The sequence below is a fragment of the Streptomyces sp. TRM68416 genome (assembly GCF_014596915.1).
Classification (GTDB): Bacteria; Actinomycetota; Actinomycetes; order Streptomycetales; family Streptomycetaceae; genus Streptomyces.
In genome coordinates, this window is record NZ_JACVWU010000025.1 from 1 (window position 1) to 55,821 (window position 55,821).

General features: G+C 71.5%; 55 protein-coding genes (1 of these 55 only partly in view). 21 read left to right on the forward strand and 34 right to left on the reverse strand.

Annotated features, from left to right (window positions below; translation table 11 throughout):
* Positions 1-137: 137 nt before the first annotated feature.
* Positions 138-1,733: a DUF3152 domain-containing protein gene (locus ICC28_RS31995; protein ID WP_188292280.1), complete on the reverse strand. Its 1,596-nt coding sequence runs from the start codon at positions 1,731-1,733 to the stop codon at positions 138-140.
* 8 nt (positions 1,734-1,741) lie between these two features.
* Entirely contained in the window at positions 1,742-2,914 is a 1,173-nt protein-coding gene (locus ICC28_RS32000) for an alpha/beta fold hydrolase (RefSeq protein ID WP_188292281.1), read from the reverse strand.
* 230 nt (positions 2,915-3,144) lie between these two features.
* Between ICC28_RS32000 and ICC28_RS32005 the strand changes: the two genes are divergently transcribed.
* From ICC28_RS32005 to ICC28_RS32020, 4 genes are all read left to right on the forward strand, one after another.
* Complete coding sequence (locus tag ICC28_RS32005) at positions 3,145-3,369, forward strand: hypothetical protein (protein ID WP_188292282.1); 225 nt, start codon at positions 3,145-3,147, stop codon at positions 3,367-3,369.
* A gap of 254 nt (positions 3,370-3,623) precedes the next feature.
* Positions 3,624-4,265, forward strand: a complete 642-nt coding sequence (locus ICC28_RS32010) for a TetR/AcrR family transcriptional regulator (protein ID WP_188292283.1) — start codon at positions 3,624-3,626, stop codon at positions 4,263-4,265.
* Between the two features lie 135 nt (positions 4,266-4,400).
* Positions 4,401-4,628 (forward strand): DUF3107 domain-containing protein, encoded by a 228-nt coding sequence (locus ICC28_RS32015; protein ID WP_188292284.1) that lies wholly within the window; start codon positions 4,401-4,403, stop codon positions 4,626-4,628.
* A 263-nt stretch (positions 4,629-4,891) separates the two neighbouring features.
* Entirely contained in the window at positions 4,892-5,161 is a 270-nt protein-coding gene (locus ICC28_RS32020) for a hypothetical protein (protein WP_188292372.1), read from the forward strand.
* A 142-nt stretch (positions 5,162-5,303) separates the two neighbouring features.
* Here ICC28_RS32020 and ICC28_RS32025 read toward each other — a convergent pair whose 3' ends face one another.
* Positions 5,304-6,038, reverse strand: a complete 735-nt coding sequence (locus tag ICC28_RS32025; protein WP_223190072.1) for a ferritin-like fold-containing protein — start codon at positions 6,036-6,038, stop codon at positions 5,304-5,306.
* 491 nt (positions 6,039-6,529) lie between these two features.
* Here ICC28_RS32025 and ICC28_RS32030 point away from each other — a divergent pair, with 491 nt between their 5' ends.
* Together ICC28_RS32030 and ICC28_RS32035 are read left to right on the forward strand one after the other, a co-directional pair.
* Positions 6,530-9,178 carry a DEAD/DEAH box helicase gene (locus ICC28_RS32030; protein WP_188292286.1) on the forward strand — a complete coding sequence of 883 codons (2,649 nt, stop codon included), beginning with the start codon at positions 6,530-6,532 and terminating at the stop codon, positions 9,176-9,178.
* Positions 9,179-9,295: 117 nt separating this feature from the next.
* Positions 9,296-10,162 carry an alpha/beta fold hydrolase gene (locus tag ICC28_RS32035; RefSeq protein WP_188292287.1) on the forward strand — a complete coding sequence of 289 codons (867 nt, stop codon included), beginning with the start codon at positions 9,296-9,298 and terminating at the stop codon, positions 10,160-10,162.
* 73 nt (positions 10,163-10,235) lie between these two features.
* Here the strand turns inward: ICC28_RS32035 and argG are convergent, their stop codons facing one another.
* Positions 10,236-11,690 carry an argininosuccinate synthase gene (argG, locus tag ICC28_RS32040; protein ID WP_188292288.1) on the reverse strand — a complete coding sequence of 485 codons (1,455 nt, stop codon included), beginning with the start codon at positions 11,688-11,690 and terminating at the stop codon, positions 10,236-10,238.
* Positions 11,691-11,872: 182 nt separating this feature from the next.
* Positions 11,873-12,766: an NYN domain-containing protein gene (locus ICC28_RS32045; RefSeq protein ID WP_188292289.1), complete on the reverse strand. Its 894-nt coding sequence runs from the start codon at positions 12,764-12,766 to the stop codon at positions 11,873-11,875.
* A gap of 194 nt (positions 12,767-12,960) precedes the next feature.
* Between ICC28_RS32045 and ICC28_RS32050 the strand changes: the two genes are divergently transcribed.
* Entirely contained in the window at positions 12,961-13,113 is a 153-nt protein-coding gene (locus ICC28_RS32050; protein ID WP_188292290.1) for a hypothetical protein, read from the forward strand.
* A 73-nt stretch (positions 13,114-13,186) separates the two neighbouring features.
* Here ICC28_RS32050 and ICC28_RS32055 read toward each other — a convergent pair whose 3' ends face one another.
* The 4 genes from ICC28_RS32055 to ICC28_RS32070 all read right to left on the reverse strand — a co-directional run bounded on the left by ICC28_RS32055 (position 13,187) and on the right by ICC28_RS32070 (position 16,658).
* Entirely contained in the window at positions 13,187-13,792 is a 606-nt protein-coding gene (locus tag ICC28_RS32055) for a MarC family protein (protein WP_188292291.1), read from the reverse strand.
* A gap of 187 nt (positions 13,793-13,979) precedes the next feature.
* Entirely contained in the window at positions 13,980-14,837 is an 858-nt protein-coding gene (locus ICC28_RS32060) for a PHP domain-containing protein (protein ID WP_188292292.1), read from the reverse strand.
* A gap of 195 nt (positions 14,838-15,032) precedes the next feature.
* Positions 15,033-15,674, reverse strand: a complete 642-nt coding sequence (locus tag ICC28_RS32065) for a DUF6758 family protein (protein ID WP_188292293.1) — start codon at positions 15,672-15,674, stop codon at positions 15,033-15,035.
* A gap of 399 nt (positions 15,675-16,073) precedes the next feature.
* Positions 16,074-16,658 (reverse strand): suppressor of fused domain protein, encoded by a 585-nt coding sequence (locus ICC28_RS32070; RefSeq protein ID WP_188292294.1) that lies wholly within the window; start codon positions 16,656-16,658, stop codon positions 16,074-16,076.
* Between the two features lie 493 nt (positions 16,659-17,151).
* On the opposite strand from ICC28_RS32070, the gene ICC28_RS32075 reads away from it, so the two are divergent.
* Together ICC28_RS32075 and ICC28_RS32080 are read left to right on the forward strand one after the other, a co-directional pair.
* A complete protein-coding gene (locus ICC28_RS32075; RefSeq protein WP_188292295.1) occupies positions 17,152-18,279 on the forward strand; it encodes a magnesium and cobalt transport protein CorA in 1,128 nt (375 codons plus the stop codon).
* A 23-nt stretch (positions 18,280-18,302) separates the two neighbouring features.
* The gene (locus tag ICC28_RS32080) at positions 18,303-18,818 is read left to right on the forward strand and encodes a hypothetical protein (protein WP_188292296.1); all 516 of its coding nucleotides are present in this window, start codon (positions 18,303-18,305) and stop codon (positions 18,816-18,818) included.
* Positions 18,819-18,910: 92 nt separating this feature from the next.
* Here ICC28_RS32080 and ICC28_RS32085 read toward each other — a convergent pair whose 3' ends face one another.
* Positions 18,911-19,648, reverse strand: a complete 738-nt coding sequence (locus tag ICC28_RS32085) for a hypothetical protein (protein WP_188292297.1) — start codon at positions 19,646-19,648, stop codon at positions 18,911-18,913.
* Positions 19,649-19,829: 181 nt separating this feature from the next.
* On the opposite strand from ICC28_RS32085, the gene ICC28_RS32090 reads away from it, so the two are divergent.
* The 3 genes from ICC28_RS32090 to ICC28_RS32100 are packed head-to-tail and all read left to right on the forward strand — an operon-like array spanning position 19,830 to position 22,864.
* Positions 19,830-21,110 carry a magnesium transporter MgtE N-terminal domain-containing protein gene (locus ICC28_RS32090; RefSeq protein WP_188292298.1) on the forward strand — a complete coding sequence of 427 codons (1,281 nt, stop codon included), beginning with the start codon at positions 19,830-19,832 and terminating at the stop codon, positions 21,108-21,110.
* On the forward strand, positions 21,100-21,687 hold the full coding sequence (locus ICC28_RS32095; RefSeq protein WP_188292299.1) for a DUF1003 domain-containing protein: 588 nt from the start codon (positions 21,100-21,102) through the stop codon (positions 21,685-21,687). Before ICC28_RS32090 ends, ICC28_RS32095 begins: the two co-directional genes overlap by 11 nt.
* A gap of 43 nt (positions 21,688-21,730) precedes the next feature.
* Positions 21,731-22,864 carry an Mrp/NBP35 family ATP-binding protein gene (locus ICC28_RS32100; RefSeq protein WP_188292300.1) on the forward strand — a complete coding sequence of 378 codons (1,134 nt, stop codon included), beginning with the start codon at positions 21,731-21,733 and terminating at the stop codon, positions 22,862-22,864.
* Positions 22,865-22,957: 93 nt separating this feature from the next.
* On the opposite strand, the gene ICC28_RS32105 is transcribed toward ICC28_RS32100, so the two are convergent.
* The 5 genes from ICC28_RS32105 to sigE all read right to left on the reverse strand — a co-directional run bounded on the left by ICC28_RS32105 (position 22,958) and on the right by sigE (position 28,166).
* Positions 22,958-23,614: a hypothetical protein gene (locus tag ICC28_RS32105; protein WP_223190076.1), complete on the reverse strand. Its 657-nt coding sequence runs from the start codon at positions 23,612-23,614 to the stop codon at positions 22,958-22,960.
* 219 nt (positions 23,615-23,833) lie between these two features.
* The gene (locus ICC28_RS32110; protein ID WP_188292302.1) at positions 23,834-24,277 is read right to left on the reverse strand and encodes a sec-independent translocase; all 444 of its coding nucleotides are present in this window, start codon (positions 24,275-24,277) and stop codon (positions 23,834-23,836) included.
* 149 nt (positions 24,278-24,426) lie between these two features.
* Complete coding sequence (locus ICC28_RS32115; RefSeq protein WP_188292303.1) at positions 24,427-26,379, reverse strand: S1C family serine protease; 1,953 nt, start codon at positions 26,377-26,379, stop codon at positions 24,427-24,429.
* A 123-nt stretch (positions 26,380-26,502) separates the two neighbouring features.
* The gene (locus tag ICC28_RS32120; RefSeq protein WP_188292304.1) at positions 26,503-27,468 is read right to left on the reverse strand and encodes an anti-sigma factor family protein; all 966 of its coding nucleotides are present in this window, start codon (positions 27,466-27,468) and stop codon (positions 26,503-26,505) included.
* The gene (sigE, locus tag ICC28_RS32125; RefSeq protein ID WP_188292373.1) at positions 27,465-28,166 is read right to left on the reverse strand and encodes an RNA polymerase sigma factor SigE; all 702 of its coding nucleotides are present in this window, start codon (positions 28,164-28,166) and stop codon (positions 27,465-27,467) included. Before sigE ends, ICC28_RS32120 begins: the two co-directional genes overlap by 4 nt.
* A 234-nt stretch (positions 28,167-28,400) precedes the next feature.
* On the opposite strand from sigE, the gene ICC28_RS32130 reads away from it, so the two are divergent.
* Positions 28,401-29,099, forward strand: coding sequence for an O-methyltransferase (locus tag ICC28_RS32130; RefSeq protein ID WP_282701906.1), 699 nt, complete (start codon positions 28,401-28,403; stop codon positions 29,097-29,099).
* 108 nt (positions 29,100-29,207) lie between these two features.
* Here ICC28_RS32130 and ICC28_RS32135 read toward each other — a convergent pair whose 3' ends face one another.
* Positions 29,208-29,375 (reverse strand): DUF3117 domain-containing protein, encoded by a 168-nt coding sequence (locus ICC28_RS32135; protein ID WP_003966491.1) that lies wholly within the window; start codon positions 29,373-29,375, stop codon positions 29,208-29,210.
* Between the two features lie 360 nt (positions 29,376-29,735).
* On the opposite strand from ICC28_RS32135, the gene ICC28_RS32140 reads away from it, so the two are divergent.
* Complete coding sequence (locus tag ICC28_RS32140; RefSeq protein ID WP_188292305.1) at positions 29,736-30,527, forward strand: enoyl-CoA hydratase/isomerase family protein; 792 nt, start codon at positions 29,736-29,738, stop codon at positions 30,525-30,527.
* A 15-nt stretch (positions 30,528-30,542) separates the two neighbouring features.
* On the opposite strand, the gene ICC28_RS32145 is transcribed toward ICC28_RS32140, so the two are convergent.
* Both ICC28_RS32145 and ICC28_RS32150 read right to left on the reverse strand, forming a co-directional pair.
* Positions 30,543-31,127 carry a DNA-3-methyladenine glycosylase I gene (locus ICC28_RS32145; protein ID WP_188292306.1) on the reverse strand — a complete coding sequence of 195 codons (585 nt, stop codon included), beginning with the start codon at positions 31,125-31,127 and terminating at the stop codon, positions 30,543-30,545.
* Entirely contained in the window at positions 31,124-31,471 is a 348-nt protein-coding gene (locus tag ICC28_RS32150; RefSeq protein ID WP_188292375.1) for a DivIVA domain-containing protein, read from the reverse strand. The genes ICC28_RS32145 and ICC28_RS32150 overlap by 4 nt, the downstream gene beginning before the upstream one ends.
* A 177-nt stretch (positions 31,472-31,648) precedes the next feature.
* Here ICC28_RS32150 and folP point away from each other — a divergent pair, with 177 nt between their 5' ends.
* Positions 31,649-32,509, forward strand: a complete 861-nt coding sequence (folP, locus tag ICC28_RS32155) for a dihydropteroate synthase (RefSeq protein WP_188292307.1) — start codon at positions 31,649-31,651, stop codon at positions 32,507-32,509.
* A 186-nt stretch (positions 32,510-32,695) separates the two neighbouring features.
* On the opposite strand, the gene ICC28_RS32160 is transcribed toward folP, so the two are convergent.
* The gene (locus ICC28_RS32160) at positions 32,696-33,454 is read right to left on the reverse strand and encodes a TIGR00730 family Rossman fold protein (RefSeq protein WP_188292308.1); all 759 of its coding nucleotides are present in this window, start codon (positions 33,452-33,454) and stop codon (positions 32,696-32,698) included.
* Between the two features lie 109 nt (positions 33,455-33,563).
* Complete coding sequence (gene dapE / locus ICC28_RS32165) at positions 33,564-34,643, reverse strand: succinyl-diaminopimelate desuccinylase (RefSeq protein WP_188292309.1); 1,080 nt, start codon at positions 34,641-34,643, stop codon at positions 33,564-33,566.
* An 83-nt stretch (positions 34,644-34,726) separates the two neighbouring features.
* Here dapE and ICC28_RS32170 point away from each other — a divergent pair, with 83 nt between their 5' ends.
* Both ICC28_RS32170 and ICC28_RS32175 read left to right on the forward strand, forming a co-directional pair.
* Positions 34,727-35,698 carry a heavy metal transporter gene (locus tag ICC28_RS32170; protein ID WP_188292310.1) on the forward strand — a complete coding sequence of 324 codons (972 nt, stop codon included), beginning with the start codon at positions 34,727-34,729 and terminating at the stop codon, positions 35,696-35,698.
* A gap of 312 nt (positions 35,699-36,010) precedes the next feature.
* Entirely contained in the window at positions 36,011-36,463 is a 453-nt protein-coding gene (locus tag ICC28_RS32175) for an ATP-binding protein (RefSeq protein WP_188292311.1), read from the forward strand.
* 171 nt (positions 36,464-36,634) lie between these two features.
* Here the strand turns inward: ICC28_RS32175 and ICC28_RS32180 are convergent, their stop codons facing one another.
* Together ICC28_RS32180 and fdxA are read right to left on the reverse strand one after the other, a co-directional pair.
* Positions 36,635-37,702 carry a bifunctional succinyldiaminopimelate transaminase/glutamate-prephenate aminotransferase gene (locus ICC28_RS32180; protein WP_188292376.1) on the reverse strand — a complete coding sequence of 356 codons (1,068 nt, stop codon included), beginning with the start codon at positions 37,700-37,702 and terminating at the stop codon, positions 36,635-36,637.
* A 204-nt stretch (positions 37,703-37,906) separates the two neighbouring features.
* Positions 37,907-38,227: a ferredoxin gene (gene fdxA, locus ICC28_RS32185; RefSeq protein WP_188292312.1), complete on the reverse strand. Its 321-nt coding sequence runs from the start codon at positions 38,225-38,227 to the stop codon at positions 37,907-37,909.
* Between the two features lie 141 nt (positions 38,228-38,368).
* On the opposite strand from fdxA, the gene ICC28_RS32190 reads away from it, so the two are divergent.
* Positions 38,369-39,394: a GNAT family N-acetyltransferase gene (locus tag ICC28_RS32190; protein ID WP_188292313.1), complete on the forward strand. Its 1,026-nt coding sequence runs from the start codon at positions 38,369-38,371 to the stop codon at positions 39,392-39,394.
* A 17-nt stretch (positions 39,395-39,411) separates the two neighbouring features.
* On the forward strand, positions 39,412-40,263 hold the full coding sequence (locus ICC28_RS32195) for a transglutaminase-like domain-containing protein (protein ID WP_188292314.1): 852 nt from the start codon (positions 39,412-39,414) through the stop codon (positions 40,261-40,263).
* Between the two features lie 147 nt (positions 40,264-40,410).
* Here the strand turns inward: ICC28_RS32195 and ICC28_RS32200 are convergent, their stop codons facing one another.
* The 4 genes from ICC28_RS32200 to ICC28_RS32215 all read right to left on the reverse strand — a co-directional run bounded on the left by ICC28_RS32200 (position 40,411) and on the right by ICC28_RS32215 (position 44,383).
* Positions 40,411-42,735, reverse strand: a complete 2,325-nt coding sequence (locus ICC28_RS32200) for a hypothetical protein (RefSeq protein ID WP_188292315.1) — start codon at positions 42,733-42,735, stop codon at positions 40,411-40,413.
* Positions 42,736-42,898: 163 nt separating this feature from the next.
* Complete coding sequence (locus ICC28_RS32205; protein ID WP_188292316.1) at positions 42,899-43,312, reverse strand: DUF6113 family protein; 414 nt, start codon at positions 43,310-43,312, stop codon at positions 42,899-42,901.
* On the reverse strand, positions 43,309-44,166 hold the full coding sequence (gene mshB / locus ICC28_RS32210; RefSeq protein ID WP_188292317.1) for an N-acetyl-1-D-myo-inositol-2-amino-2-deoxy-alpha-D-glucopyranoside deacetylase: 858 nt from the start codon (positions 44,164-44,166) through the stop codon (positions 43,309-43,311). Before mshB ends, ICC28_RS32205 begins: the two co-directional genes overlap by 4 nt.
* Before the next feature lie 22 nt (positions 44,167-44,188).
* Positions 44,189-44,383, reverse strand: a complete 195-nt coding sequence (locus ICC28_RS32215; RefSeq protein WP_186280602.1) for a hypothetical protein — start codon at positions 44,381-44,383, stop codon at positions 44,189-44,191.
* Positions 44,384-44,578: 195 nt separating this feature from the next.
* Between ICC28_RS32215 and ICC28_RS32220 the strand changes: the two genes are divergently transcribed.
* Positions 44,579-46,705 (forward strand): S9 family peptidase, encoded by a 2,127-nt coding sequence (locus ICC28_RS32220; protein ID WP_188292318.1) that lies wholly within the window; start codon positions 44,579-44,581, stop codon positions 46,703-46,705.
* 149 nt (positions 46,706-46,854) lie between these two features.
* Here the strand turns inward: ICC28_RS32220 and ICC28_RS32225 are convergent, their stop codons facing one another.
* The 6 genes from ICC28_RS32225 to ICC28_RS32250 form a co-directional block, all read right to left on the reverse strand.
* Positions 46,855-47,904, reverse strand: a complete 1,050-nt coding sequence (locus ICC28_RS32225) for an ABC transporter ATP-binding protein (protein WP_188292319.1) — start codon at positions 47,902-47,904, stop codon at positions 46,855-46,857.
* Entirely contained in the window at positions 47,897-48,871 is a 975-nt protein-coding gene (locus tag ICC28_RS32230) for an ABC transporter ATP-binding protein (protein WP_188292320.1), read from the reverse strand. The genes ICC28_RS32225 and ICC28_RS32230 overlap by 8 nt, the downstream gene beginning before the upstream one ends.
* Positions 48,872-48,874: 3 nt before the next feature.
* On the reverse strand, positions 48,875-49,852 hold the full coding sequence (locus ICC28_RS32235) for an ABC transporter permease (RefSeq protein ID WP_188292321.1): 978 nt from the start codon (positions 49,850-49,852) through the stop codon (positions 48,875-48,877).
* Positions 49,845-50,768 (reverse strand): ABC transporter permease, encoded by a 924-nt coding sequence (locus ICC28_RS32240; protein WP_188292322.1) that lies wholly within the window; start codon positions 50,766-50,768, stop codon positions 49,845-49,847. Before ICC28_RS32240 ends, ICC28_RS32235 begins: the two co-directional genes overlap by 8 nt.
* 6 nt (positions 50,769-50,774) lie before the next feature.
* A complete protein-coding gene (locus tag ICC28_RS32245) occupies positions 50,775-52,415 on the reverse strand; it encodes an ABC transporter substrate-binding protein (protein ID WP_188292323.1) in 1,641 nt (546 codons plus the stop codon).
* 199 nt (positions 52,416-52,614) lie between these two features.
* The gene (locus ICC28_RS32250) at positions 52,615-53,229 is read right to left on the reverse strand and encodes a CGNR zinc finger domain-containing protein (RefSeq protein ID WP_188292324.1); all 615 of its coding nucleotides are present in this window, start codon (positions 53,227-53,229) and stop codon (positions 52,615-52,617) included.
* A gap of 133 nt (positions 53,230-53,362) precedes the next feature.
* On the opposite strand from ICC28_RS32250, the gene ICC28_RS32255 reads away from it, so the two are divergent.
* Positions 53,363-54,106, forward strand: a complete 744-nt coding sequence (locus ICC28_RS32255) for a metallophosphoesterase (RefSeq protein ID WP_188292325.1) — start codon at positions 53,363-53,365, stop codon at positions 54,104-54,106.
* A gap of 340 nt (positions 54,107-54,446) precedes the next feature.
* Here the strand turns inward: ICC28_RS32255 and ICC28_RS32260 are convergent, their stop codons facing one another.
* Positions 54,447-55,559: an ABC transporter ATP-binding protein gene (locus ICC28_RS32260; RefSeq protein WP_188292326.1), complete on the reverse strand. Its 1,113-nt coding sequence runs from the start codon at positions 55,557-55,559 to the stop codon at positions 54,447-54,449.
* 14 nt (positions 55,560-55,573) lie between these two features.
* Positions 55,574-55,821, reverse strand: partial view of an ABC transporter ATP-binding protein gene (locus ICC28_RS32265; protein ID WP_188292327.1) — the final stretch only. Its footprint extends 814 nt past the window's final position; the window shows 248 of its 1,062 coding nt (coding positions 815-1,062); its start codon lies off the right edge, out of view; the stop codon is at positions 55,574-55,576.

Sequence of the window (55,821 nt, forward strand, 5' to 3'; positions counted from 1 at the left end):
CCCGGGCGGGGGGCCCCCCCCACCACCAGAAGGGGTGAACGGTCGTAACTTTCCCGCGCGGGTCGCGTTCGATCGCGCTAAGAGATCAAGCAGTTACGTTTCGTTAGGTCACGGCCGTTTCCGGCGCGCGGGCGCCCTCAGTTCCCGGGATACGCCCACGGGTTGGCGCGGCAGCGGATGCCGTCGTGCTCGAGGAACTTGGTCTGCTGCTGCATGACCGGGGCGAGGTCGCCGTCCTTGTCGCACGTGACGTGGCGGTAGCCGAGCCGGTGGCCGACCTCGTGATTGATCAGCATCTGCCGGTAGGCGTGGATCCGGTCGCCGTAGGTCTCCGAACCCTGCGCCCACCGATAGGCGTTGACCATCACGCGCTCGGTGGCGGCCGAGTCGCAGGACACGTTGTCCACAGTGGTGTCCAGACCGGACTTGGCGCACCAGTCGGCGGTCGTACCGGGGCTGGCCAGGGTGATCACGAAGTCGGGCGTGCCGGAGTGGATGCGCTCGAAGGTACGGGCGCCGTTGTGGGCCCAGCTCCGGTCGTCGTTCAGCGTCTTCTGCACGGCCTGCGCGAAGAGTTCGCCGTCGAGCCCGAGGCCCTGCTCCACGTCCACGCGGTACGTGAACTTCTGCCCCTTGCCGGGCGCCTTGTCGATCCCCTGGATCGCGTCGAACTTCCCCGAGCCGTCGAGCGTGGGGCTGAGCGGGTACTTCCTGTCCATCCGCTGCTCGTACGTCAGCGGCGCCGCCGCGGTCGGCTCCCCGGCCGGCGTCGGCCGCCCGTCGCTGCGCGAGGCGGAGTCCCGGGCCTCCCGCGCGCGGTCCCCCGCGGACTGCGACTGTACGTCGGTGTCGTCGCCCCGGTCGGTGACCTGCCCGGCCACGACGACCGCCAGCACGGTGGTGACGGCGGCGGCCGCGATGCCGGTGAAGGTCCGCCCCCTGGAGCCCTTGGCGGGCGCGGGTTCGCCGGTCGGCGGGGCGTCGTAGGGGTCGGTGCCGCCCCCGATGCCGCTGCCGTCGGCGGACCAGTCGGTGACGGAGGCGTACGCGTCGGCGGCCGTACGGGGCTCGAAGACGTCGACGTCACCGAAGGCGTCGACGTAGTCCTGCCGCGGCCCACGACCACCACCCGGCGCCGGCCGCTGCCGCGGCACACCGACCCCGGGCTCGGCCGACGGAGCCGCCACGCCGGCCCCCCTCAACTCACCCCAGCCACCCCCGGCTTCCCTCTGCTCCGGATGCCCACCACGCGCGCGAGGGGTTCCGTGAGCGGGCGTGCCGTCGGGGAAGCGGGGGACGCCATGAGCCGGCGTGCCGTCAGGGAAGCGGGGAACGCCATGAGCCGGCGTGCCGTCACCAAACCGCGGCATGCCATGGGCAGGCGTGCCGTCCGGAAACCTGGGGACGCCATGAGCCGGCGTTCCGTCTGCGAGCCGCGGCACCCCGTACGCCGCCGGCCCACCGCCCGGGCTCCCCTGCGGTGCCCCCTCCGGACCGGCCGCCCAACGACCAGCCCCAACACCGGCGTCCGGCCAACCATCCCGCGGCCCCTGCGGCCCCTGCGGCCCCTGTGATGCTCGCGCCCCCTCCGGCCCAGGCACCCCCTGAGCGACCCCGGGTGCTACCCGCCCCCTCCAAAGCCCGCGCCCCGTACCCGTACCCGTGCGCGCACTCGTACCCGTCTCGGCGTCATCGCCCTTGGGGACAGGCCCCCGGCGGCTGTGGCGTCCCACGTCCCGCCTCAGCTCCCCGCGTTCTCGGTCAAGGCTTCACCGTCGACCACCGACGCACCACCGCCGCCAGCCGACGCATCACCGCCCCCAGACGCACCGCAGTCAGCCGAGGCACCGCCATCAGCCGACGCGCCACCGCCAGCCACCGTTGCACGCCCGCCAGCCACCGTCGCGCCCCCCGCCGCCGACGAGCCGCCGTCCGCCGGTCCGGCACCGCCCGCCGGCTCCCCCGAATCCGCCAGGAGCTCATGAAAGGCCCGGGCCACGGTGTCCGGGTACTCCATCATCGCCACATGCCCGGCGTCGGGCAGGCTGAGCAGTCGGGAGTAGCGGAAGGCGCGGGCCGCGCGCTGGGCCATGCGGTAGCCGACGAGCTGGTCCCGGCCGCCGTAGACGAGGAGTGTCGGCGCGAGGACGCGCTCGGCCTGGCGCCAGAGCGCGTGCTGGCCGCCGAGGGTGTACGCGTTGACGATCCCGCGCGCGGAACGCGTCATCGCGTCCCAGAAGTACGGCAACCGCAGCCGCCGCTCCATCTCCTCCACGGCGTTGCGGAACGCCTCCGGCGACACCCGCGCGGGATCGCCGTAGCACAGCGCCGTGACCTCGCGGACCCGCTGCTCCGCCGTCCACTCCCTGGTGAACCGGGTGAAGAGCGCGGCCACGCCGGGCAGCGCCAGCAGGGCCGTCGGTACGGCGGTGCGCTGGACGCGGATCTCGGGCAGGGCGGGCGACACAAGGGTCAGCGTACGGACCAGGTCCGGCCGCACCGCGGCGACGCGTGTGGTGACCGCACCGCCGAGTGAGTTGCCGAAGAGATGCACGGGTCCGCGCCCCGACGCGTCGAGGTAACGGATGACCGCGCGCGCGTGGGCCGTGACCGAGTAGTCGCCGTCGTCCGGCGGCGGGGAGTCACCGAAGCCGGGCAGGTCGACGGCCTCACCGTCGACGGCCCCCTCCAGCTCCTCCATCAGCGCCGACCAGTTCTGCGAGGAACCGCCGAGTCCATGGACGTAGAGCGCGGGCGGCAGGCCCTCGCGCGCGGGGGGCCTGGACCGCACCGACAGCGTGATGCCCGGCAAACCGACCGACCGCAGCCGCTCCCCCTCGGCGACCCGGACGGTCGCCACCTTCGGCAGTACATTGGCCGCCGGGAAGGCGGACGGCAGCTCGGTCGAAGACATGCGGCAATGTTACGAGACGATCACGCAGTGGTTCATGTGTTCGCCGTCACAAGCGGAAGAAGTGTCCACTTGCTTCGCGCGCTCTCCACACGCCCCCCACGCGCGCGGGGAGTGACCCTCCGGACGCGGATCGCATAGCGCCCCGATCGCGTGTCTCCTACGCTCATAAAGAGGGCACCCGCGTGTGGCCCCTGCTTTTCCCAGGGACGTTCGTAGGAAGGGAGCCCATCATGGCCGTAGACCCCACCGACCCCGAGACGTTCGAGGACGACGACACCCAGGACGCCGAGGAGTTCGACGTCGAGGCCCCCGCGGCCGACGCGGCCGAGCAGCACACCGAGGTCGCGTCCGACCGCGACGACCCGCTGACCGGCGTGAACCCGGACCGCGCCAACGAGGCCGACCTCATCGAACAGGCCCGGGTCGTCTCCCAGGACGAGGACGACTATCGGTGACGGAAGGCGCCGGAAAGGTGCCGATGAGGTCCCGGGGAGGTGCCGATGAGGCCCCGTGGAAGGCCTCGCGGAGGTCCCGCTGAGCAGGAGGGAGGCCGATTTTTGCCCGCTGGACCCCTGTTCCAAACCTTCTGTACTGCTTTCGCCATCGTCCGGTCCGTGAAATTCTGCGCTCGCACCGCGCACACCCGGGTTACCGAAAAGTACGATGGCGGCGCGGCGCACACCGCATATGGACGACTTTGGGAGGCGGCGTGACAGCCATCGAGCAGACAGAGGCGGCACGCCCGCGAGGTACGCGCCTGCCGCGCCGTGCCCGACGGAACCAGCTGCTGGGCGCCGCCCAGGAAGTATTCGTGGCGCAGGGCTACCACGCGGCCGCGATGGACGACATCGCCGAGCGGGCCGGCGTCAGCAAGCCGGTGCTCTACCAGCACTTCCCGGGCAAGCTCGACCTCTACCTCGCCCTGCTGGACCAGCACTGCGAGTCGCTGATCCAGGCCGTACGGCACGCCCTGGCGTCGACGACCGACAACAAGCAGCGCGTACGGGCCACCATGGACGCCTACTTCGCCTACGTCGAGGACGACGGCGGCGCCTTCCGGCTGGTCTTCGAGTCGGACCTGACCAACGAGCCCGCGGTACGCGAGCGCGTGGACAAGGTCACGAACGACTGCGCGGAGGCCATCCGCGACGTCATCGCGGAGGACACCGGCCTCTCCCCCGCGGAGGCCATGCTCCTCGCCTCCGGTCTGGGCGGCCTCGCCCAGGTCGTGGCGCGCTCCTGGCTGCACAGCGACCGCAGCGTCCCGCGCGACGAGGCGGTGCAGTTGCTGACGTCGCTGGCGTGGCGGGGCATCGCCGGATTCCCGCTGCACGGCACGGACCACCACTGACCGAGCGTTTGTTCCCGCCCGCTGTTCGCTCCTGGCGTTCTTGCGCGGAGCGTGTACGTCCCCTCACCGGGCTAATGTGTGCTGGGTACGGCGCGGTAGGCCGCGCACTTCACTGACCGTCGGAGGGACATAGCCGTGGAGGTCAAGATCGGCGTGCAGCACGCGCCCCGCGAGATCGTTCTGGAGAGCGGTCAGAGTGCCGAGGAAGTCGAGCGGGCGGTGTCCGAGGCGCTGGCCGGCACGTCGCAGCTGCTGAGCCTCGTGGACGAGCACGGCCGCAAGGTCCTCGTCCCGGCCGACCGTCTCGCGTACGTCGAGCTCGGCGAGCCGGCCCCGCGCAAGGTGGGCTTCGGCGCGCTGTAGACAGCGGACGACATTCGGAGGGTCCGGCGGTTCACGACCGCCGGACCCTCCGGCGTTCGCGCACCGTGACCCCACCCGCCCTCCACTCCGCTCTCAGCCCGCCCTCCACCCGCTCTCATCCCGCTCCCCTCCCGCTCTCCTCCCGCTCTCCTCCACGGATGGAGCACAACTCGAACACAGGGGAGGATTGGATTCCGCAGGTCAGGGGTATGACGGGCTACGACCGTTTCGAGCAGGCCGGCCATGTGGGAGGGACCCTCACCATGCTCTTGGAAGCGCTCAGTTCCGCGATCCTCGGCCTGGCCCTGGCGTGGGCGGCGGCTCACCGCCTGCCGCACCGTCTCCCCGCCCGCTCCCTCGTCCTCTCCACCGGTGCCGCGGGCGCCCTCTTCGGCGCCTTCATCACCCACACGGCCCTCGGCTTCGGCAACCTGCTGCTGATCCTGGCAGGCGCCACGGCCGTCTCGGCAGCCTCGCTCTCGCTCCTGCTGCGCCCGGCGGGCAGAAGACTGGGCCGCTCAGCGACGGCTTAGACAAGCGACCTGACACTTAGGCAGACGGCCTGACAGGGGCGCCCCGTAGGGGCGCGGGGAACTGCGCGACCAGCCCCCACCACCAACCGGCAGCCGCGCAACGCCCCGAACCGCCCGCCTCCCCCATCACCCACACAGAGCGCTACGCAGCCAACCCCAACGCGGCCATCCGCTTGGTGTGCGCCTCGGTGATCCGCGAGAACATCCGGCCGACCTCGGCCAGATCGAACCCGTCGGCCACCCCGCCCACGAGCATCGTCGACAGCGCGTCCCGGTCGGCGACCACCCGCTGGGACTGCGACAGCGCCTCCCCCATCAGCCGCCGCGCCCACAGCGCGAGCCGTCCGCCCACGCGCGGGTCCGCGTCGATCGCGGCGCGCACCTTCTCCACGGCGAAACCGGCGTGCCCGGTGTCGTCGAGCACGGCGAGCACGAGCTCACGGGTGTCGGAGTCGAGCCGGGCCGCGACCTCCCGGTAGAAGTCACTGGCGATCGAGTCGCCGACGTAGGCCTTGACCAGACCCTCCAGCCAGTCCGACGGCGCCGTCTGCTTGTGGAAGCCGTCCAGCGCGGCGACGAACGGCTCCATCGCCGCCGTCGGCTCCGCCCCGATCTCGGTCAGCCGGTCCCGCAACTGCTCGAAGTGGTGGAACTCGGCCGAGGCCATCTTCGCCAGCTCCGCCTTGTCCTCCAGCGTCGGCGCCAGCTTGGCGTCCTCCGCCAGCCGCTCGAACGCCGCGAGTTCCCCGTACGCGAGCGCACCGAGCAGGTCGACGACCGCGGCGCGGTACTGCGGTTCGGCGGAGGCCTTCGCCCAGTCCTGGGCAGCGACTCCGGTGTGTTCGACGGGAGCTTCAGGCTTGTCAGAGGAGGTCATGAAGCGCACAATAGCCCGCTCGCCGGAAGGCGGAAGGCCCTGGTCAATCAGTGTGACGACGACTACGTGACCAAATCGGCCATCGCATGTGCGTGATTCCGGGGTATGGTGGTAATGCGCCTGCTGAGTACGTCGACGCTGTTCGACGGTGTCTCGACGGGCCGCACGTATGAGGATGCCCGGTCGGTGGCCCGATCGGCTCCGACCCGACAGCCCCTCGTCCGTACGGCACTGTGCGTACGGATTCCCGGGGGGACACCCTCAGCGGTACGAGCGCTAGAGCGTCGGCAGTGGTCCCGTGCCCTACGGCTTGCCCGTAAGGCAGCCGACGTCCCCGGCACGGTCCGTCACAGACCCCCGCGCTCGCCTCGCACCGCGCACACAGAAGAGGCAGCACCCTGACTACGACTTTCCGAGAGCTCGGAATCCTCCCCGAGACGGCCGAGGCCCTTGAGGCCGTCGGTATCGTCAACCCCTTCCCCATCCAGGAGATGACGCTCCCCGTCGCCCTTTCGGGCACCGACGTCATCGGCCAGGCCAAGACCGGCACCGGCAAGACGCTCGGCTTCGGTCTTCCGCTCCTGGAGCGCGTCACCGTTCCCGCCGACGTCGAGGCCGGCCGCGCCAAGCCCGAGGACCTGACCGACGCCCCGCAGGCGCTCGTCGTCGTCCCCACGCGCGAGCTGTGCACCCAGGTCACCAACGACCTGCTGACCGCGGGCAAGGTGCGCAACGTCCGCGTGCTCGCCATCTACGGCGGCCGCGCCTACGAGCCGCAGGTCGAGGCCCTGAAGAAGGGCGTCGACGTCGTCGTCGGCACCCCGGGCCGTCTGCTGGACCTCGCCGGCCAGAAGAAGCTCGACCTCAAGCACGTCAAGGCGCTCGTCCTCGACGAGGCCGACGAGATGCTCGACCTGGGCTTCCTGCCCGACGTCGAGAAGATCATCGACATGCTGCCGGCCCGCCGCCAGACCATGCTGTTCTCGGCCACCATGCCGGGCGCGGTCATCGGCCTCGCGCGCCGTTACATGTCCCAGCCCACCCACATCCGCGCCACCGCGCCGGACGACGAGGGCGCGACGGTCGCGAACATCAAGCAGTTCGTCTACCGCGCGCACTCCATGGACAAGCCGGAGATGGTCGCCCGCATCCTGCAGTCCGAGGGCCGCGGGCTGGCGATGATCTTCTGCCGTACCAAGCGGACCGCCGCCGACATCGCCGAGCAGCTCCAGCGCCGCGGGTTCGCCTCCGGCGCGGTCCACGGCGACCTCGGCCAGGGCGCCCGCGAGCAGGCGCTGCGCGCCTTCCGCAACGGCAAGGTCGACGTCCTCGTCTGCACCGACGTCGCCGCCCGCGGCATCGACGTCGAGGGTGTGACGCACGTCATCAACTACCAGTCCCCCGAGGAGGAGAAGACGTACCTGCACCGCATCGGCCGTACGGGCCGCGCGGGCGCGAAGGGTACGGCGATCACCCTCGTCGACTGGGACGACATCCCGCGCTGGCAGCTCATCAACAAGGCGCTGGAGCTGGACTTCAACGACCCCGTGGAGACGTACTCCACCTCCCCGCACCTCTACGAGGAGCAGAACATCCCCGCGGGCACCAAGGGTGTCCTGCCGCGCTCGGAGCGCACGCGCGCGGGGCTGGCGGCGGAGGAAGTGGAGGACCTCGGCGAGACCGGCGGCCGCGGTGCGCGCGGACGCGGCGGCCGTGGTGGTCGGGACGAGTCCCGTTCCGCCGAGCGCGAGCGTCCGGCCCGCACGCCGCGTCGCCGCCGCCGTACGCGCAACGGCGCCCCGCTGGACTCGACCGCCCCGGCGACGGAGACCTCCGAGGTGGCTCCGGCCGCCGAGGAGGCCACTGCGACCCGCACCCCGCGCCGCCGTCGCCGCACCCGCGGCGGGGCTACGGCGGAGGCGGCGGCGTCCGTGACACCGACGACGACCGAGCCCGCACCGACCGAGGCCGCCGAAGCCGCGGTGACCACGGCGGAGGGTACGACCGAGACCCCGGCCAAGCCGCGCCGCCGCCGCACCCGCAGGTCGGCCCAGACGGAGGCCGTGCACCTCTCGGAGGCCACCACCGAGACGCCCGAGCCCGCGCCGGCCGCCCCGGAGGCCGCGGTGAACGCGGTCGAGGCCGCCACCCCGGAAACCACGGAGAGCAAGCCGCGCCGCCGCACCCGCAAGACCGCGGAAGCCGCCGTGGACGCTGTCGAAGCCGTCGAGGCCGAGCCGCGGACGCGTCGTACGCGCAAGGCCACGGCGGCCACGGCCGAGACCGCGGAGACCGCGGAGACCGAGGCGAAGCCGCGTCGGGCCCGTAAGGCGACGGCCGCGGTCGACACCGCCGAAGGCACGGAGACCAAGCCGCGCCGAACCCGCAAGGCCACCACGGCCACCGCCGAGACCACCCCGGTCGAGGCCGCCGAAGAGGCCAAGCCCCGGCGCACCCGCAAGGCCACCACCGCGGTCGACACCGCCGAAGGCACCGAAGCCAAGCCCAAGGCCCGCCGCACCCGCAAGACGGCCGCAAGCGCCGACAGCACCGACAGCACCGAGAGCGCCGACATCCCGGCCCAGGCCACCGAGGAGGCCAAGCCCGCGGTGCGCCGCGCCCGCAAGGCCACCGCCGCGGTCGCGCCGGAGCCGGAGGCCGCCGAGGCCAAGCCCCGGCGCACGCGCAAGGCCACGGCGGCCACGGCCGAGACCGCGGAGACCGCGGAGACCGAGGCGAAGCCGCGTCGGACCCGTAAGGCGACGGCCGCGGTCGACACCGCCGAAGGCACGGAGACCAAGCCGCGCCGAACCCGCAAGGCCACCACGGCCACCGCCGAGACCACCCCGGTCGAGGCCGCCGAAGAGGCCAAGCCCCGGCGCACCCGCAAGGCCACCACCGCGGTCGACACCGCCGAAGGCACCGAAGCCAAGCCCAAGGCCCGCCGCACCCGCAAGACGGCCGCAAGCGCCGACAGCACCGACAGCACCGAGAGCGCCGACATCCCGGCCCAGGCCACCGAGGAGCCGACGGCCAAGCCGCGGCGGACGCGCAAGACGGCGGCCACGGCGGAGACCGCCGAGGCGAAGCCCCGCCGCACCCGCAAGGCCACGGCCGCCGCGGAGCCCGCGGAGGGCTGATCGCGCAACCGGACGGCCCGTTCCCGCACCGCGCGGGAACGGGCCGTTCGCGTTCCCGGCCCCCTCCGCACACCGCTGGGTCGGAACGCGTCCGCCAACCCCCGCTAACCTCACCTCGTGACCAGAGCCGACGCCCCCCTCACCACCCGCCGCTCCCTGCCCACCGCCCGCGGAGACTTCGCCGTCGTCGACTGCCCGGTGGCCGCCGGGGTGGAGCCGCGCGGTGTCGCACTGCTGCTGCCCGGGTTCACCGGCAGCAAGGAGGACTTCGGCCTCCTGCATGAACCGCTCGCGGCGCGCGGGTACCGTACGGTCGCCGTGGACGGGCGCGGGCAGTACGAGTCGGACGGGCCCGCGGACGACGAATCCGCTTACGCACAGGCGGAGTTGGCGAAAGACGTACTCGCGCAGGCGGAGGCCGTCGGCGCCCCGCTCCACCTGGTCGGGCACTCTCTCGGCGGCCACATCTCCAGGGCCGCCGTCCTGCTCGACCACTCGCCCTTCCGGTCCCTGACGCTCATCGCGTCCGGTCCGGCGCAGATCTCCGCCTCACAGCAGCAGCGCGTCGCACTGCTGCGGGACGCACTCGCCGTGATGAGCATGGCCGAGACCTGGGACGCCATCCTGGCGATGGGTCCGCCCGAGGAGGTCGGCGGCCCCGCCCGCGGCCTCGGCGGCCCGGAGCAGTTGCGTCGCCGCTGGATGGGCAACAAGCCCGCCCAACTCCGAGCGACGGGAAGCCAGTTGTGCACCGAGCCGGACCGGGTCGCGGAACTCTCCGCCGTGCCGCTGCCGATCCACGTCCTGTCGGGCACCCGCGACGACACCTGGCCGGTCCCGGTCCTCGACGACATGGCCGTACGCCTGAAGGCGCACCGGACGGTCGTCCAGGGCGCCGAGCACTCACCCAACACCGACCGCCCCGAGCCGACCGCCCGCGCGATGGCCGACTTCTGGGACGCGCACACGGACGAGCCCGCATAAGACGGAAACCCAAGAGGGCCCGCCCGGCGCCGTACGCCGGACAGGCCCTCCCGGAAGCGGGGCCGTCAGATCATCAGTCCGTTCCGAACTCCATCGCCGCCTGGTCGAGCAGCTCGTCGCCCTCGGGGCCCTTGCCGCCGGAGGCGATCGCCTCGGCGCCGCCCTCGGTCAGCGCGCCGATCAGGCTGGTCGCGCCGGCGGCGGTACCCGCGGTCTCGACCGCCGCCGCCTGCGTGCCGCCGACCATGCCGAGTCCGGCGTACAGCTCCAGCTTGGTGCGGGAGTCGGCGATGTCGAGGTTGCGCATGGTGAGCTGGCCGATCCGGTCCACCGGGCCGAAGGCCGAGTCCTCGGTGCGCTCCATGGAGAGCTTGTCCGGGTGGTAGCTGAAGGCGGGGCCGGTGGTGTCGAGGATCGAGTAGTCCTCGCCGCGCCGCAGCCGCAGCGTCACCTCGCCGGTGACGGCCTGGCCGACCCAGCGCTGCAGCGACTCGCGGATCATCAGGGCCTGCGGGTCCAGCCAGCGGCCCTCGTACATCAGCCGGCCGAGGCGCCGGCCCTCGTTGTGGTACTGGGCGAGGGTGTCCTCGTTGTGGATGGCGTTGACGAGACGCTCGTAGGCGGCGTGCAGCAGGGCCATGCCGGGCGCCTCGTAGATGCCGCGGCTCTTGGCCTCGATGATCCGGTTCTCGATCTGGTCGGACATGCCGAGGCCGTGCCGGCCGCCGATGGCGTTGGCCTCCATCACCAGGTCGACGGCGGAGGCGAACTCCTTGCCGTTGATGGTGACCGGGCGGCCCTGCTCGAAGCCGATCGTCACGTCCTCGGCGGCGATCTCGACCTCGGGGTCCCAGAACCGGACGCCCATGATGGGCTGCACGATCTCCAGGCTGGTGTCCAGGTGCTCCAGGGTCTTGGCCTCGTGGGTGGCGCCCCAGATGTTGGCGTCGGTGGAGTACGCCTTCTCCGTGGAGTCCCGGTAGGGCAGGTCGTGGGCGACCAGCCACTCCGACATCTCCTTGCGGCCGCCGAGCTCGGTCACGAAGTCCGCGTCCAGCCAGGGCTTGTAGATCCGCAGCTGCGGGTTGGCGAGCAGGCCGTAGCGGTAGAACCGCTCGATGTCGTTGCCCTTGAAGGTGGAGCCGTCGCCCCAGATCTGGACGTCGTCCTCCAGCATCGCCCGCACCAGCATGGTGCCGGTGACGGCACGGCCGAGCGGCGTGGTGTTGAAGTACGCCCGCCCGCCCGAGCGGATGTGGAACGCGCCGCAGGTGAGCGCGGCCAGGCCCTCCTCGACCAGCGCCGCACGGCAGTCGACCAGGCGCGCGATCTCGGCGCCGTAGGACTTCGCGCGGCCGGGCACCGAGGCGATGTCGGGCTCGTCGTACTGCCCGATGTCAGCCGTGTAGGTGCACGGGATGGCGCCCTTGTCGCGCATCCACGCGACCGCTACGGAGGTGTCGAGGCCGCCGGAGAAGGCGATCCCGACGCGTGAGCCGACGGGCAGGGAGGTGAGCACTTTGGACATGCACACAAGTATGCATGGGATCGCATGAGTATGCAAGGTGGAGCTGGTGGAGCACTGAGCCCGCGGGCCGGTGAGGGTTTGTCGCGCCCACGCGGCGGAGCCGCATTGTCGATACAGCCCCGAGCCCCCGAAGGGGCGCTCCCCTGGACGGGCGCCTCCCGGCGCTCCGACTAGTACTGCGACTAGTACTGCGACTGCAAGTGGCCCCAGAAGCCGTCCCGCAGCGCCCTGCGCAGATCGGCCTGGCCCCGCAGGGAGTACTGGAGCAGGCTCTCCGCCTCCACCAGGAGGTCCTGGTCCACCGAACCCGGCAGATAGGGATGGCCGGGAAGCAGCTCCACCAGCGACTCCCTGCCCCGCGCCGCCAGCCACTTGGCCGCGATCTGGGCGCCTACGAAGCGGACGTCCTCCCGGGAGGGGCGGGTCGCCGTCGACTCGTGGGCGGCCGCGACGCGGCGGGAGACGTAGGGCTTGAAGAAGTCGAGGTCGAGGGTGCGCTGGCTGTCGACCTCCCAGAGGAGCGGCTCGGCCTGGTTGCGGCCCTCCGGCGCCTCGATGCCCCACAGGTGGACCCGTGCGCCGTAGCCCTGCGCCGCCTCCACCGCGGACACCAGGTCCTCGTCGCCGCCGAGGAGCGCCGCGTCACTGATGGCGCGGTGCCGGGCGAGCGATTCGAGGTCGGAGCGGATCAGCGAGTCGACGCCCTTCTGCTGGTTGTTGGAGTTGAGGTTGCCCAGCCGGACCTTCACGTCCGGCAGTTCGGCGATCGACTGCTGCTCGGCGGTGTGAATACGGCGCCTGGCGCCGTCGTACCAGTAGACGCGCAGCAGCCTGCTGTCGGCGAAGATCGTCCGGGCGCGGTCGATGAGCGCCTCGATGAGCCCCTCGGCGTCCAGGTCGAAGGCGCGCCGGTCCTCCGTGCCGGCGACGAGCCGGCCCGCGGCCGCGTACAGATACCCCGCGTCGACGAAGATGGCATGCGTCGAGGGCGTCTTCGCCACCTCGGCCAGCATGCGCGTGAGCAGTGTGTTGGTGCGGTCGATACGGGCACTCAGGGCCGCGAGGTCGTCGTTCATCACCCCCATTGTCCCGAGGGTCACGCTACGAACACAACCGGCCCCGGCGCGTCCACGAGTGGTCGCTTACCCGTCAGTAGTTAGTTGTTCGAAAAATTTCTTTAGCGTAGGGAATGTTTGTAACCTGCAGGTCGTTGACTCCTCATGTAGCCAGCAATTCTCCGCAGGAGGATGACCAGACGAAGGGAGAAGCCATGCGCTTCGAGATCAGGCGACTCGACGAGGTCGACGGCACCACCGTGGACAGCACTGTCGTGGACGCCGCCTCCGTCAACCGGATCGTGCAGCAGGCCGCCGCCACCGGGCAGCGCCTGTGGATTCGCCCGGCCGACACCACGGCCTCGTAACCGCGAGTCCTTCACACTTCGGAGCCCCGTACGGCATCGACGCCGTACGGGGCTCCGCTTGTGTCCGGCGGGCTCAGCCGCCCTGGATCACCTGTGTGACGCCGTTGATGATCTGCTGCACGGCGATCGCGGAGAGCATCATGCCCGCGAGCCGGGTCACCAGGACCACGCCGCCGTCCTTGATGACACGGATGATCAGCAGCGAATACCGCATCACCAGCCACAGCACGACATGGATGGCGAGGATCGCCGACCACACCGACACCTGCAGGGCGGCACTGTCGGCCTTCTGCACGGCCAGGATGACGGACACGATCGCGCCCGGCCCGGCCAGCAGCGGCATGCCCAGCGGTACGAGGGCGACGTTGACGTCCTTGGTCTGCTTCGGCTCGTCGGTCTTGCCGGTGAGCAGGTCGAGGGCGATGAGCAGGAGCAGCAGCCCGCCCGCGATCATCAGCGCGGGCACGGACACATGCAGGTAGTTCAGGATCTGGTGGCCGAGCAGGCCGAAGACGACGATCACTCCGCCCGCCACGCAGACGGCCTGGAAGGCCATCCGCCGCTGCACCTTGGCCGGGCGGCCGGCGGTCAGCGCGAGGAAGATCGGGGTGATCCCAGGGGGATCCATGATGACAAAAAGGGTCAGAAACAGAGAGCCGAAGACGGCAGCGTCGAACATCAGTGAAGGGGCCTTGCGAAGAAAGGAACAGAAGGTGGGCGCGTAGCTGCGCCTCGGGGGCACTCGGAACGCGGGTCGGACCCCCGGCCCTCGGATCCGTGACGGATCGTCAGAGCCGGTATCGGGCCCTCAGTGCAGGTATCGGTCGCTCAGAGCCCGATACGGGCCCTATGGGTCCTACGGGTCCTCAGACCCCGCCGGTCCCGGGCACCGGGAACGCCCCGGTCGCGCGCCGCGTGATCTCGCCGTAGACCTCGGGGTCGGTCAGGTTCTCGCCGAGCAGACAGGTCTTGCGGCTGCCGTGGTAGTCGCTGGAGCCGGTCATCAGCAGACCCAGCTCCTTGCCCAGGCCGCGCAACCGCGCCCGGGTGTCCGGGTCGTGGTCCATGTGGTCGACCTCGATGCCGTCGAGCCCGGCCGCGGCCATCTCCGCGATCGCCGACTCCGGCACGGTCTGTCCGCGCTTCACGGCGGCGGGGTGCGCGAACACCGCGACACCGCCCGCGCCCTTGATCAGCCGGATGGCCTCGAAGGGGTCGGTCTCGTGCTTCTCCACGAAGGCCCGCCCGCCGTCGGCCAGCCAGTCCTGCGTGAACGCGTCGCCCACAGTCGGCACGACCCCGAGCTCGACGAGCGCGGAGGCGACATGCGGCCGCCCGACGGACCCGTCACCGGCGATCCTCAGAACCTGCTCCCAGGTGACCGGCACGCCCAGCTCGTTCAGCTTGGCGACCATGCCCTTGGCCCGCGGTACCCGGTCGTCCCGCACCAGCTCCCGCTCGGCGAGCAGCGCCGGCTCCTCGGGGTCGAAGAGGTAGGCCAGCATGTGCATGCTGACACCGTCGATACGGCAGGACAGCTCGGCACCGGTGACCAGCGTGAGCCCCTGCGGCAGCGCGGCGACGGCCTCCGCATGCCCACGGGTGGTGTCGTGATCGGTGAGTGCCACCACGTCCAGCCCGGCCGCGGCGGCGTTGCGCACCAGCTCGGCGGGGGTGTCCGTACCGTCGGAAGCGGTGGAGTGGGTGTGCAGGTCGATACGCACGCGCGAACTCCAGGGTGTGACGGTACGGAAGGGACGCTCCAGCATAACCGTTCCGCCGAGCCCGCCTGTCACAGTCGAACCAGGGGTTCACTTCTTACGAACGGTCGGCCAGCAGGGGGCGCGGGGAACTGCGCGACAAGCCACGACGAACCCGCACCCGCCAGAACAGCTCCACCCACCCGAGCTCCTGGGCGCTCACGGCTCCAGCAAGCGCGGCGACAGCGCCCCGCAGGGCACCAGCTCCACCTCCGCCCCCGCGTCCCGCAGATCCGTCAGCACCAGTTCGTCGTACATCAGCAGCCCGGTCTGCTCGGGCCACACCACCGCCCACAGCCACAGGCCCAGCGCCTCGCCCGCGAAGACCGCGCGGTCGTCCGGTGTCCCGGTGACATGCCACAGCGGAGTCGGCCGGCCGGCCGCCAGCACCTTCGCCTGGGGCGGCTTCTCGACGCTCATGTACGGCCCGGGATCCGGCCCGTCGATCCCCGCGTACCGCGCACCGAGCCCGACGCCGAGCTCCTCGGCCACCAGGATCAGCTCGCCCATGCCGCCGAGCGGCCCGGGACCGGTGCAGGCGACGGCGGTCGCCCGCCCGCCGCTGCGGTCGTCGCCCGCGCACGCCACGCCCGTGAACAGCCATCCGACCGGCAGCGGCCATGGCATCCACACCGGCACCTGCGTGCGATGCACCACGACGCTGAGGGCCTCGACGCTGGGCGGGATCACGGGCTGCAGCGGATGCACCGTGCCGTGCACATCGCACTGCCAGGAATCGGCGAAGAGTCCGGGAGCCCTGACCCGGCCACCACACTTCGGGCAACTGGGTTCGCCCCTCATAGGGCCCCACGGTCCTACCCCTGCTCCCCCACGTCAAGGACGATCACCCGTCCGGACGGAACCGATTCACGCACGGAACCAGATGCGGATGGCATTAATTAGCGGCGCTAACCCCTTCCGCGACGGTCGCGGGGCGGCCGGCCGCGGCCACCGAAGGCCGCGCGGGCGACCGCCGGACCCTGCGTCCGGGCACGCGTTCGGCCCGGTCGTCGCGCGACCGGTCGGCACCTCGGACGCGGTCACCGGACCGGCCGGCCTCTCGTACGGGCAGGGCTCGGGAACGGGCCCGCCACCTCCACCCGCCCGCCGGGATCACCGGCACGCAGACCCACGCGGTCCGAGGCCGATCTCGCGGCCTTCGCCAACTGGCGGACCCCTAACGCCCGTTGGTGAGCTTGCTCACGTCAGGGGGACCGAGGCGCGGGACGGGTCCCGGAGATCCGTGCCGTTCGTCAGCCAGCGCTCCTGGAGGGCCTGGGCGCCGTGCACGCGCTTCCAGGCGGCCTCGTTGGGGGTCATGGGGAGCAGGGGCAGGAAGTGCACGGGGTCCATGGGCTCGTCCAGCTCCAGATCCTCCACCAGGCCGCCCGGCTCGGCGACCAGGACCGAGGTGAACGGGGCGCCGGGCCACAGGGGTTCGCCCACGTCCAGGGAGGCGCCGGGGGCCACGACGACGCCCTCCACCTGCGGGGACGCGGCGAGCACGGCCAGCGGGCGGAGCGCCTTGTCGGTGTCGGCGAGGCCGGCGCGCACGGAGAGGACCAGCTCGGCGCGGGGGCCCTTGACCGGGTCGGCGAGCACCGCGGTGGGGTCCGCCATCGGCTGGGCGGACATGCCGAGCGTGGCGTAGCGGACGATGTCGTCCCGGTGGAAGCGCAGCACCTCGATGCGGTCCGTGCCGAGGAAGGTGACCGCGGCGCGGGCGTCCGGCTCGCCCAGCGCGGAACGCAACCGGGCCTCGACCAGAGGAAGAACATCTGTCATGCGGCGAGCATAGAACTCGTCAGTAGCGGGTAAAGCCGGGCCTTGACACTTCAGTCGGCTGATACTGTTGCCCGGTGGTTCGGGGCAGCACGCAGAAGCGTCGCGGTCAGGCCCCGACGCCGACGACACTCCCCTACGGGGGACCGGCCGGAGGAGGTGGGGCTGTCATGGATCGAAGTCGACCGTGCAGTAGCACCCGCTCTTTCCGCCGCTGATGTAGCTGCTCTGCTTTTCTAGCCGGCTGCCACCTCACGCCTGCCTTTCACGCGGAAGAGCCTTTGTCTCGTTTTGCCTGATCTGTCTGTCATTAGCAGCAGCTGAATCAGCAACGAAGCTCGCCACCGCGACGGTGCGGTGCTCCCCGCTTTGTGGACGTGCCAAACATCCTCCCCTTCCCCAAGGGGTCGGGAGACCTCTCGGCCGGACGTCCCCATTCCGGGCAGTTCCACCCGCCACGGCGGCCTTTCGTTGCTCTCCCGCGAAGGAGCCTGCCATGTCGATGATCCGTGACCTGCGCGCCGCGGTCCGCCCGTCCCGCCCCTCGCTGCGCAAGGGGATGCACCTGGACAGCGGTGCGTACGACACCACGCGCGACAGCTCGATGTCCTCCGCCGTCGTCGACTGCGCGGTCTACCGCGACGGTGCCCGCGTCGAGTGCGACAGGTCGCTGAGCCCGCAGGAGGCGATGCGTCAGGTGCGGCGCGACGGCGGGTTCGTGTGGATCGGGCTGCACGAGCCGACGGAGGCCGAATTCGCCGGTATCGCCAGCGAGTTCGGGCTGCACCCGCTGGCCGTGGAGGACGCGGTCCAGGCCCACCAGCGCCCCAAGCTGGAGCGCTACGACGACTCCCTCTTCACCGTCTTCAAGACCGTCCACTACGTCGAGCACGACGAACTCACCGCCACCAGCGAGGTCGTGGAGACCGGCGAGGTCATGTGCTTCACCGGCCGGGACTTCTTCATCACCGTCCGGCACGGCGGGCAGGGCTCGCTGCGGGCGCTGCGTCACCGGCTGCAGGACGACCCGGAGTTGCTCGCCAAGGGCCCCTCGGCCGTGCTGCACGCGATCGCCGACCATGTCGTCGACGGCTACATCGCGGTGGCCGACGCGCTCCAGGACGACATCGACGACGTGGAGACGGACGTCTTCTCACCGGGCCGCAAGGGCAGCCCGCGCGGCACGGACGCCGGCCGGATCTACCAACTCAAGCGGGAGATCCTGGAGTTCAAGCGGGCGGTGTCGCCGCTGCTGCGGCCCATGCAGTTGCTCAGCGAGCGGCCGATGCGGCTGATCGACCCGGACATCCAGAAGTACTTCCGGGACGTCGCCGACCACGTCGCTCGGGTGCACGAGCAGGTCATCGGCTTCGACGAGCTGCTCAACTCCATCCTCCAGGCCAACCTCGCGCAGGCGTCCGTGGCACAGAACGAGGACATGCGGAAGATCACCTCGTGGGCCGCCATCATCGCCGTACCGACGATGGTGTGCGGGGTCTACGGGATGAACTTCGACCACATGCCCGAGCTGAAGTGGAAGTACGGCTACCCCCTGGTGCTCGGCGTCACGGTGATGATCTGTCTCAGCATCCACCGCACCCTCAAGCGCAACGGCTGGCTCTGAGCGCCCCTCGATAGGCTGGGCTCATGACAAGCGAGCTGCTCGACCAGGCCCTCGTCGAGGAGGCCACGAAGAAGTCCGGGCTGATCTGGGTCCAGGGGCCGGGCGTTCCCGCCCGCGCCCTGTGGCACGCGTGGCACGACGGCGCGGCCTGTGTCGTCGGCGACGGGCCGGGCGAGCAGCCGCTGCCGGGGCTCTTCGACGGAGCCGCCGCCGAGGTGACCGTCCGCAGCAAGGACAAGGGCGGCCGGCTGGTCTCCTGGCCGGCGAAGGTCGTGGAGCTGACCTCGGGCTCCGAGCAGTGGGAGGCGACGGTCGCCGAGCTCAAGGGCAAGCGCCTGAACGCACCCGACGGCGAGGAGATGCCGCTGCGGTGGTCCCGCGAGTGCAGGGTCCTGCGCCTGGAGCCCACCGGCCCCACGGCCCCCCTGCCCGACGGCGACCTGGCCCGGCCCCCGCTCCCGTCACCGGCGACCACACGCCGACCCGCCCCCGCGGCCCTGCCCCGGCTGCTGCTGAAGAAGAGGCGCCGGACAGCCTGAGCACTCCGCCGCGGACTCGTCGTGGCTGGTCGTCGCACGGTTCCCCGCGTCCCTTCGGGGCGCCGAACCGCAGTCGAACGCGCCAGGACCGCTCAGGACGTCGGCAACTGCGGGCCGTAGTCCACTGTCTCGTTCTTCTTCGGTTCCTCCAGGGTGAAGTCCTTGCCCCAGGCCGAGAAGGAGAGGGTGCCGGCGCCGCCGCCGCGGACCAGGCGGACGGGGTAGGGCTTGCCTTCGAGGGAGACGTCGAGGGTGCCCCCGGAGCCGCCGTCGCCGGTGATGCGGATGGTGCGGGTGCCGGACTGCTCGTGGTGGCCGTCCTTCTCGACCGTGCCGTGCAGGGTCAGCAGGCCGTCCAGGAGCACGTTCATGTCGGTGAACCCGCTGAACTTCTTGTACGAGGGGTCGCCCTGGGGCACCTTGACGTACTTGCCGTCGAGCTTGGCGGCCGCCGCCGCGTCCGTGTCCCCGTGGCTCCAGAAGTCGGCGTCGGCCATGAGGTACAGCTGCTCGTCGATCCGCAGCAGCCGGAAGGTCGACCCCTCGGAGGTGACGGACCCGGAGCCGCCGTCGGCCTTCAGGCGCATGTCGAGCCGGTAGGTGCGTCCGCTGGTGACCACGTTCCCGGACAGACGTACCGCGTCGGCGGAGTCCGCGGCCGTACGGGTCTTGCGCTGGATCTCGTCGGCCGACAGCTTGCCGACCCCGTTGGTGCCCGCGTCGGGGTCGTCCCCGCCGCAACCCGTCAGCCCCGTTCCCGTCACGACCAGGGCGCACATCGCGCTCAGCAACGCGGCCCGGCGGGTACGGCCCTGGGGAATCGCAGTCACAGGTGCGCTGCCTTTCTGACGGGGGTCCTGAGCGGCGTACGGCAGCGTACCGGGGTCGCGGCGGCCGAGCGGAGCCAGTCCGTCCGGACCGCTCACCAGGGCGTATCCGATCGGGACGGGCTAGCCTGAAGGCCGTTCAAGCAGATAAAGAGGGGCAAATACCGGCAGGGAGGAGGTGGGCATGGCAGGGGGCGTACCCCGGGTCTTCGTCTCGCACCTCTCCGGCGTCGCCGCCTTCGACCCGAACGGCGACCAGGTGGGGCGCGTACGCGACCTCGTCGTCATGCTGCGGGTCGGCCGACGGCCCCCGCGGCTGCTCGGCCTCGTCGTCGAACTGTCCACCCGGCGCCGCATCTTCCTGCCCATGACCCGGGTGACCAGCATCGAGTCCGGACAGGTCATCACCACCGGAGTGCTCAACGTCCGCCGCTTCGAGCAGCGGCCCACCGAGCGGCTGGTCTTCGGCGAGCTGCTCGACCGGCGGGTCACGCTCGTCGAGACCGGCGAGGAGGTCACCGTCCTGGACCTGTCGGTGCAGCAACTGCCCGCCCGGCGGGACTGGGAGATCGACCGGGTCTTCGTGCGCAAGGGCGGCAGGAGCGGGCCGCTCAGGCGGGCCAAGGGAGAGTCACTGACCGTCGAGTGGTCCGCCGTCACCGGGTTCTCGCTGGAGGAGAAGGGACAGGGCGCGGAGAACCTGCTCGCCACCTTCGAGCAACTGCGCCCCGCCGACCTCGCCAACGTGCTGCACCACCTCTCCCCCAAGCGTCGCGCCGAGGTCGCCGCCGCCCTCGACGACGACCGGCTGGCCGACGTACTGGAGGAGCTGCCGGAGGACGACCAGATCGAGATCCTCGGCAAGCTGAAGGAGGAGCGCGCGGCGGACGTCCTGGAGGCCATGGACCCGGACGACGCGGCCGACCTGCTCGCCGAGCTGCCGGAGGAGGACAAGGAACGGCTGCTGAGCCTGATGCAGCCCGACGACGCGGCCGACATGCGGCGCCTGATGGCCTACGAGGAGCACACCGCCGGCGGTCTGATGACGACCGAGCCGATCGTGCTGCGCCCGGACGCCACCGTCGCCGACGCCCTCGCCCGCGTCCGCAACCCCGACCTCTCCCCCGCGCTCGCCGCCCAGGTCTACGTCTGCCGCCCGCCCGACGAGACCCCGACCGGCAAGTACCTCGGCACGGTCCACTTCCAGCGCCTGCTGCGCGACCCGCCGTACACGCTCGTCAGCGCCCTGCTCGACGACGACCTCCAGGCCCTGGAGCCGGACGCCGCGCTGCCGGTCGTCGCCGGGTTCTTCGCCACGTACGACATGGTCGCGGCGCCCGTCGTGGACGAGTCCGGGTCGCTGCTGGGCGCGATCACCGTGGACGACGTCCTGGACCACATGCTGCCCGAGGACTGGCGGGAGACGGAGTTCCACCTCGACGAAGGGGCGGCGCATGGCTCCTGAGCGTGAGGGCGTCCGGGAGCGCGCGGTGTCCGGGGCGACCGCGGCCACCCGCGCACGCGCCCGGCTGGACCAGCCGCGGCCGCCGCGGCGGCGGATCCTGCCGGAGTGGGACCCGGAGGCGTTCGGGCGGCTGTCGGAGCGCATCGCGCGCTTCCTGGGCACCGGACGGTTCATCGTCTGGATGACGGTCGTCATCATCGTGTGGGTGCTGTGGAACATCTTCGCGCCGCGCGACCTGAAGTTCGACGAGTACCCGTTCATCTTCCTGACCCTGATGCTCTCCCTCCAGGCCTCCTACGCGGCCCCGCTGATCCTGCTCGCGCAGAACAGGCAGGACGACCGCGACCGGGTCAACCTGGAGCAGGACCGCAAGCAGAACGAGCGGTCGATCGCGGACACCGAGTACCTGACCCGGGAGATCGCCGCGCTGCGCATCGGCCTCGGCGAGGTGGCGACCCGCGACTGGATCCGCTCGGAACTCCAGGACGTTCTGAGGGAGCTGGACGGCCATCGCGCGGGCGGTCATGCCGTATTCCCGGCAGAACGGCCGCACGGACGTGACGTAGACGACCGGTGACGGGCATCCCGGGGCCCCCGCCCTGCGCCGTACCATCGTCCTTATGGTTAAGGAAGACGCGGTGCGCGAGGCACTGTCGACGGTGAACGACCCGGAGATCAACCGCCCCATCACCGAACTCAGGATGGTCAAGTCGGTGGAGATCGGCGCGGACGGAGCGGTCGCGGTCACCGTGTACCTGACGGTCTCCGGCTGCCCGATGCGGGACACGATCACGCAGCGCGTCACCGAGGCGGTCTCCCGCGTCGAGGGCGTCACCCGCGTCGATGTCTCGCTGGACGTCATGAGCGACGAGCAGCGCAAGGAGCTGGCGACCGCGCTGCGCGGCGGCCAGACCGAGCGCGAGGTCCCCTTCGCCAAGCCGGGCTCGCTGACCCGGGTGTACGCGGTCGCGTCCGGCAAGGGCGGCGTCGGCAAGTCGTCGGTGACGGTGAACCTGGCGGCGGCGATGGCCGCGGACGGCCTGAAGGTCGGTGTCGTGGACGCCGACATCTACGGCCACAGCGTGCCGCGCATGCTGGGTGCCGACGGACGTCCGACGCAGGTCGAGAACATGATCATGCCGCCGTCCGCGAACGGCGTGAAGGTCATCTCCATCGGCATGTTCACGCCGGGCAACGCGCCGGTGGTGTGGCGCGGCCCGATGCTGCACCGCGCGCTCCAGCAGTTCCTGGCGGACGTCTACTGGGGCGACCTGGACGTCCTGCTGCTGGACCTGCCGCCCGGCACCGGCGACATCGCGATCTCCGTCGCCCAGCTGGTCCCGAACGCCGAGATCCTCGTCGTGACGACCCCGCAGCAGGCGGCGGCCGAGGTGGCCGAGCGGGCGGGCTCCATCGCCGTCCAGACCCACCAGAAGATCGTCGGCGTCGTCGAGAACATGTCCGGGCTGCCCTGCCCGCACTGCGGCGAGATGGTCGACGTCTTCGGCACCGGCGGCGGCCAGACGGTGGCCGACGGCCTGACCCGTACGACCGGCGCCACGGTCCCGGTCCTCGGCTCCATCCCGATCGACGTCCGTCTGCGCGAGGGCGGCGACGAGGGCAAGCCCGTCGTCCTCACCGACCCGGACAGCCCGGCGGGCGCGGCCCTGCGCGGCATCGCGGGGAAGCTGGGCGGACGTCAGCGGGGCCTTTCGGGACTGTCGCTGGGGATCACCCCGAAGAACAAGTTCTGATCTTCGACTCCGTCGGGGGCAGCGTCCCCAGGGGCGCGGGGAACTGCGCGACCAGCCGCATACGGCCCGCAGTTCCCCGCTCACCGCGGCGCGTTACGCGTACTCGCCGATGTCCTTGACCATGGCGAAGCCGAGCCCGTACGCGCTCATGCCTCTGCCGTACGCCCCCACGTGCACGCCCTCCTGCGTGGACCCGGCGAGCACCCACCCGAACTCGGACTCGCGGTAGTGGAAGGGCGTCGGCACGCCGTCCACGGGCAGGGACAGCGTCGACCACTCGGGGCCGTCCAGATCGTCGGCCAGCGCCCACGCCGTCTCGGTCTGCTGATCCAGCCAGTCGTCCCGCAGACTGTGGTCCATCTGCCCGGGCCAGGTGAACGACAGCAGCCCCACCCCGGCCAGCCAGGCGGCCGACGAGACCGACGTCGCCTCCAGCAGCCCCGTGCCGTCCGCACTCCGCCGGGACGGACTCGCGGCCACGGTCACCACAACGGCGAACTTCTCCCGGTCCTCCGTCGCCTCGTTCCGTACGGAGGGCTCGTCGCCGTGTCCGATCGATCCGTGCTCGACGGCCCCGTCGGCCGCCGTACCGACCTGCATCAGCCAGCGCGGCCCCGTGAACGCCTCGTCGAGGCCGTACCACGGGAAAGGCGCCAGCAGGTAGCCGTCGACCGTGCGCCGGGCGGAGGGGACCTGCTGTCCGCCCTCCGCGGCCGGCGCCTGCGCGACTGCCCTACTCGTCGTCTCCATGTGCCCGGACGCCTCCTCGCTCTCGTCGGATCCGGGCGGCCCGCCCCCCTTCGGGCGTACTCGTCCGGTCCCACAACAACTCGGCAGCATAGCCACACCGCTGGGAGCAGCCGAGAAACCGGCCGACGCGCGGGGCGCTCCGGGGTCGGGTTCAGGCCGCGCGCGGCCCCCACCGGAGTATGAAACGCATCACGTACCAGGGCGGACAGGCCCTACGGCTCAGGTGGCGTCCGCGTCGTAGGGCGGGCGCTCCTCGGGCTTCTTCGTCAGGTCGACGCGGTCGCCGGACGAGGAGGAGGACGAAGGCGACGACGAGGAGGAGGCGGACGAGGACTCGGAGTCGCGGCCGTGGACCGCGTCCGTGACCTCGGCCATCTCCTTCTTCAGGTCGAAGCCGTTGCGGATCTCCTTGAGTCCCAGCTCGTCGTTGTCCAGCTGCTTGCGGATGAACGTCTTGGGGTTGAGGTCCTCGAACTCGAAGTCCTTGAACTCCGGCCCGAGTTCGGACCGGATGTCCTGCTTGGCGCTCTCGGAGAACTCGCGGATCTTCCGGATCGTCCGGGTGACGTCCTGGATGACCTTCGGGAGCTTGTCCGGACCGAAGACGAGCACGGCGAGGACGATGAGCGTCACCAGCTCCAGCGGTCCTATGTCATTGAACACCTGATGCTCCTTGCGATCCGGGCCGGGTCCACGGTACCCGGCGATCCCCTGCGACCGGTACTGTCCCGGGACTTCCGCGTGCGGGCACACATGCGGTTTTCCGGGTTCTTTGCCTTGTCAGGCCCCTTGTGCGGGCCCTTGTGCGGCCGTCAGCGCCCGTCGGAGGAGCCGAGGACCAGCGAAATGGTCATTTCCTTGCCGTCGCGCTCAAGCGTCAGCTCCAGCCGGTCGCCGGGGCGGTGGGCGCGGGTCTTGACGATGAGTTCCTCGCCGGAGTGGACGCGCTGCCCGTCGATCTCGGTGATCACGTCGCCGGGCTCGATGCCGGCCCGGTCGCCGGGGCCGCCCGAGGTGACGGCGGGTCCGCCGTCGCTGCCCTTGGTCCCCACGCGTGCGCCGTCGCCCGAGTAGTCCATGTCGAGGGTGACGCCGATGACCGGGTGGGTGGCCCGGCCGGTGTTGATCAGCTCCTCGGCGACGCGCTTGCCCTGGTTGATCGGAATGGCGAAGCCGAGCCCTATGGAACCGGCCTGGCCGCGGTCCGGGTCGGCTCCGCCGCCGGCGGAGCGGATGGCCGAGTTGATGCCGATCACCCGGGCCTGGGCGTCCAGGAGGGGGCCGCCGGAGTTGCCGGGGTTGATGGGCGCGTCGGTCTGCAGCGCGTCCACGTACGACACATCGCTCCCGTCGCTCTCGCCGCCGGCGGTGATGGGCCGCTCCTTGGCGCTGATGATGCCGGAGGTGACGGTGCCCTCCAGGTCGTAGGGGGCGCCGATGGCGACGACGGGGTCGCCGACCTGGACGTTGTCGGAGTTGCCGAGCGACAGGGCGGTCAGCCCGCTGACACCGGTCACCTTGACCACGGCGAGGTCGTATCCGCTGTCCCGTCCCACGACGGTGGCCTCGGCGGTGTCGCCGCTGTGGAAGGTGACGGAGATCTTGCCGTCGGAGCCGGCCGGTTCGACGACGTGGTTGTTGGTGAGGATGTGGCCGCGCTCGTCGAGGACGAACCCGGTGCCGGTGCCCTGTTCGCCGGCGCCGGACACATGCAGGGTCACCACGCTGGGCAGCGCCCGCGCGGCGATTCCGGCCACGCTGTCCGGGGCGCGCCCCGTGGGCTCCGCCGCGGCCTGCGGCAGCTCCACTCCGCCGCCGACCCCGCCGTTGCGCTCCAGGTACGCCCCTACGACGCCGCCGACGCCCCCGGAGACGAGCGCGAGCAGTACGGCCCCGGTGAGCAGCGCCCTGCGCACCCGCTTGCGCCGCTGCTCCGTGGTGGTCACGGCGGCGCCGTTCTGCTGGAGGGGGGCGGCGGGCAGGGGGGTCGGGGCCCAGGGGTCGTAGTTCTGCCAGGGGGTGGCGGCCGGGGCGGACGGGCTGACGGGGCTGGGGGTGCCGGTGGCCGGGGCCGGGGGCGGGCCGAGAGGGCTGTGGGTGCCGCCGGAGGCCGGGGGCGGGCTGAGAGGGCTGTGGGCGCCGGTGGCCGGTGGCGGACCGACGTGGCCTGCGGTGTCGGAAGCCGGCGGCGGCTGCGTGCCGGGGGCCTCATGGGGCGGCGCCGCCGGTATCGCCGTACCACCGGCGGGGGTTGCCGCCGGGTGCTGCACGGGAGGGGCGGGCGCCCAGGGGCCCGGCTCACCGTACGGCGGGGTGCTGTAGGGGTCGGGGTCGTGCAGGGGCCGGGGCCGCTCGTCCACGGGGCCGGCAGGGCCAGGGGGCGCTACGGTCCGACCGGCGTCGGACGCGGACGGCACAGCGGCCTCCACGGCCTCGGACGTAGACGGCACCACGGCCTCTACGGCCTCGGACGCGATCGGAGCCACAGCGTCGACCGTGTCGGGCCGGGTCGGCGGCACGGCCTGACCGGCGTCCGACGCGGACGGCGGCACGGCCTCCGCGTCCGGGCGGGTCAGTTCGTAGTCGCCGTCGTCGGGGGACGGTGACGGCACCGTCTCCGGCCCGCCGACCTCGGGGCGCTTCAGCTCGAAGTCCCCGTCCTCGTTCGGAACCGGTGTCGGCGGAGCCCCTTCCGTCTGGCCCTCGGGGCCCTGGAGCCGAGGCCGGCTCCACCATTTCGCCTTCGTGGGCTTCCCCTCGTCCATGTTCTCCCCACAGCTGGCCGCGGCCGCGACTCGTTGAACTCCGCCACCGCGCCCGGCTGCCTGCCGTGAGCGCGGCCCACCCTGGATTCAACCAGGTTCGTGGGCCGTCGCGCAGAGGCCGGGTCAGCGAGCGGTGGTGGAAGGAGAGGAGGTGGCGTCGGGGACGGGTGCGGCGAGGAGGCCGGGGGTGGTGATCTCCGGAGCGGTGTGCCAGGACGTGAGGGTGAGCGGCGGGGCGGCGCTGAGCGGGCGTATCAGGGGGGACATGGCGGCCGCACCGGCCACGACGGGCGTGGTGAGCGAGGTGCCGGACGCATGGTCCTGGGCCGGTCCCGGTACGCCCGGCAGCAGCGGCGCGGAGACCGCGGTCGAGGCCACCGGGGCTTCGCCGAGGGCCCGCTGGCCCTGTGCCAGCAGCGGTGTGGTACCGCGGCGGCGCTGGCTGTCGGGGGCCGTCGAGGCACCGGCGCCCGGCGAGCGCACCGGCGTCACATTGCTCCCGGAACCGGAACCGCCACGGGCCTCCGCGTCCGTGGGCACCCCGGTGGTGACACCGCCGAGCGCGATCGCGGCCAGCGACACCGCTCCGGCGGCGACGAGCGTGAACCGCAGCCCGCGCGAGGTCGACCGCTCGGCGTCCTGACGGCCGACGGAGTGAATGCGGAAGCCGCTCGGTGCGGGGTCCGCGAGCGCGGGGGCATGAGCGCGCGAGGGGACGTAGTCGAACTCGAACCGCTCGCCCCGCTTCACTCCGAAGACCCCGGTGGTGCCGGGCCGCTCGGACAGCCCGCCGAACGGCCCCCCGCCCAGCGGCGGGCCACCGCTGTCCGGGTCACCTCCCGCGGGGAGTCCCTGGAGCCGGGCCAGGAAGCTCTCGGAGGGGGGCGGCGGGGCCGCCTCCGCGAAGACGTTCTTCAGTCGGCGCTGGGCGTCGGCCTCGGCCTTGCACCTGGCGCAGGTGGCCAGGTGGGCGAGGACCCGCTCGCGCGACTCATGACCGAGCTCCCCGTCCACCAGGGCGGAGAGTCGGTCTCCCAGATGCTGCTCGGCGAGGCGTCGCTCGCCGGGGCCAGGCCGTGATCCACTCACGCGGTCGCGCCCCCTCCCCCCAGCGCGGGCACGCGTGCCACGAAGGACCGGCGCTCGGCTCGGGCCTCGGGCGAGCGGTGCGCGAGCGCCTTGCGCAGCTGCGAGCGGCCGCGGTGGATACGGGACCGGACGGTGCCGAGCTTGACGCCCAGGGTCGCGGCGATCTCCTCGTAGGACAGGCCTTCGATGTCGCACAGGACGACGGCGGCGCGGAACTCGGGCGCGAGGGTGTCGAGGGCCTGCTGGACGTCCGCGTCGAAGTGCGCGTCGTTGAAGACCTGCTGGGGCGACGGCTCGCGGCTGGGCAGGCGCTCCGCGGCGTCCTCGCCGAGGGCGTCGAAACGGATGCGCTGCTTGCGGCGGACCATGTCCAGGAAGAGGTTGGTCGTGATGCGGTGCAGCCAGCCCTCGAAGGTGCCCGGCGTGTACGTGGACAGCGAGCGGAAGACGCGGACGAAGACCTCCTGGGTGAGGTCCTCGGCGTCGTGCTGATTGCCGGTGAGGCGGTAGGCCAGACGGTAGACGCGGCCACTGTGCGTGCTGACGATCTCCTCCCACGTGGGCGGAGTCCACGCCTGCACGTCCGCGTCGGTGGAGAAGGTCGCGGTCTGGGTGCAGTCGTTGGCGTGGCTGGGGTCAGCAGCGGTGTCGTTCACGGATTTCGGCCTACCTGCCGATCCGAGAAAGCGCCGCAGCACTCCTCCCCGATCCACAGGCGCAGCCGCACCTCCCCTGTCGGCTCTGGTGGTGTCCAGTGGAGCCCCTACCATAGCCACCTCGCCCGTTAGCTCCGGATAAGCGGTTTTACGAGAATTTGATCTGGGCTGATACGGCTGGTGCGACTGCGTCAGCACTTGCCGCGGCTCTCGCCCCTCGTCGTGATCCAACCGTGTCCCCCCTGTCGTCTCCCACCCCTTCAAACGCCCGGTCCCATCTGCGGGTTCCCGGCCGCAGCGGATACAGTCACGCCCAGGCAACCATGGGGACAGGAGAGGGCCATTACCGGCAACCGGCAGACGAGCTGGGCGTTCGCCGACGCCTATGTCGCCGAGGACGAAGCGCTGCGCTGGGCCCGCGACCGGGCCCGTGAGGCAGGGCTGCGCTCGGTGTCGCCCGGTACGGGCGCCGCGCTGCGCTTGCTCGCCGCCACCGTGGACGCCAAGGCGGTCGCGGAGATCGGCACCGGGACCGGCGTCTCCGGCATCCATCTGCTGCACGGCATGCGGCCGGACGGAGTACTGACCACGGTGGATCCGGAGCCGGAGCACCAGCAGTTCGCCCGGCAGGCCTTCCGAGCCTCCGGCTTCGCCAGCAACCGGGCCCGGTTCATCCCCGGCCGTGCCCTGGACGTCCTGCCCCGGCTCGCGGACTCCGGCTACGACCTCGTCTTCTGCGACGGTGACCGGCTGGAGTTCCTTGAATACCTAGCTGAATCGTTGCGCCTGCTGCGTCCGGGTGGCCTCGTGGTCTTCGAGGGCGTCTTCGCCAACGGCCGGACGGTGGACTCGGGCCCGCAGCCCACGGAGGTCCTGCGGCTGCGCGAGCTGCTGCGCGGGGTACGGGAGAGCCCCGACCTGGTGCCCTCGCTGCTGCCGGTGGGCGACGGGCTGCTGTGCGCGGTCAAGCGCTGAAGAACACGTACCGACGACAAGTACTGGACGACAAGTACTGAAGAAAACAACCGCCCCGGCACCGCGTGCGGTGCCGGGGCAGCTGAAAGGGTAGGGTCGCGTTCCGCGTCAGCCGACGACCTTCTTGAGGGCGTCGCCGAGCGCGTCGGCCTCGTCAGGGGTCAGCTCGACGACGAGCCGACCGCCGCCTTCGAGCGGAACGCGCATGACGATGCCCCGCCCCTCCTTGGTCACCTCGAGCGGGCCATCGCCCGTCCGCGGCTTCATGGCCGCCATGCTCGTTCCCCTTCCTGAAACCAGCTCATCGTCAAAGCCGACGGCCCCTGGGAGGGCACGCGTGATCCGGGAAGGACACGCGACACCGGCATCGAACACATTGCTTCCAAGCCATTATCCCGCATCTCAGGACCCGATGACCAACATCGGTCGGCATCGCTTGGGCAACGCGCGCGAGCAAAACCACTCAATTCGGCGATGTGACTGCGATACTGCGCCACCGCGCGCTTGTCCGCCGAACGGAAACCGCCCGGATTTCTTTGACGCAGGTCACACGTCCGCTTCCGGCGATCTCCGCCATGCTGTCCTCAGAGACGAGCCAGACACCGGACTGAGCCGCGACACCGGAGGGGACACACCATGGCAGACACCGTGCTCTACGAGGTGAGCGACGGACTCGCGACGATCACGCTGAACCGCCCCGAGGCGATGAACGCGCTGAACATCGAGACGAAGGTCGCCCTGCGGGAGGCGGTGACCGCGGCGGGCGCGGACGACGCCGTACGGGCCGTGCTGCTGACCGCGGCCGGGGAGCGGGCCTTCTGCGTGGGGCAGGACCTGAAGGAGCACATCGGGCTGCTGGCCGAGGGCTCCGGCCAGGTGATGAGCACGGTGAAGGAGCACTACAACCCGATCGCCAGGGCCCTGACGGAGATGAGCAAGCCGGTGGTGGCCGGGGTGAACGGTGTCGCGGCGGGGGCCGGGTTCGGTTTCGCGCTGGCCGCGGACTACCGGGTCGTGGCCGACTCGGCCGCCTTCAACACGTCGTTCGCCGGGGTCGCGCTGACCGCGGACTCGGGGATCTCCTGGACGCTGCCGCGGGTGGTCGGGCCCGGGCGGGCCGCCGATCTGCTGCTCTTCCCGCGCAACATCAAGGCGCAGGAGGCCCTGGAGCTGGGGATCGCCAACCGGGTGGTGCCCGCGGGTGAGCTGCGGGCCGAGGCCGAGAAGGTGGCCCGGGCGCTGGCCGAGGGGCCGACGGTGGCATACGCGGCGATCAAGGAGGCCGTGGCCTACGGGGCCACGCACTCCCTGGCCGAGACGCTGGAGAAGGAGGACGAGCTGCAGACCCGGGCGGGGGCGTCCGAGGACCATGCGATCGCCGTGCGGGCCTTCGTGAACAAGGAGAAGCCGACGTACTTGGGTCGCTAGAGATCCAGTGCGCCCCTAAAGGGCCCCGCTTCTCGCTACGCACGTCTCCAAGTGGTCGTCCACCAGGCCGCACGCCTGCATCAGGGCGTACGCCGTGGTCGGGCCCACGAATCTCAGGCCCCGCTTCTTCAGGGCCTTGGACAGGGCCGTCGACTCCGGGGTGATCGCGGGGACGTCGGCGAGGGTCTTCGGGGCCGGGCGCGGGTCGGGGGCGTGGGACCAGATCAGGGTGTCCAGGTCGCCCTCGGCCCAGTCGGCCAGCACGCGTGCGTTGGCGAGCGTGGCGTCGATCTTGGCCCGGTTGCGGATGATGCCCGGGTCGGCGAGGAGGCGTTCGCGGTCCTCGTCCGTGAAGGCCGCCACCTTCTCGATCCTGAAGTCGGCGAAGGCGGTACGGAAGCCGGGGCGGCGGCGCAGGATGGTGATCCAGGACAGGCCGGACTGGAACGCCTCCAGGCTGAGGCGCTCGAAGAGGGCGTCGTCGCCGTGGACCGGGCGGCCCCACTCCTCGTCGTGGTACGTCACGTAGTCCGCGGTGGACAGGGCCCAGGGGCAGCGCGGTCTGCCGTCCGGGCCCGCGACCGCCGTACCGTCGCTCACTGCTGGTCCTCCGGTGCCGGCTTGTCCATGGGGACCTGGGCGGTGGTACGGGCTCCGGCCAGCGCGGACTCCAGGTCGGCGATGCGGGCGTCGCGCTCGGCGAGTTCCGCGCCGAGGCGGCTGAGGGCGTCGTCGACGTCCGCCATGCGGTAGCCGCGGGCGGCGAGCGGGAAGCGCAGGCTCTCGATGTCGGCGCGGCTGACCGGCCGGTCGTACGGCAGCGGGTCCTGGAGGCGCTCGGGGGCGGCCTCGGGCAGCGGGCCGCCGCCCTCGCCGCCGCCCACCACCGCGAGGGTCACCGCGGCGACCACGACGGCGAGCGCCACGACCAGGAACAAGAACATAACCATCGCTGAGGTCCCCACGGTCGGTGCATGTGTGCGGTCGAATGTGTCAGGGTCCGATCGTGCCATGCGAGTCCGACAGTTAGGGTCGCAGACGGCCGATGAGCAGGCGGCCGACGATGAGGAAGCCGGCGATCAGGCGGCCGACGGTCAGGACGTACGGGAGAGGTTCAGGGGATGCTCAGGCTGGGCAGGCGTGAGTTCGACACGCACGAGCCGGTGATCATGGCGATCGTGAACCGGACCCCGGACTCCTTCTACGACCAGGGAGCGACCTTCCGGGACGAGCCCGCCCTCGCGCGCGTGGAGCAGGCGGTGGCGGAGGGAGCGGCCGTCGTCGACATCGGCGGGGTCAAGGCCGGGCCCGGCGAGGAGGTGACCGCCGAGGAGGAGGCGCGGCGGACGGTCGGGTTCGTGGCGGAGGTGCGGCGGCGGTTCCCCGACGTCGTGATCAGCGTGGACACGTGGCGGGCCGAGGTCGGCGAGGCGGTCTGCGAGGCCGGTGCGGATGTGCTGAACGACGCGTGGGGCGGGGTGGATCCGCGGCTCGCGGAGGTCGCCGCGCGGTACGGGGCCGGGCTGGTGTGTACGCATGCGGGGGGTGCGGAGCCTCGTACGCGGCCGCATCGGGTGACGTACGACGACGTCATGGCGGACATTCTGCGGGTGACGTTGGGGCTGGCCGAGCGGGCGGTGGCGTTGGGGGTGCCGCGGGAGTCGGTGATGATCGATCCCGGGCATGACTTCGGGAAGAACACGCGGCACAGTCTGGAGGCGACTCGGCGGTTGGGGGAGATGGTCGACACGGGGTGGCCGGTGCTGGTGTCGCTGTCCAACAAGGACTTTGTCGGGGAGACGTTGGACAAGCCGGTGAAGGAGCGGGTGGTGGGGACGCTGGCCACGACTGCGGTGTCGGCGTGGTTGGGGGCGCAGGTGTATCGGGTGCACGAGGTTGCGGAGACGCGGCAGGTGCTGGAGATGGTGGCGTCGATCGCGGGGCATCGTGCGCCTGCGGTGGCCCGGCGGGGGCTGGCGTAGGGCCCTTTCGCCCCCGCCGCCCCTACCCGTCCCGTCCCTGGGGGCTGCGCCCCCAGACCCCCGCTTCGGCCTGAACGGCCTCGTCCTCAAACGCCGGACGGGCTGGATGCACCGACCGGCGCCGACAAGGGCACCCTGGGCTGCCGCCTCGTCCTCAAGCGCCGGACGGGCTGTGGTTGGCCGGGGTTACCTGCCCGCCTCCTTCGAGACCAGTGCTACCGCCTCGTCGACGTCGTCTGTTACGTGGAACAGGAGGAGGTCCTTCTCCGAGGCCTTGCCCTGGGCTACGAGGGTGTTGCGGAGCCAGTCGACCAGGCCGCCCCAGTAGTCGCTGCCGAAGAGGACGATGGGGAAGCGGGTGACTTTCTGGGTCTGGACCAGGGTGAGGGCCTCGAAGAGTTCGTCGAGGGTGCCCAGGCCGCCGGGCAGGACGACGAAGCCCTGGGCGTACTTCACGAACATCATCTTGCGGACGAAGAAGTAGCGGAAGTTCAGCCCGATGTCGACGTAGGGGTTGAGGCCCTGTTCGAAGGGGAGCTCGATGCCGAGGCCGACCGAGATGCCGTTGGCCTCGCAGGCGCCCTTGTTGGCGGCTTCCATGGCGCCGGGCCCGCCGCCCGTGATCACCGCGAAGCCGGCTTCGACCAGCCCCCGGCCGAGCCGCACGCCCGCCTCGTACTCCGGTGAGCCCGCCGGAGTACGCGCCGAGCCGAACACGCTGATGGCGGGCGGGAGTTCGGCGAGCGTGCCGAAGCCCTCGATGAACTCCGACTGGATGCGCAGGACCCGCCACGGGTCGGTGTGGACCCAGTCCGTGGGGGCGCGCTCGTCCAGCAGCCGCTGGTCGGTCGTGCTCGCCGTCATCTGGCCCCGCCTGCGGACGACCGGTCCCAGACGCTGCTCCGACGGTGGCTGCTGCGTCCCCTCGGGGTTGTCGGTAGCCATGTGCGCTCCCTCCGCTAGCCGTGTTTCCACCTCAGCGTAGATCTACGCTGGTTACGGAGGGGGGACCTGGGCATGTCCGCCATGAAGCGCCGTCCCGCAGCTTCGGGGTTCAGGCGGTCAGCCAGGCCCGCAGGCGCTCCTCACCGGCCAGGATCTTCGCCGTGTCCACGCGTTCGTCGCGCTTGTGCGCCAAGTGCGGGTTGCCGGGGCCGTAGTTGACCGCCGGGATGCCGAGGGCCGAGAAGCGGGACACGTCCGTCCAGCCGTACTTGGGCATCGGGGTGCCGCCGACCGCCTCGATGAAGGCCGCGGCGGCCGGGTGGGAGAGGCCGGGCAGCGCGCCGGGGCTGTGGTCGTCCACCACGAACTCCTCGACCCCGCAGTCCGCGAAGACCTCGCGGACGTGCGCCAGCGCCTCCTCCTCCGTACGGTCCGGGGCGTAGCGGAAGTTGACCGCGACGACGCACTCGTCGGGGATGACGTTGCCGGCCACGCCGCCGCCGATGCGGACCGCGTTGAGGCCCTCGCGGTACTCCAGGCCGTCGATCACGGGCCAGCGCGGCTCGTACGACGCCAGGCGGGCCAGGATCGGTGCCGCCGCGTGGATCGCGTTGGAGCCCATCCAGCCGCGCGCGGAGTGGGCCCGCTCGCCCTTGGTCTTCAGCAGGACCCGCAGCGTGCCCTGGCAGCCGCCCTCCACCTGGCCGTCGGACGGTTCCAGCAGCACCGCGAAGTCGCCCTCCAGCCACTCCGGGCGGGCCTCGGCGACGTGCTTGAGGCCGTTCAGTTCGGCGGCGACCTCTTCGTTGTCGTAGAAGACGAAGGTGAGGTCGCGGTTGGGGGCGGGGACGGTCGCAGCGATGCGGAGCTGGACCGCGACGCCGGACTTCATGTCGCAGGTGCCGCAGCCCCACAGGACGCCGTGCTCGTCGAGCCGGGAGGGGACGTTGTCCGCGATCGGGACGGTGTCGATGTGGCCGGCCAGCACGACCCGCTCCGCACGGCCCAGGTTCGTCCGGGCGACGACGTTGTTGCCGTACCGGTCGACCGTCAGGTGCGGCAGGGCGCGCAGGGCGCTCTCGACGGCGTCCGCGAGGGGCTTCTCGGTGCCGCTCTCCGAGGGGAAGTCGACGAGCTGCGCGGTCAGCCGCGCGGCGTCCAGCGTGAGGTCAAGCGGGGTATCGGCCATGGCCCCGACCCTAACGCCCGGCCCCGCCGCCCACCTTCCGCATCGGCCTCCTGCCCGCGCCTACTCTCCAGTACCTTGTACGCGTGCCAGAGCCGTCATCCTCCGTCAAGCGTCGCGGCCGCCTGTTCCGTCTCGGGGCGGCCTTCGTGGTCCTGCTCGCCCTCGCGGGATACCTCGTGGTGCAGTACGTCGCCGGCGGCAGGGGCGGTCCCGGCTGCCGGGTCGTCTCGGGCGACGGCGACGGGGCGACGTACGAGTTCACCCCGGAGCAGGCCGTGAACGCGGCGACCATCGCCGCCGTCGGCACCGGGCGGAACCTGCCCAAGCGGGCGGTGACGATCGCGCTCGCCACGGCCCTGCAGGAATCGACGCTGCGCAACATCGACTACGGCGACCGGGACTCGCTGGGCCTGTTCCAGCAGCGGCCGTCGCAGGGCTGGGGCACGGAGCGGGAGATCATGGACCCGTCGTACTCGGCGGGCATGTTCTACGACCATCTCGTCAAGGTTCCCGACTACACCCGCCTTCCGCTGACCGTCGCCGCGCAGCGGGTGCAGCGCAGTGCCTTCCCGGACGCCTACGCCAAGCACGAGCCGGACGCCGCGCTGCTGGCGGCCGCCCTGACCGGCCGGTCCGCGGCCACGCTGACCTGCGAGGGACGCCCGGGGGCGGGCACGGCGGCGGGCGCGGAGTCGGTGCGGGCGGCGCTCGTACGGGACTTCGGACGCGATGTGCTGGAGCCGGCCGGCGCGCAGGTGGGCGAGGCGTCGTCCGCGCCGTCCGCGAGCGCCTCCGACGACGGGGACGAGCAGGTCGTCATGCTGCCGGTGGCCGAGGAGACCGCGGCCGCCGGGCGCACGCTGCCGCAGCGCGGCTGGCAACTGGCGCACTGGGCGGTGGCCAACGCCTCCGCGCTGCGGATCGAGCGGGTGTCGTACGCGGGACGCGAGTGGATAGCCGGGCGCACGGACAACCAGTGGCGCGCGAGCACCTCCAAGGGCGCCGCGGGGGCGGAGAAGGACACCGGATCGGTTCGGATCGTGACCGTGCAGTAGTGCGGGCGGTCCCCCGGGAGAATTAGCCGGGGCCGCGGCCGACGGCGGGGTGCGCAGGATTTCGGACGGTCACCCCCGAATCCGCCGAATCCCTTGGGAACAAAGGGCTGCATGGATTCTGCGGACTTTCCGACCGGGCACTCTTTGCCCGTTTTTATCCACAGCCGATAATGCGACGCATTACCAACTCTTTACGTTACTTCGCCGCAACCTTCGCGGACTTCGAGCGGTAGTCACTGCGTCCGAGGCCGGAGATCAAGTCCGGCCGGACACACCATCGTTCTCACCAGACGAACCCGTCGAAGGAGCATCATGACCCTCCCCCTGACCCGCCGGATCGCCCGTGCCGCGCTGCTCGTCGCTGCGGGAGCGGCTGCCGGGGTCGGTGCGGCCGGCTCCGCCAGTGCGGCCCCCGACCTGCCGGCCACCCCGAACCTGGGCGGGCTGACCGCCCTGGACGGGACCAGCGTCGGCAACACGGTCGACGGCGCGGCGCAGAACGTCACCGGACTCGCGGGCGAGACCGGCAGCAAGGCGGTCGAGAAGTCGGTGCCGGCCGCCGGCAAGACCAGCGGCAAGGCCGTCAAGAAGGCGACCCCCGCCGCGCAGAAGACCGCGGGCGAGGCGGCCGGGTCGGCCGGTGACATCGTCGGCGACACGGCGACGACCGCGACGAAGGGCGGCCTGCCGACGGAGTCCCTGACCAAGGGCGGGCTGCCCGGGGCGGACTCACTGCCGGTGAAGCAGCTTCCGCTGGGCGGCTGATCCCTGCGCGTCGCTGCGCGGCTCGAACGGATGACGGGACCCTGGGTGCATGGTGCCCCCTGGGTCCCGTCGCCGTTTCGTGATCGGTTGCCCGGCGCTGCAGGCTGAGCCCACCCGTTCCGCCCTGCGGAACGATTGCCCACAGCGGTACCGGTACCGGCAGTACGCCCCCTACGCCAGCCTCTCCACCGCAGCCCTCACCCGTTCGTCCGTTGCCGTGAAGGCCACGCGTACGTACTTCTCGCCGGCCTCGCCGTAGAAGTCGCCGGGGGCGACCAGGATGCCGAGGGCGGCCAGGTGGGCGACGGTGTCCCAGCAGGACTCGTCGCGGGTGGCCCAGAGGTAGAGGCTGGCCTCGCTGTGCTCGATACGGAAGCCGTGGCTCAGGAGTGCGGTGCGGAGCGCCTCGCGGCGGGCGGCGTAGCGCTCGCGCTGGACGTGGACGTGGTCGTCGTCGCCGAGGGCGGCGATCATGGCCGCCTGGGTCGGGGCCGGGAGCATCATGCCGCCGTGCTTGCGGATCTCCAGCAGCGGGCCGAGGACCGCCGGGTCGCCCGCCAGGAAGGCGGCGCGGTAGCCGGCCAGGTTGGAGCGCTTGGAGAGGGAGTGGACGGCCACGATGCCGTCGTAGGAGCCGCCGTTGACGTCCGGGTGCAGGACCGAGACGGGGTCGGCCTCCCAGCCCAGCTCCAGGTAGCACTCGTCGGAGAAGAGCAGGACGCCGTGCTCGCGGGCCCAGGCCACGATTCGGGTGAGTTCCGCCTTGCTCAGCACCCGGCCCGTGGGGTTCGACGGGGAGTTGAGCCAGAGCAGCTTCAGGCCGTTGGGGTCCAGTTCGGTCGGGTCGTCGTAGACCTCGTACTCGGCTCGGGCGAGCCGGGCACCCACCTCGTAGGTCGGGTAGGCCTGGCGCGGGTGGGCGACGCGGTCGCCGGGGCCGAGGCCCAGCTGGGTGGGGAGCCAGGCGACCAGTTCCTTGGAACCGACGATCGGCAGGACGTGCCGGTGGGTCATCCCGCGGGCGCCCAGGCGGCGCTCCACCCAGCCGGTGATCGCGTCGCGCAGCTCGGGCGTGCCCCAGACGGTCGGGTAGCCCGGGGAGTCCGCCGCGGCGATCAGCGCTTTCTGGATCAGCTCGGGGACCGGATCGACCGGCGTCCCGACGGACAGGTCGACAATGCCGCCCGGGTGGGCCGCGGCCGTCGCCTTGTAGGGCGCCAGCTTGTCCCAGGGGAACATCGGGAGGCGGTCGCGAAGCGACTCCTTGGAAGGGTGGCGGCGGGCGACGGGAGGGCGGTCGGAGACTGCGGACACGGGTTCTGGCTCACTTTCTCGCACGTCGGGGAACGTACGTAAGGCAAACGCCTCGGTCCCGTACGGCGACCGGGGTCGGTCGGGCCGTACGGGACCGAGGCGGCACAGCTGTGCGGGCCGCTTGCGTGGTTACTCGGCCTGCGGCGGGAGCGCGGCGACGAAGGGGTGGTCGCGCTCGATCAGGCCCAGCTTGCTGGCGCCGCCGGGAGAGCCGAGCTCGTCGAAGAACTCGACGTTCGCCTTGTAGTAGTCCTTCCACTCCTCCGGCACGTCGTCCTCGTAGAAGATGGCCTCGACCGGGCAGACCGGCTCGCAGGCCCCGCAGTCGACGCATTCGTCCGGGTGGATGTACAAGGACCGGGAGCCCTCGTAGATGCAGTCGACCGGGCACTCCTCGATGCACGCCTTGTCCTTGACGTCGACACAAGGCTCTGCGATGACGTAGGTCACGCTGTCGTTCCTCCTCGATAGGGCGCTGGCGGGCCTCCTACAGGCTCCGCCGCCTGGCGCGCGGGAGCGCGGCGTCGTCGATGCCCGCCCCTAGTATCTCCGTTCTTGGGCATGATCCGAACAGGAGGGGTGAACTGACCTGTGGAAATCTCTGCGACGGGGCGCCTTGAGGTCCGTATCACCGTTGCTGACGTGGGCAAACGGGTCTCGGTGCGGCGGCTGAACGATCCTGCGCCGCCGGGCGAGAAGTTCACCGACACGGTGGGTGTTCTCGCATCCTGGGACGACGGTGTGCTGCTGATCACACGGAAGAGCGGGGAGACCGTCCGGATTCCGGAATCCTCGCTGGTCGCGGGGAAGGTCGTGCCCGCCGCTCCGGCCCGTCGGCGCGGGCCCGCCGCCTCCTACCCGGAGCTCGCGCGCGTCGCCGCGCGCGCGTGGCGGCCGGTGGAGAGCGAGCGGCTCGGCGAGTGGGAGCTGCGGGCCGCGTCCGGGTTCACCCGGCGGGCCAACTCGGTGCTGCCGCTCGGCGACCCGGGCCTGCCGCTGGACGAGGCCCTGACCGTCGTACGCGGCTGGTACGCCGAACGGGGCCTGCCCGCCTACGTCCAGACCGCGACCGGCGCCGAGGGCACGCAGGAACTCCTCTGCGCGGAGTTGGAGAAGCGCGGCTGGACGAGCGAGGTGACCGCCGAGCTGTGGACGGGGGCGCTCGCACCGCTCGCCGACCGGGAGGAGCCGGCCGGTGTCGTGCTGTCCCGGTCGGCGGACGAGGCGTGGCTCGCGCGCTACCAGCGCAAGGGGGTGAGCGAGGTGGCCCTGAAGGTGCTGGGCAGCGGGGCTTCGGTGTGGTTCGCGACCGTTCCCGGTGAGGGCGAGGGCGCGCCCGCGGCCGTCGGCCGGTGCGTCGTGGACGGGCGGTGGGTGGGCTTCGCCGCCGTGGAGGTGGATCCCGCGCTACGGCGGCGGGGGCTGGCCACCACCGTGATGGCGGCGCTGGCCCGGCGGGCGCTCGACGAGGGCGCGTCGGCGGCCTGGCTCCAGGTCGAGGCGGACAACGCGGCCGCACGGGCGCTCTACGCCGGTCTTGGCTTCTCGGCGCACCACGCGTACCAGCACTACCGCGAACCGGGAGCTGCGGCTCCGGCCGGTAACCGATCGCCGTGAGAGGGCACGAGCCTGCTATGCGTCCCCCCTACCCCCCACCCCCCGAACGCTCGACGGAACTGCGACGGCGGTTCGCCGAGGAGGCGCGCTCCGAGCGGCCCGACCTGGCGACGCTGTGCCTGCTGACCGGAGCGGAGGCGGACGGCACCCTCGACGAGGCGGGCATGGACGCGGCCCAGATGGAGCTGGACCGGCTGGCGGGACTGCTGCCGTTCCGGCCCGGCGGGCCGCGCTCGTGGGCCGTGGCGCTGCGCGAGCTGCTCGGCGACCGGTTGGGCTTCCACGGCTCCCCCGGCGACTACCGGCGGCTGGAGTCCTCGCTGTTGCACGAGGTGCTGCGGCGCAGGCGCGGGCTGCCCATCCTGCTGTCGGTGGTGTGGATGGAGGTGGCGCGGCGGGCGGGCGCCCCGGTGTGCGGGGTCGCGCTGCCCGGGCACTTCGTGGTCGGCTTCGGGCCGCCGGAGGAGCAGGTGCTGGTCGACCCGTTCGACGGGGGGCGGGTGCTCAGCGGGGCCGATGCGGAGCTGCTGGTCGCGGGGGCCACGGGGGCGGCCCTGCATCCGTCGATGCTGGTGCCCGCGGCGCCTCTCGAGGTGGTCTCGCGGATCCTGAACAACATCCGGGCGTGGGCCGCGGCCCGGCCCGAGCGGACGGATGTCGCCCTGTGGGCGGTGGAGTTGTCGTTGCTGCTGCCCTCGCACGCGGCCCGGTTGCGGTACGAGCGTGCTCAGCTGCTCGTCCAGCGGGGTGACTTCGTCGAGGGCGCGCGCGAACTCGACGCGTACGCCGACGTGGTCTCGGCGGTCGACGAGCCCGCGGCCGAGCGGATCCGGGGGCAGGCGCGGGCGGCTCGGGCCATGCTGAACTGACGCGGGGGCACCCGGCGGTGGCCGGGCGCCCCTGCGTCTGCGTGCGGTGCCTTCCCCGCGCCCCGCAGGGGCGCGGGGAACTGCGCGACCGGCCACGACGAGTCCGCGGCCGAACGACGGCACATCACGGCACTCCCAGCGGAGCGCTCAGCTCGGGTCCGTCTCGATGACGGCGTCCCGGTCGGTCGTGCTCATCAGGGCCTGGCGCAGTGCGCCGTAGACGTCCTGGGGCGTGACGGCCGTCTTCTCTCCGTTGCCGCGGGTGATCAGCACGCCGTCGAAGGTCTGGCCGTAGAGCTCCTTGAGCGCGTTGAGATCGGGGCTGTCGACGAGCTTGCCGTCCACGGCCTGCACCCTGAGAAACTTCCACAGGGAGTTCTCCGGGCTGAACTCGATGAAGCGGGTGGCGTCCGTGCGCACGATGACGTTGGCCGACATCGCGGGCGTCGCGAACTCCTTCATCATCCGGTCGACCTCGGCCTTGGTGATCTTCGGCTGCTGGGTCGTGGTCGCGACCTGCACCGGGTCGGCCGTGCCGGTCTCCACCTGGGTGCGGTACGCCTGCTCGACCGCATCGGCGGAGGAGGCCACGTCGATGCCCTTGCCGGGCTTGCCGTACACGGGGACGGCCTTGCCCGACTCGAACTTGATCGTGCCCTCGGTGACCGAACCGGAGCCGCCGGCGGCGTTCTCCAGGGCGGCCTGCAGCTTCTCCTCGTCGACCGGCATGACCGGCTCGACGACCCGCTGCTGCCCGAAGAGCGAGCCGACCACGGAGACCGGGTTGTAGTCGCTCTGCGCGGCCTGGCTGACGGTGGCCGCTGCGTCGAACTGCAGCCCCGCCTTGTCCGGCTTGAGCGTGACGGTCTCACCGCCCACCGACAGCTTCAGCGCCTGGTTCACCCGGTCGGCCAGGGCGGCGTCGAGCTTCTTGACCGCGGCGTCGCGGGTGCCGCCGCCGATGTCGACGCCGAGCACGGTGGTGCCCTTGGGCACGTCGGAGTGGTTCATCAGCAGGCCGGCGCCGTAGACGCCACCGGCCAGGACGATCACACCGCCGGTGAGCAGCCCCAGCTTGCCGCGGCCCTTTTTCTTCTTGGGCGCGGAGGCCGCGGGCACGTTCTGCGCGACCGGCTCGGGCAGCTTCGGAGGGGTGTGCGCGCCCGGTCCGCCTGGTCCGGCCGGTCCGCCGGGGCCGCCCGACCCGAACGGCACGTTCTGGGCGTGGGGCGGCACGACCGGGATGCCGCTGGTGACGGTGTGCCCGGAGACGTTGTCGGCGGGGTTGCCGTAGCCGGGGCTGCCCGGCTCGGGGGCGGGCTTCTGCGGCGTGAGGATCGCGGTGTCGTCACTCAGGCCGCCGCCGGGGGCGTGGGCCATGGTGGGGTTGGCGGCGCCGGGGCGGTGGGGGGCGCCGGGGCCGCCAGACGCGCCAGGACCTCCGGGGCCGCCAGGACCGCCGAAGTCTTCCCCGCCGCGCGAACCGCCCGGACCACCGAAGCCGTCCATGCCGCCCGAACCGCCCGGACCACCGAAGCCGTCCGTCCCGCCGGGGCCGCCGGTGACAGGCGGCACGATCGGGCCGTCTCCGGTGACCGGGCCGGTCGTCGGGCCTGCGGGGCCCTGCTGACCGCCCGGCCGGCCGGGGCCGCCCACGCCGTTGAATCCGCCGGGGGCGCCCTGACCGCCGTAGCCACCCTGGCCGTTCTGGGTGTTCTGACCGTTCTGGGTGTTCCGGCCGTTCTGGGATCCGCCGTTGCCGGAGAAGTACGGCAGGTCGTCGCGGCGCGTTTCGCCGGTGGTGGATCCGGAGCGGGTGCCGGCGGCCAGCGCCTCGGTGACGTCGAAGGAGCCGGTGCCGCCGCCGTGTCCGGGCGCGACGGGGCCGCCGGTGGCGCCGCCCGGAAGCCCGGCGCCGTTGGTGCCGCCGGGACGGGAGCCGCCCGGCGACTTCATGCCGCCGACCACGCCGCCGGGGCGCGGTGCCCCGGCCGTACCCGCGTCCGCGCCCGCGGCCGGGCCCGAACCGCCGGGCAGACCGGCCCCGTTGCTCTGGCCGCCGCTCTGATCGGGCTTGGGGGCCGAGGACTTGCGGGGTGCGAACCAGTCGCTCGTCTTCTCCTCCGCCGGAGCCGGAGCAGGAGCGGACGCTGCGGCTGCCGGTACGGCGGGGGCCGGTGCGGCGGGTGTGTCCGCGGTGGGCGTCTCGGCGGTGTCGTCGGAGCCCTCGGCGCCCGCGACGGGGGTGCGCACGACGACCGGCGGAATCGGCCGGGATCCGGGGATGTTGATCCGGATCCGGGTCGTCAGCGTGGTCTCGGTCTTGCGTTCCTCCGGCCGCGTGGCCGAACGGCCCGCATCCGCACCGCCGTCGGGAGCCGTGGGCGTCCCGTACGGCGGCGTGCCCGAAGGGTAAGCGGCTCCGCCGCGCCCGTTGGGCCCGGAGGACGGACTGTCAGTTTCACGACTCAAGGCAGGTTCTCCCGGTTGGCTCCGCCGCCCGGTTCGACCTCACTGCTGCTTCGGGCGGCTCGGCGGCGCGCACCACCATACTGGCCACTTCTGGCCCGTATCCCACGACCGCCGGGGAAACCCACACGGGACTCGCACCTGCGTGGAGTGGAGAAGTGGTACGTCACTTGCCAAGTCGGACCGGGGCGCCGTCCGGTTGCCTCGTCGGCGCGAGGGTGGCACACATCACAGCCGCGGCCATACCGCCGAGCAGGAAGACGTACGAGCCGCCTCCCGAGGCGAAGACGAAGTCGCCTTCCGGGCGGCTGGCGGTGAGCAGGATGACGGCGAGCAGCCAGCCGCCGGCGGGGGCGACGGACCCGGCCCGGGAGCGGAGGGCGAGCGCCCCGCCCAGGCAGAGCCCGGCCTCACCGGCGAGCGCGAGCAGCAGGCCGCCGGGGAACCAGGCGGCCTGCACCAGCGAGCCGGCCGCGCCGACGACCGCGCCGAGCACGAAGAGGCCCAGCAGGAGGGCGGCGCGGGCGACGGAGGGGAGGCGGATCGGCTGGGCGAGCATCGAGGTGCGGTCGGCGTTCATCGTGCGTCCTCGATCCCCGCGAACAGGTCGGTCTCCGGTGCCCCGTCCCGTGCGCCGCGCACCAACTCGTAGTACTCGGTGGTGAAGACGGGCTGGGCGAGTTCGTTGGAGAGGACGAAGTAGTCGCCGGACACCGTGATCTGCGTGGCGTGCGCGGCCATCGCCGCCGCCTTGGCGCCCGCGTACGCCGTGCCGTCGACGACGGTCGTGATCCGCTCGTCGTCCACCACTCCGGGTACGTCGTCCAGCACGCCCGCCTTGCCGAAGGGCAGCCCCGGCAGCGCGTCCGCGAGCCGGGCGAAGGCCTCCTCGCCGACGGTGCGCGGCACCCGGTTCCAGTAGACCTTGTCCACCGGGCACCCGGCCTCCGCGGCCAGCTCGACCGCGCGCATGGCGACGCGGTGGGCCTGGATGTGGTCGGGGTGGCCGTAGCCGCCGTTCTCGTCGTAGGTGACGAGCACCTGGGGGCGCACCTCGCGGATGACCTCCAGGAGGAGGGCGGCGGCCTCGTCGACGTCGGCCTGCCAGAAGCAGTCGGGGTCGTCGTTGTCGGCCAGGCCCATCATCCCGGAGTCGCGGTAGCGGCCCGGGCCGCCGAGGAGACGGAAGTCCTCGACGCCCAGCTCGCGCATCGCGGCGGTCAGCTCGCCCAGGCGGTACTCGCCGAGGGCCGGGCCGGACAGGTGCGCGAGGTCGGGCGGGATGACCTCGCCGCGCTCACCGAGGGTGCAGGTGACCAGGGTCACGTGGGCGCCCCGGGCCGCGTAGGCGGCCATGGTCGCGCCGTTGTTGATCGACTCGTCGTCCGGGTGCGCGTGCACCAGCAGCAGACGCCGCGAGGGCAGTTCCGTCATGGGGCCCACCCTACGGGTGGCGTCAGAACTTGATGCTGCCGATCATGCTGGCCACGCTCGTGGTCAGGTCGCTGATCGTGGGGGCCATGGTGGAGGAGGCCAGATAGAAGCCGAGCAGGATGCAGACGACCGCATGCCCGCCCTTCAGGCCCGACTTCTTGATCAGCAGGAAGACGATGATCGCCAGCAGCACCACCGCCGAAATCGAGAGTGCCACGGCGGCTCACCTCCAAAGAACCCAGGGACGTGGGGGTCGGACCGGTACGGAACTACGGAACCAAGGGGGCAGATAAATCCACACAGCAGCCAGCAGGTTCATACCCACTATGCGCTAGTGATCATAACTATCCGTACGCGCGCATCGATCGGCGCACGGCCGCACAAGGGGGCGCATGGCCAATATGGTCGGAGCATGACGACGAGGTCCGACTCCTTCCCCCGACGGCACGCCCGCACCCAGCGGTTCACGCTCGGCGCGCCGCGCGCGTTCGCCGTGGCGCCCGATGGTTCGCGTGTCGCGTTCCTGCGCTCCACGTCCGGCACGGACCGGGCGAACTCCCTGTGGGTACTCGATCCGGCGGACGGCCGGGAGCGCGTGGCGGCGGATCCACGCGCCCTTCTGGGCGGCGGGGAGGAGCGGCTGTCGCCCCAGGAGCGGGCCCGCCGCGAGCGCAGCCGCGAGGGCGGGTCCGGCATCGTCGGGTACGCCACCGACGCGGCCGTGGAGCTGGCGTCTTTCGCCTTGTCAGGGCGGCTTTTCGTGGCGGAGCTGCCGGCCGGCACGGCACGTGAACTCCCGGTCCCGGGACCGGTGATCGACCCGCGCCCCTCCCCCGACGGACGCCTGGTGGCCTACGTCGCCCAGGGCGCCCTGCGCGTCGTGGGCGCCGAGGGCGAGGGGGAACGGGCGCTGGCCGAGCCGGAGTCGGAGCACGTCTCCTACGGCGTGGCGGAGTTCGTCGCGGCCGAGGAGATGGGGCGCTCACGGGGTTTCTGGTGGGGTCCGGAGTCGGACCGGCTGCTGGTGGCGCGGGTGGACGACACGCCGGTGAGCCGCTGGTGGATCTCCGACCCGGCCCACCCGGAGCGCGAGCCGCAGCGGGTCGCGTATCCGGCGGCGGGGACCGCCAACGCGGACGTACGGCTGTTCGTGCTGACCCTCGACGGGGGGCGCACGGAGGTGGTGTGGGACCGCGCGCGCTATCCCTATCTGGCGCATGTGCACTGGTCAGCGGCGGGGGCCCCGCTGCTGCTCGTACAGGCGCGCGACCAGCGCAGCCAGCTGTTCCTGGCGGTGGACGCCGAGTCCGGGGCGACCCGGATGGTGCACGCGGACGAAGATCCAACTTGGCTGGAACTTTTCCCTGGCGTGCCGTGCTGGAGCCCTTCCGGGCAGCTCGTGCGGATCGCGGACGAGGGCGGCGCGCGGGTGCTCGCGGTGGGGGAACGGCCGCTGACCGGGCCGCAGTTGCACCTGCGCGCGGTGCTGGACGTCTCCGCCGACGACGTCCTCGTCTCGGCGTCGGCCGGGGAGGCGGCGGGCGATCCGGAGACGGGCGAGGTGCACGTGTACCGGGTCAACGAGCTGGGCGTGGAGCGCGTGTCGCAGGAGCCGGGCGTGCACTCGGCGGTGCGCGCCGGGGGCGTGACCGTGCTGGTCTCGGCGGCGCTCGACCGGCCGGGGGCGCGGGTACGGGTGCTGCGCGACGGGAAGCCGACGGCGACCGTCACCTCGTACGCCGAAGATCCCGGTATGACCCCGCGCGTGACGCTCACCCAGGGGGGCGCACGCCGTGTCCCGTGCGCCCTGCTTATGCCGAGGGACTACCAGGGTGACACCTCACTGCCGGTGCTCATGGACCCCTACGGCGGTCCGCACGGGCCGCGCGTGGTGGCGGCGCACAACGCGCACCTCACCTCGCAGTGGTTCGCCGACCAGGGCTTCGCGGTGCTCGTCGCCGACGGCCGGGGCACCCCGGGCCGCTCCCCCGCCTGGGAGAAGGAGATCCACCACGACCTCACCGTCTGCCTCGACGACCAGATCGACGCGCTGCACTCCCTCGCCGAGACCCACCCCCTCGACCTGAGCCGGGTGGCGATCCGCGGCTGGTCCTACGGCGGCTGGCTGGCGGCCCTCGCGGTACTGCGCCGCCCGGACGTCTTCCACGCGGGCATCGCGGGGGCGCCGGTGACGGACTGGCGGCTGTACGACACCCACTACACCGAGCGGTACCTGGGCGACCCGGCCGCGCATCCGGAGTCGTACGCGAGGAGCTCCCTGGTGACGGACGCGGGTCTGTCCGATCCCGCCGCCCCGCACCGCCCGCTGATGATCGTCCACGGCACGGCCGACGACAACGTGGTCTTCGCGCACGCCCTGCGGCTGTCCTCCGCCCTGCTGGCCGCCGGCCGCCCGCACGAGGTGCTGCCGCTGTCCGGGGTGACCCACATGACCCCGCAGGAACAGGTGGCGGAGAACCTGCTGCTGCTCCAGGTGGACTTCCTGAAGCGGTCGTTGGGCCTGGCCCAAGCCGAGTGACACGGCAACGGACCGGGGCGACATGGCGCGCCCCGGTCCGTTTACGGCACCCGCACGGCCGTACGCTGTTCAGACTGACGCGTCCGTATATCGGTACCGCTTCAGTGAAGTTGCCTGCTTGTTAACGCACTTCGTCCCTTTTTGAACAGTTATGCCTCCCCGTCGGAACCCCCCTCCACCGGCACCACCTGCTTCTCCTCGGCGAAGTGGCAGGCCGAGTCGTGGGCCGCCGGGCCCTCCAGGGGCCGTAGGTGCGGCGGGACCGCGAGCAGCGGCACCTCCAGGGCGCAGCGCTCCTGGGCCTTCCAGCAGCGGGTGCGGAAGCGGCAGCCGGAGGGGATGTTCGTCGGCGAGGGGACGTCGCCCGCCAGGATGATCCGCTCGCGGTGCTCACGGGCCTCCGGGTCCGGCACGGGGACCGCGGAGAGCAGCGCCTGGGTGTAGGGGTGCGTGGGGTGGTCGTAGATCTCGGCGTCCTTGCCGATCTCCACGATGCGGCCGAGGTACATCACCCCGACCCGGTCGGAGATGTGACGGACGATCGACAGGTCGTGGGCGATGAAGACGTAGGAGAGGTCGAAGTCGTTCTGGAGGCGGTCCAGGAGGTTGATGACCTGGGCCTGGACGGAGACGTCCAGCGCCGACACCGGCTCGTCGGCGACGATGATCTCCGGGCGCAGGGCCAACCCGCGGGCGATGCCGATGCGTTGGCGCTGGCCGCCGGAGAACTGGTGCGGATAGCGGTTGATGTACTCGGGGTTGAGGCCGACGACGTCCAGCAGGTCCTGGACGCGCTTGCGGCGGTCGCCCTTCGGGGCCACCTCGGGGTGGATGTCGTAGGGCTCGCCGATGATGTCGCCGACCGTCATGCGGGGGTTGAGCGAGGTGTACGGGTCCTGGAACACCATCTGGATGTTGCGGCGTACGGACTTCAGGGCCTTGCCGGACAGCTTGGTGATGTCCTCGCCCTTGTACTTGATCGAACCGGCCGTCGGTCTCTCCAGGTTGACCAGCATCTTGGCCACCGTCGACTTGCCGCAGCCCGACTCGCCCACGATGCCGAGGGTCTCGCCCTGCTCCAGCTCGAAGTCCACCCCGTCCACGGCCTTGACCGCGCCGACCTGCTTCTTGAAGAGGATGCCCGTGGTGAGCGGGTAGTGCTTGACCAGCCCGCTGACCTGAAGAATCGGCTCAGCCATGCAGGCACTCCCTCCAGAAGTGGCAGGCGCTGCCCCGCTCTTCGGACACCTCGTAGAGCGGCGGTTCGTCGGTGCGGCAGACGTCCTGGGCCATGGGACAGCGCGGGTGGAAGGCACAGCCGGGCGGGATGTGCATCAGGTTCGGCGGCAGGCCCTTGATGGCGTAGAGCTCCTGGCCCTTCTGGTCCAGGCGCGGGATCGAGTCGAGCAGGCCGCGGGTGTAGGGGTGGGCGGGCGCCTTGTAGATGTCGTGCACGGGGGCCTGTTCCACGATCCGGCCCGCGTACATCACCGCGATCCGGTCCGCCACGTCCGCGACGACGCCGAGGTCGTGGGTGATGAGGATCAGGCCCATGTTGTACTCGCGCTGCAACTCCGCGAGCAGATCCATGACCTGGGCCTGGACGGTGACGTCGAGGGCGGTGGTCGGCTCGTCGGCGATGATCAGGGCGGGCTCCAGGGCCAGCGCCATCGCGATCATGATGCGCTGGCGCATACCGCCGGAGAACTGGTGCGGGTACTGCCTGACCCGTTCCTTGGCCGCCGGGATGCGGACGCGGTCCATCAGCTCGACGGCCTTGGCCCGCGCGTCCTTCTTCGACATGCCCCGGTGCACGGTGAACATCTCGCCGAGCTGGTCGCCCACGGTGAGCACGGGGTTCAGGGAGGACAGCGCGTCCTGGAAGATCATCGCCATCTCGGCGCCGCGGACCTTGCGCCGCTCCTCCTCCTTGAGCTTCAGCAGGTCCCGGCCCTGGAAGAGGATCTCGCCCGAGGTGATCCGCCCGGGCGGCATGTCGAGGATGCCCATCACCGCCTGGGCCGTCACCGACTTGCCCGAGCCCGACTCACCGAGCACGGCGAGCGTCTCCCCGGCGTCCACCGAGTAGGTGACCCCGTTGACCGCCTTGGCGACCCCGTCCCTGGTCCGGAACTCCACGTGCAGATCGCGCACTTCGAGGAGCACGACTCACCTCAGCTTCGGGTCGAGGGCGTCGCGGACCGCGTCGCCGAGCATGATGAAGGCCAGGACGGTGATCGCCAGGGCGCCCGAGGGCCACAGCAGGGCGTGCGGGGCGTTGCGGATGTACGGGGAGGCCGCGGAGATGTCGATTCCCCAGGAGACGCTCGGCGGCTTCAGGCCGACGCCGAGGTACGACAGGGTCGCCTCCAGCGCGATGTAGGTGCCGAGCGCGATGGTCGCCACGACGATCACCGGCGCGACCGCGTTGGGCGCGATGTGCCGCAGCAGCATCCGGGAGTTGGAGGCGCCGAGCGCCCGGGCGGCCTGCACGAAGTCGTTCTGCTTGACGGTGATGACCGAGCCGCGGGCGATACGGGAGATCTGCGGCCAGCCCAGCAGCACCATGAACCCGATGACCGGCCAGACGGTGTTGCTGGTGACGACCGACAGCAGCACCAGGCCGCCGAGGACGACCGGGATCGCGAAGAAGATGTCGGTGATCCGGGACAGGATGGAGTCCCAGACGCCGCCGAAGAACCCGGCGAGCCCGCCGAGGACGCTGCCCAGGAGCGCGACGCCGAGCGTGGCGCAGACGCCGACCGTGACGGACGTACGGGCGCCGTAGACCGTGCGCGTGTAGACGTCGCAGCCCTGGCCGTCGTAGCCGAAGGGGTGGCCGGGCTGGGAGCCCTGCTGGGCCTTGGAGAGGTCGCACTTGAGGGGGGAGCCGGAGGCGATCGCCGAGGGCCACAGGGAGATGAAGACCAGGAAGAGGATGACCAGGCCCGAGAGGATGAAGACCGGGTTGCGGCGTAGGTCCCGCCAGGCGTCGGACCACAGGGAGCGGGGCTTGTCCTGGGGGCCGGTGCTCTCGGGGCCGCCGGCGGTCTTCTCCAGGCTGGTCGCCTCGCTCGCGGCGAGGTCCATCGCGCCGCCCATGCCGGTGCCGGCGATGGCGCCCTCGGGTTCATGAGGCTCAGGCATAGCGGATCCTCGGGTCGAGTACGGCGTAGAGGAGGTCGACGAGCAGGTTGGCGACCAGGAAGACGAGGACGAGGACGGTCACGAAGCCGACCACCGTCTGGGTGTTCTGCCGGAGGATGCCCTGGTAGAGCTGGTAGCCGACGCCGTGGATGTTGAAGATCCGCTCGGTGACGATCGCGCCGCCCATCAGGGCGCCGATGTCGGTGCCGATGAAGGTGACCACCGGGATGAGCGAGTTGCGCAGCAGGTGCTTGGTGATCACCCGGCGCCTGGGCAGTCCCTTGGCGACGGCCGTACGGACGTAGTCGGACCGCCGGTTCTCCGCGATGGAGGTGCGGGTCAGGCGGGTGACGTAGGCCAGGGAGACGGAGGCGAGGACCAGCCCGGGCAGGATCAGCTCGTCGAAGGGGGCGTCCGGGGAGACGGACGGTTTGATCCAGCCCCACTTCACCCCGAGCAGCAGCTGGAGCAGCAGACCGGTGACGAAGGTGGGGACGGAGATCACCACGAGGGTGCCCAGCAGCACCCCGGTGTCGACGGGCCGGCCGCGGCGCAGGCCGGTGACGACGCCCAGGGTGATGCCGATGACGATCTCGAACAGGATGGCCACGACGGTCAGCCGGATGGTGACCGGGAAGGCCGTCGACATCAGCTCGGTGACCTCCTGCCCGTTGAAGGCGGTCCCGAAGTCACCGGTGAAGACGTTGCCCATGTAGGTCAGGTATTGCTGGGTCACGGGCTTGTCGAGGCCGAACTCCTTGCGGAGCTGGGCGGCGGTCGCCGGGTCGCACTGCCGGTCCCCGCACAGTCCCGCGATGGGGTCGCCCATCACGTTCACCATGAGGAAGATCAGCAGTGTCGACCCGATGAACACCGGGACCATCTGGAGCAGGCGCCGGACGACGTACCGTCCCATCGGCGCTCAGCTGACCTTGATCTCGTTGTAGACGGGGACGCTGAACGGGTTGAGGGCCACGTCGGAGAGCCGGTCCGACCAGCCCGCGCTGCCGTTCTGGTACCACAGCGGGATCGCCGCCATGTCGTCCCGTACGACCTCCTCGGCCTGCTGGAAGAGTTCCACGGCCTTGGCGGTGTCGGTCTCCTGGTTGGCCTGGTCGACGAGCTTGTCGAAGTCCTCGTTGGACCACTTGCCGTCGTTGGAGGAGGCGTTGGTGTAGTACAGCGGCTGGAGGAAGTTCTGGATCAGCGGGTAGTCCATCTGCCAGCCCGCCCGGAAGGGCCCGGAGAGCTTCTGGGTGGAGGCCTGCTCGCGGAAGTCGGCGAAGGTGCCGACGGGGTTGCCGACGCAGGCCTTCTCGTTGTCCAGGGCGTTGTTGATGGAGTTGCAGACGGCGTCCACCCACAGCTTGTGGGAGCCGGTGTCCGCGTTGTACGTGATCTTGACCTGGCCGCCGGGGATCCCGCCGCCCTCTTCGATCAGCTTCTTGGCTTCGTCGGCGTCGTACTCGCAGAACTCACCGCACAGGCCCTCCTTGTAGCCGCCCTCCTCGCCGAGGACCGGGGAGGTCCAGTCGGTGGCGGGGGTGCGGGTCTTCTGGAAGATCGTGTCGGTGATCTGCTCGCGGTTGATCGCCCGTGACAGGCCCTTGCGGACCTTGTCCGAGTCGGCCTTGTTCCACTGGTCGTCGTAGAAGGGGAAGGAGAGCGTCTGGATGATGCCGGCAGGGGTGTTGAGGTAGCGGTCGCCGAGGTCGCTCCTGACGTTCTTGAGCTGCTGGGCCGGGACGTCGTCGACGAGGTCGAGGTTGCCGGCCATCAGGTCGGTGTAGGCGGTGTTGTTGTCGGTGTAGACCTTCAGGGTGACGCCGCCGTTCTGCGCCGCGTCGTCGCCGGGGTAGTCCTCCCACTTCTTCAGGCTCATCTGCGAGCCCTTGGCGTAGGAGTCCACGGTGTACGGGCCGTTGCCGACGGGCTTGCCGAGCCAGGCCGAGTGGTCGTCGAAGAACGCCTTGGGCAGCGGGTAGAAGGCCGTGTAGCCGAGGGTGTCGGGGAAGGTCGAGAACTTCTGGGTGAGCTTGACCGTGAAGGTCCGCGGGCCGGTGACCTTCAGACCGGACATCGTCTCGGCGCTCTGGTCGCCGCCGTCCTCGGGGTGGACCTTGTCGTAGCCCTCGATGTAGCTGAAGAAGTAGGCGTTCTTCTGGTTGTTCTTCAGGCTCGCGCCGTAGTTCCAGGCGTCGACGAAGGACTGGGCGGTGACCTCCTCGCCGTTGCTGAAGGTCCAGCCGTCCTTGACGGTGATGTCGAAGGTCTGCGAGTCGCTGGTCTCGATCTTCTCGGCGAGCATGTCCTCGGCCGCGCCGGTCCTGGGGTTGTAGCGCTTCAGCCCCCGGAAGATCATGTCCATCACCTTGCCGCCCTGCACCTCGTTGGTGTTGGCCGGCTCCAGCGGGTTCTGCGGGTCGGTCCAGGAGGAGGTCAGCACGGCACCGCTGTCACCGCTGCCGCCGCCGTTGTCGTCGTCCCCGCCCCCGCAGGCCGTCGCGGCGAGGGCTACCGCCACCGCGCATGCGGCCCATTTGGCGTGCGTGGCTCCACGCATGGAGTGCCTCCTCTTCACTGCGCTGTCCTTCAGCGACCTGACACTGATCCGTTATCGGTCAATATCGACGCATATGGGATACATCGCACGCTTTTGCCTCCCTTCGGGCTAGCGAGCTGCCCGAGGGCGGACTGTCGAGGAGACGGAAGACCGGCGGGCACCCCGCGAGACGACCGTCAGGCGCCCGGCGAGACGACCGTCAGGACGCGGTGCCACCGTCGGTCGCCTGGCGTTGACGCCGGTAGTAGCGAGCCGCTCGCGCGCGGTTTCCGCACGACGGCGTGCACCATTCCTGCCGCCCATGGCTCTTGACGAAGTAGCGCACACAGCGGGGAGCGGTGCAGGCACGCAACTGCTCCCGCTGCGGGCCGCTCAGGAAGTCGACGGCGGCGCGTGCCAGGGCCGCCGTGAGACGTACCCTCGGGTCGCCGTCCGCGGACTCCAGGCGGGTCGTGGGCGCACCTTCCGACGGCCAGTCCAACTGCGGGACGACCGGTACCCGGGCGGCAGCCGCGTTGAGGCGGGTCAACGCCTCGCCGACCGGCATCAGCCGTCGGGCGTCCGCCGAGCTGGGCGGCGCCGGACTGACCGCACGGGCGAACAGCGCCCGGACCGCCCGCCGCAACTCGGTGATCTCACCCCTGAGCCCCTCGTCCGCCGTGAGCCCTCCGGGCGGGAGGAGACCGGGCAGCAGGTCCGCCTGGGCCTGAATCCAGCGGGTGGCTCCGCGTGCCGTGGCGAGGTCGTCGGTGACGCCACCGTCTCCGTCGTGGCGGATCGTGCTCGCCAGCTCCAGCGCCAGCCAGCGCTCCATCACCGTCTCCTTCACCGCCGGCCCGTCGGCCGCTTGATCAAGTTTCCGTGTGCCCCGTAGAGTCTCTAACGGTAAAACGAAGGATTCCGTTAGACATCGAAAGCGTCGAAGGCATCGAGGCGGGGGACGACCCATGGCTGTGCTGCTTGCCCAGATCAGCGACCTGCACTTGGACGGCAGCGACAGGGCCACCCGTCGCGCACACCGCGTCATGGATTACCTGCGGTCTCTGCCCCGACCGGTCGACGCGCTCCTGGTCACCGGGGACATCGCCGATCACGGCGAGGAAGCCGAGTACGAGGAAGCGGCCCGCATCCTGAAGGCCCCTTTCCCGGTTCTCACCTGCCCCGGCAACCACGACGCCCGTCCGGCCTACCGCAAGGCCCTGCTCGGCGAAGCGCCCGACGACGGGCCCGTCAACCGGATCCACCGCATCGCCGGCGCCGCCGTCCTGATGTGCGACTCCACCATTCCCGGCCGCGACGAGGGACGCCTCGACGCCCCGACGCTCGACTGGATCGACGCTCAACTCAGCGCACTGCCGCGGGACACCCCGGCACTGATCGCCTTCCACCAGCCACCGGTCGAGCTCCACCACCCGCTGCCCGACTCGGCCATGCTCGAACAGCCGGCCCGGCTGGCCGCCCTGCTGGACGCACACCCGCAGGTCGTCGCCGTGCTGACCGGGCACGCCCACACGGCAGCCGCCTCGACCTTCGCCGGCCGTCCGCTGATCGTCGGCCCCGCCGTCACCTGGACCCTGCGCATGCCCTGGGAAGGCGACCGCCCCGCCGACCGCGAGCAGCCGCCCGGCCTCGCCTTCCACGTCCTGGGCGACGACCGGCGCCTGACCACGCACTACCGCGTCGTGCTCTGATCCCGCCCGCGCCGGCCTAAGCGGACCGCGGGCCGAACCGCCCCAACAGCCTTGCGCCGACCGAAGCCGCCGGGGGACCGGACCGGACCGCCCAATAGCCCTGCGCCAGCTGAAGCCGCCGGGGGACCGGACGGCCCGACGACCCTGCGCCAACCGAAGCCGACCGAAGCCGACCGCGGGCCAGGTTGCCCAGCGGCCCTGCGGCAGGCGGAGGAAGGGCCGGAGGCCATGCCGGCCCACCCGGACACCGGGCACGAACACGCCGAGCCTGCCCGCCGGAGGGCCGTACCCGCTGGGGGTGCGGCCTGCTTCGGCGGACAGGCCCGTGGAGCGTGAGAGGTCAGTCCTGGCCCGACTCCAGGGCCTTGAGCGCCGGGTCCATGACGACGTCCTCGTCGCGGGCCTCGACGGTCGGCTCCTCCGGGAAATGACAGGCCGAAAGGTGACCCTCGCGGTTGCCGGAGAGCTGGATGAGCGGCGGCTCCTCCGTGGCGCACTTGTCCTGCGCCTTCCAGCACCGCGTGCGGAAGCGGCAGCCGGACGGCGGGTGGATCGGCGAGGGGACGTCACCGGAGAGCCGGATCCGCTCGCGCTGCTCGGCCTCGTCGTCCACCTGCACCTCGGGCACCGCGGAGAGCAGGGCGTGGGTGTAGGGGTGCCGGGGCCGGGTGTAGATGGAGTCGCGGTCACCGACCTCGACCACCTTGCCGAGGTACATGACGGCCACGCGCTGCGAGAAGTGCCGCACGATCGCAAGGTCGTGGGCGATGAAGACGAACGCGATGCCCAGCTCGTCCTGGACCTTCTGCAGCAGGTTCACCACCTGCGCCTGGATGGACACGTCCAGCGCCGAGACGGGCTCGTCGGCCACGATCAGCTTCGGGTTCAGCGCGAGCGCGCGGGCAACGCCGATGCGCTGGCGCTGACCGCCGGAGAACTCGTGCGGGAAGCGGTTGTAGTGCTCGGGGTTGAGGCCGACCAGCTCCAGCAGCTCCCGGACGCGCTTCTCCCGGCCGCCCTCGGGGTTGATCCCGTTGACCTCCATCGGCGACTTGATGATGGAGCCGACGGTCTGCCGCGGGTTCAGCGAGGAGTACGGGTCCTGGAAGATCATCTGGATCTCGGACCGGACCGGCGCCAACTGCCTGCGGCTGGCGCGCGTGATGTCCTGACCGGCATACGTGATCTGCCCCGCGGTCGGCTCCAGGAGCCGGGTGATCAGCCGGCCGGTGGTGGACTTGCCGCACCCGGACTCGCCGACCAGTCCGAGGCTCTCGCCGACTCCGACACTCAGGTCGACGCCGTCGACGGCCTGGACCGCACCGACCTTGCGTTTGATCGGGAAGCCGCCGTAGATCGGGAAGTGCTTGGTCAGGCCCTTGACCTCCAGGAGGGGTTCCGTGGAGGTGCCGGTGGAGCCCTGCTGTGCGGGGAGGGTGAGGTTCTCGCTCATGATCTCGGTTCTCCCTAGCGCAGCCGGGGCTGGATCTCGTCGATGAAGATGGTCTGCTTCTGCTCCGCCGTGAGGTGGCAGGCAGCGGCACGGCCCTCGCCGAGCGGGGGCCTGACCTCGCTGCACAGGCTGCCGGACACCTTGTCCCGGAAGGCGCAGCGCGGGTGGAAGGGGCAGCCGGACGGCGGGTTCAGCAGCGACGGCGGGCTGCCCGGGATCGGCGTCAGCTCCTGGCCGATGTCGCCGTCGAGGCGCGGCATCG

Coding starts and splice junctions, on each gene's coding strand:
- ICC28_RS32100 (WP_188292300.1), top strand. CDS start 21,731: ATGGTTAAGGAAGACGCGGTGCGCGAGGCACTGTCGACGGTGAACGAC.
- ICC28_RS32250 (WP_188292324.1), bottom strand. CDS start 53,229: ATGGAGCGCTGGCTGGCGCTGGAGCTGGCGAGCACGATCCGCCACGAC.
- ICC28_RS32105 (WP_223190076.1), bottom strand. CDS start 23,614: ATGGAGACGACGAGTAGGGCAGTCGCGCAGGCGCCGGCCGCGGAGGGC.
- ICC28_RS32195 (WP_188292314.1), top strand. CDS start 39,412: ATGCGTCCCCCCTACCCCCCACCCCCCGAACGCTCGACGGAACTGCGA.
- ICC28_RS32025 (WP_223190072.1), bottom strand. CDS start 6,038: ATGACCTCCTCTGACAAGCCTGAAGCTCCCGTCGAACACACCGGAGTC.
- mshB (WP_188292317.1), bottom strand. CDS start 44,166: ATGACGGAACTGCCCTCGCGGCGTCTGCTGCTGGTGCACGCGCACCCG.
- ICC28_RS32055 (WP_188292291.1), bottom strand. CDS start 13,792: ATGTTCGACGCTGCCGTCTTCGGCTCTCTGTTTCTGACCCTTTTTGTC.
- ICC28_RS32020 (WP_188292372.1), top strand. CDS start 4,892: ATGCTCTTGGAAGCGCTCAGTTCCGCGATCCTCGGCCTGGCCCTGGCG.
- folP (WP_188292307.1), top strand. CDS start 31,649: ATGCTCAGGCTGGGCAGGCGTGAGTTCGACACGCACGAGCCGGTGATC.
- ICC28_RS32255 (WP_188292325.1), top strand. CDS start 53,363: ATGGCTGTGCTGCTTGCCCAGATCAGCGACCTGCACTTGGACGGCAGC.
- ICC28_RS32180 (WP_188292376.1), bottom strand. CDS start 37,702: ATGTTCCCCTGGGACAAGCTGGCGCCCTACAAGGCGACGGCCGCGGCC.
- ICC28_RS32175 (WP_188292311.1), top strand. CDS start 36,011: ATGACCCTCCCCCTGACCCGCCGGATCGCCCGTGCCGCGCTGCTCGTC.
- ICC28_RS32080 (WP_188292296.1), top strand. CDS start 18,303: ATGACAAGCGAGCTGCTCGACCAGGCCCTCGTCGAGGAGGCCACGAAG.
- ICC28_RS32150 (WP_188292375.1), bottom strand. CDS start 31,471: ATGTTCTTGTTCCTGGTCGTGGCGCTCGCCGTCGTGGTCGCCGCGGTG.
- ICC28_RS32000 (WP_188292281.1), bottom strand. CDS start 2,914: ATGTCTTCGACCGAGCTGCCGTCCGCCTTCCCGGCGGCCAATGTACTG.
- ICC28_RS32005 (WP_188292282.1), top strand. CDS start 3,145: ATGGCCGTAGACCCCACCGACCCCGAGACGTTCGAGGACGACGACACC.
- ICC28_RS32160 (WP_188292308.1), bottom strand. CDS start 33,454: ATGGCTACCGACAACCCCGAGGGGACGCAGCAGCCACCGTCGGAGCAG.
- ICC28_RS32050 (WP_188292290.1), top strand. CDS start 12,961: ATGCGCTTCGAGATCAGGCGACTCGACGAGGTCGACGGCACCACCGTG.
- ICC28_RS32075 (WP_188292295.1), top strand. CDS start 17,152: ATGTCGATGATCCGTGACCTGCGCGCCGCGGTCCGCCCGTCCCGCCCC.
- ICC28_RS32260 (WP_188292326.1), bottom strand. CDS start 55,559: ATGAGCGAGAACCTCACCCTCCCCGCACAGCAGGGCTCCACCGGCACC.
- ICC28_RS32115 (WP_188292303.1), bottom strand. CDS start 26,379: ATGGACGAGGGGAAGCCCACGAAGGCGAAATGGTGGAGCCGGCCTCGG.
- ICC28_RS32220 (WP_188292318.1), top strand. CDS start 44,579: ATGACGACGAGGTCCGACTCCTTCCCCCGACGGCACGCCCGCACCCAG.
- ICC28_RS32235 (WP_188292321.1), bottom strand. CDS start 49,852: ATGCCTGAGCCTCATGAACCCGAGGGCGCCATCGCCGGCACCGGCATG.
- ICC28_RS32245 (WP_188292323.1), bottom strand. CDS start 52,415: ATGCGTGGAGCCACGCACGCCAAATGGGCCGCATGCGCGGTGGCGGTA.
- ICC28_RS32135 (WP_003966491.1), bottom strand. CDS start 29,375: ATGGCGGCCATGAAGCCGCGGACGGGCGATGGCCCGCTCGAGGTGACC.
- argG (WP_188292288.1), bottom strand. CDS start 11,690: ATGTCCAAAGTGCTCACCTCCCTGCCCGTCGGCTCACGCGTCGGGATC.
- ICC28_RS32140 (WP_188292305.1), top strand. CDS start 29,736: ATGGCAGACACCGTGCTCTACGAGGTGAGCGACGGACTCGCGACGATC.
- ICC28_RS32045 (WP_188292289.1), bottom strand. CDS start 12,766: ATGAACGACGACCTCGCGGCCCTGAGTGCCCGTATCGACCGCACCAAC.
- ICC28_RS32240 (WP_188292322.1), bottom strand. CDS start 50,768: ATGGGACGGTACGTCGTCCGGCGCCTGCTCCAGATGGTCCCGGTGTTC.
- ICC28_RS32030 (WP_188292286.1), top strand. CDS start 6,530: ATGACGCTCCCCGTCGCCCTTTCGGGCACCGACGTCATCGGCCAGGCC.
- ICC28_RS32225 (WP_188292319.1), bottom strand. CDS start 47,904: ATGGCTGAGCCGATTCTTCAGGTCAGCGGGCTGGTCAAGCACTACCCG.
- ICC28_RS32070 (WP_188292294.1), bottom strand. CDS start 16,658: ATGACAGATGTTCTTCCTCTGGTCGAGGCCCGGTTGCGTTCCGCGCTG.
- ICC28_RS32090 (WP_188292298.1), top strand. CDS start 19,830: ATGGCAGGGGGCGTACCCCGGGTCTTCGTCTCGCACCTCTCCGGCGTC.
- ICC28_RS32205 (WP_188292316.1), bottom strand. CDS start 43,312: ATGAACGCCGACCGCACCTCGATGCTCGCCCAGCCGATCCGCCTCCCC.
- ICC28_RS32095 (WP_188292299.1), top strand. CDS start 21,100: ATGGCTCCTGAGCGTGAGGGCGTCCGGGAGCGCGCGGTGTCCGGGGCG.
- dapE (WP_188292309.1), bottom strand. CDS start 34,643: ATGGCCGATACCCCGCTTGACCTCACGCTGGACGCCGCGCGGCTGACC.
- ICC28_RS32065 (WP_188292293.1), bottom strand. CDS start 15,674: ATGAGGGGCGAACCCAGTTGCCCGAAGTGTGGTGGCCGGGTCAGGGCT.